The sequence below is a fragment of the Cecembia calidifontis genome, from assembly GCF_004216715.1.
Taxonomy (GTDB): Bacteria; Bacteroidota; Bacteroidia; order Cytophagales; family Cyclobacteriaceae; genus Cecembia_A; species Cecembia_A calidifontis.
The window spans coordinates 4,592,501-4,650,171 of the sequence record NZ_SGXG01000001.1 but is presented as its reverse complement, the minus strand read 5'-3'; the positions used below and the strand labels follow the sequence as shown (position 1 = coordinate 4,650,171).

General features: G+C 39.1%; 49 protein-coding genes (2 of these 49 running past the window's edge). 39 read left to right on the top strand and 10 right to left on the bottom strand.

Annotation, left to right across the window (positions count from 1 at the left end; all coding sequences use genetic code 11):
- Positions 1-538, top strand: the final stretch of a protein-coding gene (locus BC751_RS20080; protein WP_130277164.1) for a glycosyltransferase family 4 protein. It extends 695 nt beyond the left edge of the window; the window shows 538 of its 1,233 coding nt (coding positions 696-1,233); its start codon lies beyond the left edge, outside the window; it ends in the stop codon at positions 536-538.
- Positions 539-624: 86 nt separating this feature from the next.
- Complete coding sequence (locus tag BC751_RS20075) at positions 625-1,641, top strand: polysaccharide biosynthesis protein (RefSeq protein WP_130277163.1); 1,017 nt, start codon at positions 625-627, stop codon at positions 1,639-1,641.
- Between the two features lie 182 nt (positions 1,642-1,823).
- Here the strand turns inward: BC751_RS20075 and BC751_RS20070 are convergent, their stop codons facing one another.
- Both BC751_RS20070 and BC751_RS20065 read right to left on the bottom strand, forming a co-directional pair.
- Positions 1,824-2,774 (bottom strand): IS3 family transposase, encoded by a 951-nt coding sequence (locus tag BC751_RS20070; RefSeq protein WP_242617320.1) that lies wholly within the window; start codon positions 2,772-2,774, stop codon positions 1,824-1,826.
- Complete coding sequence (locus tag BC751_RS20065) at positions 2,771-3,166, bottom strand: transposase (protein ID WP_130273830.1); 396 nt, start codon at positions 3,164-3,166, stop codon at positions 2,771-2,773. The genes BC751_RS20070 and BC751_RS20065 overlap by 4 nt, the downstream gene beginning before the upstream one ends.
- Positions 3,167-3,213: 47 nt before the next feature.
- Between BC751_RS20065 and BC751_RS20060 the strand changes: the two genes are divergently transcribed.
- The 3 genes from BC751_RS20060 (at position 3,214) to BC751_RS20050 (ending at position 6,371) form a co-directional block, all read left to right on the top strand.
- Positions 3,214-3,603, top strand: a complete 390-nt coding sequence (locus BC751_RS20060) for a WxcM-like domain-containing protein (protein WP_130277162.1) — start codon at positions 3,214-3,216, stop codon at positions 3,601-3,603.
- 184 nt (positions 3,604-3,787) lie between these two features.
- The gene (locus BC751_RS20055; protein ID WP_130277161.1) at positions 3,788-4,906 is read left to right on the top strand and encodes a polysaccharide biosynthesis C-terminal domain-containing protein; all 1,119 of its coding nucleotides are present in this window, start codon (positions 3,788-3,790) and stop codon (positions 4,904-4,906) included.
- 127 nt (positions 4,907-5,033) lie between these two features.
- Positions 5,034-6,371, top strand: coding sequence for a Fic family protein (locus BC751_RS20050; RefSeq protein WP_130277160.1), 1,338 nt, complete (start codon positions 5,034-5,036; stop codon positions 6,369-6,371).
- A gap of 113 nt (positions 6,372-6,484) precedes the next feature.
- Here BC751_RS20050 and BC751_RS20045 read toward each other — a convergent pair whose 3' ends face one another.
- Positions 6,485-7,435: an IS3 family transposase gene (locus tag BC751_RS20045; protein ID WP_242617320.1), complete on the bottom strand. Its 951-nt coding sequence runs from the start codon at positions 7,433-7,435 to the stop codon at positions 6,485-6,487.
- Complete coding sequence (locus tag BC751_RS20040) at positions 7,432-7,827, bottom strand: transposase (RefSeq protein ID WP_130273830.1); 396 nt, start codon at positions 7,825-7,827, stop codon at positions 7,432-7,434. Before BC751_RS20040 ends, BC751_RS20045 begins: the two co-directional genes overlap by 4 nt.
- A 54-nt stretch (positions 7,828-7,881) precedes the next feature.
- Between BC751_RS20040 and BC751_RS20035 the strand changes: the two genes are divergently transcribed.
- The 5 genes from BC751_RS20035 to BC751_RS20015 all read left to right on the top strand — a co-directional run bounded on the left by BC751_RS20035 (position 7,882) and on the right by BC751_RS20015 (position 13,729).
- A complete protein-coding gene (locus BC751_RS20035) occupies positions 7,882-8,259 on the top strand; it encodes a four helix bundle protein (protein WP_130277159.1) in 378 nt (125 codons plus the stop codon).
- A gap of 72 nt (positions 8,260-8,331) precedes the next feature.
- Positions 8,332-9,582, top strand: a complete 1,251-nt coding sequence (wecB, locus tag BC751_RS20030) for a non-hydrolyzing UDP-N-acetylglucosamine 2-epimerase (protein WP_130277158.1) — start codon at positions 8,332-8,334, stop codon at positions 9,580-9,582.
- On the top strand, positions 9,575-10,705 hold the full coding sequence (locus tag BC751_RS20025) for a polysaccharide deacetylase family protein (protein WP_130277157.1): 1,131 nt from the start codon (positions 9,575-9,577) through the stop codon (positions 10,703-10,705). Before wecB ends, BC751_RS20025 begins: the two co-directional genes overlap by 8 nt.
- Before the next feature lie 4 nt (positions 10,706-10,709).
- Positions 10,710-12,605, top strand: coding sequence for an asparagine synthase (glutamine-hydrolyzing) (asnB, locus tag BC751_RS20020; protein ID WP_130277156.1), 1,896 nt, complete (start codon positions 10,710-10,712; stop codon positions 12,603-12,605).
- A 26-nt stretch (positions 12,606-12,631) separates the two neighbouring features.
- Entirely contained in the window at positions 12,632-13,729 is a 1,098-nt protein-coding gene (locus BC751_RS20015) for a glycosyltransferase (protein WP_130277155.1), read from the top strand.
- Here BC751_RS20015 and BC751_RS20010 read toward each other — a convergent pair.
- Positions 13,689-14,609: an IS1595 family transposase gene (locus BC751_RS20010; RefSeq protein ID WP_130274191.1), complete on the bottom strand. Its 921-nt coding sequence runs from the start codon at positions 14,607-14,609 to the stop codon at positions 13,689-13,691. The genes BC751_RS20015 and BC751_RS20010 overlap by 41 nt on opposite strands.
- Before the next feature lie 128 nt (positions 14,610-14,737).
- Between BC751_RS20010 and BC751_RS20005 the strand changes: the two genes are divergently transcribed.
- The 8 genes from BC751_RS20005 (at position 14,738) to BC751_RS19970 (ending at position 25,416) form a co-directional block, all read left to right on the top strand.
- Positions 14,738-15,880, top strand: a complete 1,143-nt coding sequence (locus BC751_RS20005; protein WP_130277154.1) for a glycosyltransferase — start codon at positions 14,738-14,740, stop codon at positions 15,878-15,880.
- Positions 15,881-15,960: 80 nt separating this feature from the next.
- Complete coding sequence (locus tag BC751_RS20000; RefSeq protein ID WP_207226923.1) at positions 15,961-17,079, top strand: glycosyltransferase family 4 protein; 1,119 nt, start codon at positions 15,961-15,963, stop codon at positions 17,077-17,079.
- Between the two features lie 4 nt (positions 17,080-17,083).
- Entirely contained in the window at positions 17,084-18,208 is a 1,125-nt protein-coding gene (locus tag BC751_RS19995; RefSeq protein ID WP_130277152.1) for a hypothetical protein, read from the top strand.
- Positions 18,209-18,311: 103 nt separating this feature from the next.
- Positions 18,312-19,316, top strand: coding sequence for a sugar-transfer associated ATP-grasp domain-containing protein (locus tag BC751_RS19990; RefSeq protein WP_130277151.1), 1,005 nt, complete (start codon positions 18,312-18,314; stop codon positions 19,314-19,316).
- Between the two features lie 184 nt (positions 19,317-19,500).
- The gene (locus BC751_RS19985) at positions 19,501-20,109 is read left to right on the top strand and encodes a sugar transferase (RefSeq protein ID WP_278043595.1); all 609 of its coding nucleotides are present in this window, start codon (positions 19,501-19,503) and stop codon (positions 20,107-20,109) included.
- A gap of 65 nt (positions 20,110-20,174) precedes the next feature.
- A complete protein-coding gene (locus BC751_RS22520; RefSeq protein WP_242617549.1) occupies positions 20,175-21,266 on the top strand; it encodes an ATP-grasp domain-containing protein in 1,092 nt (363 codons plus the stop codon).
- Positions 21,267-22,078: 812 nt separating this feature from the next.
- Complete coding sequence (locus BC751_RS19975) at positions 22,079-23,248, top strand: DegT/DnrJ/EryC1/StrS family aminotransferase (RefSeq protein ID WP_130277150.1); 1,170 nt, start codon at positions 22,079-22,081, stop codon at positions 23,246-23,248.
- A 962-nt stretch (positions 23,249-24,210) separates the two neighbouring features.
- On the top strand, positions 24,211-25,416 hold the full coding sequence (locus BC751_RS19970; RefSeq protein WP_130274032.1) for an IS256 family transposase: 1,206 nt from the start codon (positions 24,211-24,213) through the stop codon (positions 25,414-25,416).
- 30 nt (positions 25,417-25,446) lie between these two features.
- On the opposite strand, the gene BC751_RS19965 is transcribed toward BC751_RS19970, so the two are convergent.
- From BC751_RS19965 to BC751_RS19950, 4 genes are all read right to left on the bottom strand, one after another.
- Positions 25,447-26,340, bottom strand: coding sequence for an IS4 family transposase (locus BC751_RS19965; RefSeq protein WP_165389868.1), 894 nt, complete (start codon positions 26,338-26,340; stop codon positions 25,447-25,449).
- Positions 26,341-26,547: 207 nt separating this feature from the next.
- Entirely contained in the window at positions 26,548-27,750 is a 1,203-nt protein-coding gene (locus BC751_RS19960; protein ID WP_165389867.1) for an IS4 family transposase, read from the bottom strand.
- 894 nt (positions 27,751-28,644) lie between these two features.
- Entirely contained in the window at positions 28,645-29,865 is a 1,221-nt protein-coding gene (locus BC751_RS19955; protein WP_130277147.1) for an ATP-binding protein, read from the bottom strand.
- A 554-nt stretch (positions 29,866-30,419) separates the two neighbouring features.
- Positions 30,420-31,625, bottom strand: coding sequence for an IS256 family transposase (locus BC751_RS19950; RefSeq protein ID WP_130274032.1), 1,206 nt, complete (start codon positions 31,623-31,625; stop codon positions 30,420-30,422).
- 162 nt (positions 31,626-31,787) lie between these two features.
- Here BC751_RS19950 and BC751_RS19945 point away from each other — a divergent pair, with 162 nt between their 5' ends.
- The 17 genes from BC751_RS19945 to BC751_RS19865 all read left to right on the top strand — a co-directional run bounded on the left by BC751_RS19945 (position 31,788) and on the right by BC751_RS19865 (position 52,933).
- Entirely contained in the window at positions 31,788-32,135 is a 348-nt protein-coding gene (locus tag BC751_RS19945; protein ID WP_130277146.1) for a hypothetical protein, read from the top strand.
- A gap of 864 nt (positions 32,136-32,999) precedes the next feature.
- The gene (locus tag BC751_RS19940; RefSeq protein WP_165389770.1) at positions 33,000-34,202 is read left to right on the top strand and encodes an IS4 family transposase; all 1,203 of its coding nucleotides are present in this window, start codon (positions 33,000-33,002) and stop codon (positions 34,200-34,202) included.
- A 126-nt stretch (positions 34,203-34,328) separates the two neighbouring features.
- Complete coding sequence (locus BC751_RS19935) at positions 34,329-35,636, top strand: IS1380 family transposase (protein WP_130273823.1); 1,308 nt, start codon at positions 34,329-34,331, stop codon at positions 35,634-35,636.
- A gap of 467 nt (positions 35,637-36,103) precedes the next feature.
- Complete coding sequence (locus BC751_RS19930) at positions 36,104-36,718, top strand: acetyltransferase (protein WP_130277145.1); 615 nt, start codon at positions 36,104-36,106, stop codon at positions 36,716-36,718.
- A 126-nt stretch (positions 36,719-36,844) separates the two neighbouring features.
- Complete coding sequence (locus BC751_RS19925; protein ID WP_130277144.1) at positions 36,845-38,773, top strand: polysaccharide biosynthesis protein; 1,929 nt, start codon at positions 36,845-36,847, stop codon at positions 38,771-38,773.
- Between the two features lie 118 nt (positions 38,774-38,891).
- A complete protein-coding gene (locus BC751_RS19920; protein ID WP_130277143.1) occupies positions 38,892-39,143 on the top strand; it encodes a hypothetical protein in 252 nt (83 codons plus the stop codon).
- 54 nt (positions 39,144-39,197) lie between these two features.
- Positions 39,198-40,208, top strand: coding sequence for an IS30 family transposase (locus tag BC751_RS19915; protein WP_130273814.1), 1,011 nt, complete (start codon positions 39,198-39,200; stop codon positions 40,206-40,208).
- Positions 40,209-40,292: 84 nt separating this feature from the next.
- Positions 40,293-41,105 carry a hypothetical protein gene (locus tag BC751_RS19910; protein WP_207226922.1) on the top strand — a complete coding sequence of 271 codons (813 nt, stop codon included), beginning with the start codon at positions 40,293-40,295 and terminating at the stop codon, positions 41,103-41,105.
- Between the two features lie 231 nt (positions 41,106-41,336).
- The gene (locus BC751_RS19905) at positions 41,337-42,488 is read left to right on the top strand and encodes a glycosyltransferase family 4 protein (protein ID WP_130277141.1); all 1,152 of its coding nucleotides are present in this window, start codon (positions 41,337-41,339) and stop codon (positions 42,486-42,488) included.
- A 130-nt stretch (positions 42,489-42,618) separates the two neighbouring features.
- The gene (gene rimO, locus BC751_RS19900) at positions 42,619-43,929 is read left to right on the top strand and encodes a 30S ribosomal protein S12 methylthiotransferase RimO (protein ID WP_130277140.1); all 1,311 of its coding nucleotides are present in this window, start codon (positions 42,619-42,621) and stop codon (positions 43,927-43,929) included.
- Between the two features lie 306 nt (positions 43,930-44,235).
- Positions 44,236-45,108, top strand: a complete 873-nt coding sequence (locus tag BC751_RS19895; RefSeq protein ID WP_130277139.1) for a glycerophosphodiester phosphodiesterase — start codon at positions 44,236-44,238, stop codon at positions 45,106-45,108.
- A gap of 178 nt (positions 45,109-45,286) precedes the next feature.
- Positions 45,287-46,453 (top strand): hypothetical protein, encoded by a 1,167-nt coding sequence (locus BC751_RS19890; RefSeq protein WP_130277138.1) that lies wholly within the window; start codon positions 45,287-45,289, stop codon positions 46,451-46,453.
- 231 nt (positions 46,454-46,684) lie between these two features.
- Positions 46,685-47,680 carry an adenosine kinase gene (locus BC751_RS19885; RefSeq protein WP_130277137.1) on the top strand — a complete coding sequence of 332 codons (996 nt, stop codon included), beginning with the start codon at positions 46,685-46,687 and terminating at the stop codon, positions 47,678-47,680.
- A 549-nt stretch (positions 47,681-48,229) separates the two neighbouring features.
- Entirely contained in the window at positions 48,230-48,556 is a 327-nt protein-coding gene (locus BC751_RS19880) for a hypothetical protein (protein ID WP_130277136.1), read from the top strand.
- A gap of 182 nt (positions 48,557-48,738) precedes the next feature.
- On the top strand, positions 48,739-50,067 hold the full coding sequence (locus BC751_RS19875; RefSeq protein WP_130277135.1) for a M16 family metallopeptidase: 1,329 nt from the start codon (positions 48,739-48,741) through the stop codon (positions 50,065-50,067).
- Positions 50,068-50,092: 25 nt separating this feature from the next.
- Positions 50,093-52,135, top strand: coding sequence for an insulinase family protein (locus BC751_RS19870; RefSeq protein ID WP_130277134.1), 2,043 nt, complete (start codon positions 50,093-50,095; stop codon positions 52,133-52,135).
- Between the two features lie 66 nt (positions 52,136-52,201).
- Positions 52,202-52,933, top strand: coding sequence for a LolA-like protein (locus tag BC751_RS19865; protein WP_242617548.1), 732 nt, complete (start codon positions 52,202-52,204; stop codon positions 52,931-52,933).
- Positions 52,934-53,018: 85 nt separating this feature from the next.
- Here the strand turns inward: BC751_RS19865 and BC751_RS19860 are convergent, their stop codons facing one another.
- Positions 53,019-54,695 carry a M61 family metallopeptidase gene (locus BC751_RS19860; protein WP_130277132.1) on the bottom strand — a complete coding sequence of 559 codons (1,677 nt, stop codon included), beginning with the start codon at positions 54,693-54,695 and terminating at the stop codon, positions 53,019-53,021.
- Between the two features lie 138 nt (positions 54,696-54,833).
- On the opposite strand from BC751_RS19860, the gene rpmH reads away from it, so the two are divergent.
- The 4 genes in view from rpmH to tsaB are tightly spaced (at most 49 nt apart) and all read left to right on the top strand, a layout consistent with a single transcriptional unit that may run on beyond the window.
- The gene (gene rpmH, locus BC751_RS19855) at positions 54,834-54,992 is read left to right on the top strand and encodes a 50S ribosomal protein L34 (protein ID WP_009032742.1); all 159 of its coding nucleotides are present in this window, start codon (positions 54,834-54,836) and stop codon (positions 54,990-54,992) included.
- A gap of 49 nt (positions 54,993-55,041) precedes the next feature.
- A complete protein-coding gene (gene rnpA / locus BC751_RS19850; protein ID WP_130277131.1) occupies positions 55,042-55,431 on the top strand; it encodes a ribonuclease P protein component in 390 nt (129 codons plus the stop codon).
- The gene (locus BC751_RS19845; RefSeq protein WP_130277130.1) at positions 55,428-57,092 is read left to right on the top strand and encodes a S41 family peptidase; all 1,665 of its coding nucleotides are present in this window, start codon (positions 55,428-55,430) and stop codon (positions 57,090-57,092) included. Before rnpA ends, BC751_RS19845 begins: the two co-directional genes overlap by 4 nt.
- Positions 57,093-57,099: 7 nt before the next feature.
- A protein-coding gene (tsaB, locus tag BC751_RS19840; RefSeq protein WP_130277129.1) for a tRNA (adenosine(37)-N6)-threonylcarbamoyltransferase complex dimerization subunit type 1 TsaB crosses the window boundary here: on the top strand, positions 57,100-57,671 show its 5' portion. The gene runs 121 nt beyond the window's last position; the window shows 572 of its 693 coding nt (coding positions 1-572); its start codon is at positions 57,100-57,102; its stop codon lies beyond the right edge, outside the window.

The following is a 57,671-nucleotide window of genomic DNA, read 5'->3' as shown; positions in this document are numbered from 1 at the left end:
CGGAGTAAGTAACTTGATCAAAGCTTTTAATTCCATTAAAGACAAATTCTCTTCACATAAAGTTTATTTAGTTGGGGCATGGAACTATGATACGCCCATTCATTTGCAGTTGATCAAGGGTTTTGGATTGGAAGAACGAGTTTTTTGGATGAAGGAATATTCCCGAGATCAAATTCCCAACATCATTTGTAATGCGGACTTATTGGTTTTGCCAAGACCTGATTCCAAACAGGCTCAGGGAGGTTTTCCAACCAAACTGGGAGAATACTTAGCCACAGGCAAACCTGTTTGTGCTACCCGAGTAGGGGAAATACCGAATTATTTAAAAGATAATGAATCGGTGTTTTTTGCCGAACCTGGTTCGGTGGAGTCTTTTGCTGAGGCTATGGAAAGGGCTTTGGGTGATTATGAAATTGCAAAGAGAGTTGGAGCGTATGGAAGGAAGGTTGCGGAGGAACATTTCAATAAAGATGTGCAGGCGAGGGTGTTATTGGGGTTTTTGGAGGAGTTGGTGGGGGAAGAGCCAAGGCAAAAGTGAAAAGAGCCAAGTAAAAAGGCAAAAGAGCCAAGATTGCAAAAGACAAAAGATAAAAGTAAAAAGACAAAGAAAGGTATTAATAAGCCATGATACAGGATAAGACACTTTTGATAACTGGTGGGACGGGGTCGTTTGGGAATGCGGTATTGCAGCGGTTTTTACATACGGATCATTTTTCTGAGATACGTATTTTTTCCCGAGATGAGAAGAAGCAGGATGATATGCGGAATCTTCTGAAAAGCCCTAAATTGAAGTTTTATATAGGTGATGTGAGGGATTTTGATTCGGTTGAACCCGCTACCCGTGGAGTGGATTATATTTTCCATGCAGCAGCCCTGAAGCAGGTCCCTTCCTGTGAGTTTTTTCCCATGCAGGCAGTTAAGACGAATGTAGAAGGTACCCAAAATGTGATCCGTGCCGCAGCATCCAATGGAGTGAAGAAAATCATATGTTTGAGTACTGACAAAGCTGCTTATCCCATCAATGCGATGGGTATTTCCAAAGCCATGATGGAAAAAGTGGCCATTGCCGAGTCTAGAAACTTGAAGGATACTACTGTTTGCTTGACTCGGTACGGTAACGTCATGGCATCTAGAGGTTCTGTGATTCCTTTGTTTATCAATCAGATCAAGAACAATCAACCCCTGACAGTAACAGACCCTAATATGACCCGATTCCTGATGAGTTTGGAAGATGCGGTCGAATTGGTCTTGTTTGCTTTCGAACATGGCAATCCGGGAGATCTTTTTGTAAACAAGGCTCCTGCTGCAACCATAGGTGACCTAGCCCAAGCTATCAAGGAATTGGCTGCTGCCGACAACGAAATCAAAATCATAGGTACCAGACATGGGGAAAAGCTCTATGAAACCCTTTGCACCCGCGAGGAAATGGTAAAAGCAGAGGATATGGGAGATTTTTACCGTATTCCTGCTGATAACCGTGACCTAAACTATGCCATGTACTTCTCAGAAGGTGAGCAGGATGTTTCCAGAATTGAGGATTATCATTCCCATAATACGAAGCGCTTGGATGTGGAAGGGGTGAAGAGGTTGATAAGTGGGTTGGAAGTGGTAAGGGAAGTGATAAGAGCCAAGGAGGGATAAGAACCAAGAGGGCGGAGCGTAAAAAAATGATTCTGTGAATCATTTTAGCGACGAGCCAGGTTGTAGGGCAGGAAAAAAGAACCAAGGCAAAAGTAAAAAGAGCCAAGGAGATATAAGAGCCAAGGCAAAAGTAAAAAGATAAAAGTGGGATGTTCTTCCCTGAATAGCGTTGACCGTTTGGTTCAACATTCATTAAATATTTCCATCGGGCAATCATGAGCCAGAGGTTCTTCTCTTGGGCAAACTTCGAAGGGGCTCGATGCCCCTAAGAAGTTTTTTCTTCCTTCGGTATAAACAATCACCGTCGGTCTTTCTTGGGCTTTTAAATTTAGTATATTTTTATAAAATCCCATGGGGGTGTATTTCATTTTAAATCCCCTGTGTAGTCTTATGCTGTTGTAGTTGGCTACAGCTTTCGCCACTTTTCTTTTCAGGTCGCTGAAATCTTTGATTATCCACCTTTTGAGGTATTCATTTTTTATGATTCCATTGATTCGTTCTGCGTAGGGGTTTTCCCATGCGATATTTCCCATACTGATATGGATATTGTTTTTGTTGAGCAAGGAGGTGTATTCTTTACTACTGTACTGGGAACCTTTATCTGAGTGGTGGATCAGGCCCCAAGGCTGGTATCTCAAAGTACTGAGGGCCATTTTCATAGCTTTGATATTACCTTCTGTGCGCAAGTTGTCGTTGACCGAATATCCCACGATGATCCTGGTATAAACATCAATAATGAAGACCAAATAATAGAATTCACCATTGAGGTAAAAGTAAGTGATATCGGTTTGGATGACCTGAAAAGGTCTGTTTATGGCCATACCTTCGATAAGGTTTGGATAAGAATAAAGGCCTGCGTAAGTGGTTTTCTGGTAGTTTTTTATTTTTTTGATACCATATCCCATTTCCATGAAAATTTCACAGAATTGATCCCTTCCCATGAATTCGGGTTTCAATGTATAATACATTTTTTCGACCCCACATCCTGGATGGTCTTCCCTGAGCTCATCGGCCAGGATTACCAGTTGGGCAATTTCAAGATCGAATGCTTGCTGCCTTTTTTTGGCTTGTTGAACGGCCTGCTTGGTTACTCCAACAGTCCGATAAAGTTCATTGAGCGAATGGTTTATCATACTTTTGTTGGATTGGAACCACCAGAGTGTGGGGTTTTGGAGTTTTTTTTAATATCGATTGAGTAAGTTTCTTTGGCCAAATCAATCATTTTTTCCAAATAATCAATCATGATCTGTTTTTGGCCAACGGTACGCTCGAGATCTTTGACCTTTTCTTCGAGTTCTTTGAGCCTATTGGTTTGACTGTCTTTCATCTCAATTATCCTGATATTTTTTTCATTATAGGTCGAATACTTATAAATCCAATGATAAATAACTGAGTTCACAATTCCATAATGTCGCTCCATTTGCTGAACTGTCATGATTCCTTTCTCAAAATCATCAACCAACTTACGTTTAAATTCCTCTGAAAATCTACGCTGAGAATTAATCCTTTTTCCTGTTTTTAACATCTTTTTTCTCGGTTAAAAACGGTCAACCTATTTCAGGGAAGGACAGGATGAGGGTAATCGAAGGAAATTTGCATCGTGATGAGAGAGGAGTGGTAAGGTTTGTGAATGACTTTGATATGTCCAGGGTAGTGAGGATGTATTGCATTGAGCCTAAACTTGGTGTAATCAGAGCTTGGCAAGGACATCAAAAAGAAACCAAGTGGTTTTATGCAGCGAAGGGGAGTTTTTTGGTGAAGACCATAAATATGGATACCCTTGAAAAGAAGGAATATCATCTGAAAGATACCGAAAGCAAGGTTCTGGAAATACCTGGAGGGCACTACAATGGATTTGAGGCTTTGGAAGAGGGGTCAGTGTTGATGGTTTTTTCGGATGTTGGATTGGAGGTGTCTAAGGAGGATGATTTTAGGGAGTCGGTGGAGGTGATCAAGTGGTAGGAATTAAGAAGAGCCAAGAGGGCGGAGCGTTAAAAAAAGATTCAGTGAATCATTTTAGCGACGAGCCAGATTGCAGAGCAGGGAAAAAGAGCCAAGTTTAGCTAAGGCAAAAGTAAAAAGTAAAAAGGCAAAAGTAGTTAAATAGCCAACTAGTCTAAAAATTAGAAATAGACGTTTTTTAGAAATGAAAAAAGTAGGAATTACCGGTCAGAATGGGTTTGTGGGGTGGCATTTGTATCAGTCGTTAAAGCTGTACAAGGAGGAGTTTACCTTGATCGATTTTGAGCGCGGATTTTTTGAGGATGAGGAGGCTTTGGATACTTTTGTGACACAATGCGATGTCATTGTGCATTTGGCAGCCTTAAACCGTCATAATGACCCTGAAGTCATCTATGCAATGAATACGGGTTTGGTGAAGAGGTTGGTTGCTGCTCTCGAAAGAACCCAAAGCCAAGCCCATATTATCATTTCCTCTTCTACCCAAGAAGAACGTGAAAACCCGTACGGCAAATCCAAGAAGGAAGGGCGCCTGTTATTATCAGAATGGGCGAAACAATCAGGAGGGAGATTGACAGGCATGGTCATTCCCAATGTATTTGGTCCTTTTGGACTCCCTTACTATAATTCTGTGGTTGCTACCTTCTGCCATCAAGTTTCACACAATGAAACACCCAAGATAGATGTGGATGGACAATTGAAATTGATTTATGTGGGGGAATTGGTGGAGGAAATCATCAAGGCCATCAGAACAGAAGACAATACGCATGAACTTCAAGTTCCCCATACTGCCGCAGCCAAGGTTTCGGAGATTCTGGGTTTATTGAAGCATTACCGGGAAGTGTATCAGGAACGTGGGGAGTTCCCGATCTTGAACAATTCCTTCGAATTGAAACTCTTCAACACCTACCGTTGCTACATGGATATCCCCAATTACTTCCCAAGGAAATTTGTTCAGCATACGGACAACCGTGGAGCTTTCGTAGAAATCGCCCGTCATGGGATTGCTGGACAGACATCTTTTTCTACTACTGTTCCAGGCATCACCCGCGGCAACCATTTCCATACCCGCAAAATTGAACGCTTCGCAGTCATCAAAGGCAAAGCCCTCATCCAACTCCGCCGAATCGGCACCGATGAAGTCCACAACTTCTACCTGGACGGAGATCAACCCGCCTACGTCGATATGCCCATTTGGTACACACATAATATCAAGAACATAGGGGAAGATACACTTTACACCATTTTCTGGATCAATGAGCCGTATGATGCGAGCGATCCGGATACTTGGTTTGAAACTGTGTAAGAGACAAGGGGGGAAAGAGCCAAGGAAAAAGTAAAAAGGCAAAAGTAAGAAGAGCCAAGTAAAAAGGCAAAAGAGCTAAGGATTTTAAGACAAAAGCTTGAAATGGTTAAGTTTCAATTACTTTTTTATGCAAGAGAATAATAGGATAGAGTACAAGCAACAATTAAATGAAAGTCTTGAAAAAGAAGTTGTTGCTTTTCTCAATTACCTTGGCGGAGGGGTGATTTATATTGGATTGGGGAATAATGGAGAGGTGCTCGGAGTTGATAATTCTGATAGTTTACAACTTCAAATTAAAGATAGAATCAAAAACAATATTGCACCGTCTTGTTTAGGGTTATTTGATGTAATAGAAGAAATCCACGGAGAAAAGACGGTGATTAAAATTGTTGTCGCTAGTGGGCAGGAGAGACCCTACTACTTGAGAAAATATGGGATGTCGGAAAAAGGCACATTTATTAGAAAGGGTAGTGCTGCCGAGCCCATGACTTCAAAAATGATTGAAGATTTATTTTCAAAGAGAGCCCGTAATTCAATTGGACGGATTAAATCTCCACGTAAGGATTTGAAGTTTGAGCAGTTACATATCTACTACCAAGCCGTAGAAAAGAGTCTTAATAAACAGTTCACTAGAACTCTTGAGCTTGTCAATGAGGATAATCAATTAAATTATGTTGCGTATTTAGTGGCTGACAATAACACAGTCTCTGTAAAAGTGGCTAAGTATGCGGGCAAAGATAGAGTTGACTTGATTCAATCCGAAGAGTTTGGGTTTTGTTCGCTTATCAAATCTACCAAGCAAGTATTGGATAAAATTGAATTGGAAAATCAAACTTTTACAAAAATCACCTCAAAAGAAAGATTAGAGACAAAACAATGGGATCCTACAGCCCTCAGAGAAGCGGTTATAAATGCGATGGTTCATAATGATTATACCTTTGAACTTGCTCCAAAATTTGAGTTTTTTTCTGATAGATTTGAAATCACCTCTTATGGAGGATTGCCTCAGGGACTTAATAAGGAAGAGTTTTTTGCAGGTATTTCAATTCCCCGAAACAAAGAATTGATGCGTATATTCAGTGACATGGAACTTGTCGAACAATTGGGGTCTGGAATTCCGCGAATATTAAAAAGTTATGGCGAGGATTGCTTCTTTTTTTCAGAGAATTTCATTCGAATGAGTTTTCCAAAAGAACAAGTCACCGAACAAGTCACCGAACAAGTCACCGAACAAGTCACCGAACAAGTACAGAAATTAATTGGCATGATAGAAAATGAAATGTCAATTAAAGAAATCATGGAAAAGATTAGCATTAAGCATAGACCGACTTTTATTTATAACTATTTAAAACCTAGTGTAGATGCTGGATTGGTTGAGATGACTATCCCAGATAAACCCAATAGCAGCCTTCAGAAGTATAGACTTACTGGAAGAGGCCTTAGTTTGAAAAATTCGATGCTTTGATAAACAAAGAGCCAAGTAAAAAGGCAAAAGGTTCTTTTAAGATAAAAGTAAAAAGACAAAAGATAAAAGAGGCTTGAAGTTTGTTCTTCCCTGAATAGCGTTGACCGTTTGGTTCAACATTCATTAAATATTTCCATCGGGCAATCATGAGCCAGAGGTTCTTCTCTTGGGCAAACTTCGAAGGGGCTCGATGCCCCTAAGAAGTTTTTTCTTCCTTCGGTATAAACAATCACCGTCGGTCTTTCTTGGGCTTTTAAATTTAGTATATTTTTATAAAATCCCATGGGGGTGTATTTCATTTTAAATCCCCTGTGTAGTCTTATGCTGTTGTAGTTGGCTACAGCTTTCGCCACTTTTCTTTTCAGGTCGCTGAAATCTTTGATTATCCACCTTTTGAGGTATTCATTTTTTATGATTCCATTGATTCGTTCTGCGTAGGGGTTTTCCCATGCGATATTTCCCATACTGATATGGATATTGTTTTTGTTGAGCAAGGAGGTGTATTCTTTACTACTGTACTGGGAACCTTTATCTGAGTGGTGGATCAGGCCCCAAGGCTGGTATCTCAAAGTACTGAGGGCCATTTTCATAGCTTTGATATTACCTTCTGTGCGCAAGTTGTCGTTGACCGAATATCCCACGATGATCCTGGTATAAACATCAATAATGAAGACCAAATAATAGAATTCACCATTGAGGTAAAAGTAAGTGATATCGGTTTGGATGACCTGAAAAGGTCTGTTTATGGCCATACCTTCGATAAGGTTTGGATAAGAATAAAGGCCTGCGTAAGTGGTTTTCTGGTAGTTTTTTATTTTTTTGATACCATATCCCATTTCCATGAAAATTTCACAGAATTGATCCCTTCCCATGAATTCGGGTTTCAATGTATAATACATTTTTTCGACCCCACATCCTGGATGGTCTTCCCTGAGCTCATCGGCCAGGATTACCAGTTGGGCAATTTCAAGATCGAATGCTTGCTGCCTTTTTTTGGCTTGTTGAACGGCCTGCTTGGTTACTCCAACAGTCCGATAAAGTTCATTGAGCGAATGGTTTATCATACTTTTGTTGGATTGGAACCACCAGAGTGTGGGGTTTTGGAGTTTTTTTTAATATCGATTGAGTAAGTTTCTTTGGCCAAATCAATCATTTTTTCCAAATAATCAATCATGATCTGTTTTTGGCCAACGGTACGCTCGAGATCTTTGACCTTTTCTTCGAGTTCTTTGAGCCTATTGGTTTGACTGTCTTTCATCTCAATTATCCTGATATTTTTTTCATTATAGGTCGAATACTTATAAATCCAATGATAAATAACTGAGTTCACAATTCCATAATGTCGCTCCATTTGCTGAACTGTCATGATTCCTTTCTCAAAATCATCAACCAACTTACGTTTAAATTCCTCTGAAAATCTACGCTGAGAATTAATCCTTTTTCCTGTTTTTAACATCTTTTTTCTCGGTTAAAAACGGTCAACCTATTTCAGGGAAGGACAGTTGTAAATATGGAAGGAGGTAGAAATGATTTGGAAGAGAGGTTGTTCAATTTTGCAGTTCGAACAATAAAGTACCTTCGGTCATTACCTTCGACCAGTGAATACAACGTAATTAGATACCAGTTAACAAAATCCTCAACCTCTAGTGGAGCTAATTATGAAGAGGCGCAAGCTGGTTCCTCAAAATTAGATTTTACAAATAAGGTAAGAATTTCTTTGCGTGAAATGAGAGAGTCCAATTATTGGTTAAGAATTCTCAAGGGTATTGAATCGAAAACCGACGAGGAATTAAATGCACTCATTCAGGAATCTAAAGAATTGAAGTTAATTTTAGGTTCGATAGTTCAAAAAGCAAGAGCAAATAATCAAGATAAAAGACAAAAGTAAAAAGATAAAAGTGTAGGGATAAATTACTTTTGTCTTGTGCCTTTTATCTTTTGTCTTAAACAAACTTTTACCATGAATAGATTAAGAGTTATGACCGTCGTCGGGACCCGGCCCGAAATCATCCGCCTCTCCCGAGTAATGGCTGCATTGGATGCCAGTCCGGCGATTGAGCATATCACTGTTCATACGGGTCAGAATTATGATTATGAACTGAATGAAGTCTTCTATGAGGATTTGGGTGTTAGGAAGCCCGATTATTTTTTGAATGCGGCTGGGGCGACGGCCACGGCTACGGTGGGACAGATTTTGATCAATATTGATCCCATTCTGGAAGAAGTAAAGCCTGATGCCTTTTTGGTATTGGGGGATACGAATTCCTGTTTGTGTGCGATACCTGCCAAGAAGAGACATATTCCTATCTTCCATATGGAGGCGGGTAACCGTTGCTTCGACCAGCGTGTACCGGAAGAGACCAACAGGAAGATTGTGGATCATATTTCCGATATCAACTTGACCTATTCCGATATCGCGAGGGAGTATTTGTTAAGAGAGGGTTTGCCCGCAGATAGGATTATCAAAACAGGGTCTCCTATGTATGAAGTGTTGAACCACTACATGCCAAAGATTCAAGCTAGTGATGTTTTGGAGCGCATGGGGCTGGAACAAGGAAAATACTTCGTCGTCTCCGCCCACCGAGAAGAAAATATCAGCAATGATAAGAACTTCTTTGGTCTCCTCGAGTCTCTTAACCAGATAGCTGAGAGGTTTGGCTATCCGATTATTGTGAGCACGCATCCAAGGACTAGAAAGCGTCTCGAGGAATTGAAGAACCAAGTGGAGGAAGATAAGACAAAAGATAAAAGGCAAAAGATAAAAGTAGGAGAACTTCATACGTTGATTCAGTGGCAAAAGCCGATGGGATTCTCCGACTATAACTGTTTGCAAATAAACGCATTTGCTGTGCTTTCGGATAGTGGGACGATTTCGGAGGAGTCTTCCATTTTGAATTTCAGAGCTTTGAACATCCGTGAGGCTCATGAAAGGCCGGAAGCGATGGAAGAGGCTTCGGTGATGATGGTGGGGTTGAATCCGGAACGAATCCTTCAGGGGCTGGCTCAATTGGAACTTCAATCTATAGGGGAAAGAAACAATAGTAATGGAAATGCAAAAAGTAGTGATGAATCACTAATCACTAATCACCAATCACCAATTACTACATTCCGCCCTGTTGCCGACTACTCTATGCCCAATGTCAGTCAGAAAATGGTGAGGATTATTTTGAGTTACACGAATTACATAAAAAGAGTTGTTTGGAGTGAATAATTTAATTTCCTCATTAAAAGATCACTTTTTTAATGTACGTGGTTGGAGAACTAGCAGAAAAATTGTAGTCTTTGAAAGTGATGACTGGGGGATGCAAAGAATGCCTTCGAAAAGTGCTTATGAAAGTTTGTTGGCAAAGGGTTATCCGGTGGATAAATCCATTTACAATCGATTTGATTCATTGGAATCTGATGAAGACTTAGAGGCACTAATGGAAGTGTTATCATCTGTAAAAGATAAAAACTACAATCCAGCAATCTTTACGCTGAATAATATTCTTACTAATCCTGATTTTGGTAAAATTTTATCTTCAAACTATGAAGGATATCATTACGAATTATTTACTGAAACGCTTAAAAAGTCAAAAAAATCAGAAAAAGTATTTGATTTATATCAACAAGGTATACGTAATAAATTATTTCAAACGCAGTATCATGGGAGAGAACATGTGCATGTAAACAATTGGATGAGAAATTTAAGAAATAGAAACACTCAATTTTTAGATGCATTCAAAGAAGGCTCATTTACCATCAACGATAATAGAGGTTTTTCATGCCGATATGAGTGTTTGGATGCCATGGCTACTTACTCTGAGGATGATTTTAATTCAATTAAGGAATCAATTGAACACGGATTACGTTTGTTCAAAGAAATTTGGGGGTTTCAGTCCCGTTCAATTATTGCGCCCTGTTATACATGGTCTAAACCATTAGAAAAAGTATTTAGAGACAATGGAATAAATTATATACAAGGCTCAAGAGCTCAAAGAGAACCTATTTCATTGAATCAGCCATTTAAAATCTATCGAAATTATTGTGGCAAAAAGAGCCATGATGGATTGATCTATTTAGTAAGAAATGTGGGATTTGAACAAATTGAAAGCGGTGATGACAATATTGTGAATACAGCTTTAAAGCAAATACAAACTTCATTTTTTTGGGGTAAACCAGCAATCATTAGTTCACATAGAGTAAATTATATTGGATCTATTGATGAGGGAAATAGAACTAGTAATCTAAGTTTGTTAAAAATACTTTTAAAGGAAATTGTAAAACGATATCCTGATGTAGAATTCTTAAGTTCAGATCAATTAGGAAATCTCATGACCTCCAAAGAAGAATAATTATATGTGCGGCATAGCAGGCTTTATAGATTTTAAATCAAATACCTCAAAAGAAACACTGCATCAAATGGTAAACTCTATGCAACATAGAGGACCTGATGATTCAGGAGGAGAGCTTTTTGAAGAAAAAAATGCTTTGATAGGATTTGGGCAGGCGCGACTAAGTATTATAGACCTTAGTTCAGCGGGCCATCAACCCATGCATTTCAAGCACTTAAGTATTGTTTTTAATGGTGAGATATATAATTACAAAGAAATTAAGTCTGAATTACAAGGAAAGGGAAGAGGCTTTATAACCCAAACAGATACAGAAGTCATTTTACAGAGTTTTGATGAATGGGGCCTCAAATGTGTAGATCGCTTTATTGGAATGTTTGCTTTTGTGATTTATGATAGAAAAAATAATAAAATAGTTGCCTTTAGAGATAGAGCAGGGGTAAAGCCATTTTATTATTATTACTTGAACAATCTTTTACTATTTGGCTCAGAATTGAAAGCCTTAATGACTCATTCTAAATTTGAAAAAGTAATAGATGAGGCAGTTTTACCAAACTATTTCCATTATGGATACATAGCTGCTCCTCATACCATTTTTAAGCATACCTGCAAACTCATGCCAGGTCATTATTTGGAAGTGGATTTGGCGACACAAAAGGTAAACATTACAAAATATTGGGATTTAAGAAGCTATTACTTGAAGCCTAAATTAAATTTAGATTATCAAGAAATAAAGGAAGAAGTTAAAGCACTGATGCAATCTTCTTTTGATTATAGAATGGTGGCCGATGTGCCAGTAGGTGTATTTTTGAGTGGTGGCTATGATAGTACAGCAGTTACAGCATTGTTGCAATCAAAAAGTAGTAGAGCATTAAAAACTTTCACCATTGGATTTGAGGAGGGAAATAATGAGGCACCTTATGCCAAAGAAACTGCTCAATTTTTAGGGACAGATCATACGGAGTATCTTTGTTCAACAAAAGAAGCTCAAGAGATCATTCCAACCCTTCCCTTTTTCTTTGACGAACCCTTTGGCGACAGCTCAGGTATACCTACTATATTGGTGAGTAAATTGGCCAAGCAACAAGTTACAGTAGCTTTGTCTGCTGACGCAGGAGATGAGATTTTTGGAGGATATCTATCCTATTTTAAACTTAATAGCTTTCTAAAAAAGATTGAAAAATTACCAAGTCCTTTAAAAAGTACATGGACTAAGAAATTAGCTTCCTTTACAATGAATAATGATTTGGTTAATTGCTCGAAATTCACGCATCAATTAGGGAGTGTCTTAGATGTGCTTAATCAGGATGAGTACTCTCAGGCAGCGGATTTATTTAGATATATGTCTGAAAAACCCAAAGGCTATGTTGATAAACTGTTTAAAATTAAGTGTAACACTTATCCATCAAGTTTTATCATTGATGCTAATGGATTTCAAAATCCATTGGAGGTGGCTATGTGCATTGATTTTAATTCTTATTTACCCAATGATATATTAACAAAGGTAGATAGAGCTACTATGTCAGTTTCTTTAGAAGGAAGAGAACCTCTGTTGGATCATAGATTAGCTGCATATGCAGCTCAAATTCCTTTAGAATACAAGATTGATGGTGTTTCTGGTAAAAAAATATTGAAAGATATTGTGCATGATTATGTCCCGAAGGCCATGATGGACAGACCTAAGACAGGTTTTAGCTTGCCTATATATTCATGGCTTCGAGGAGATTTGTCCTATTTGGTAGATGAATATTTATCAGAAGAAGCTTTGAATGCGTCGGGTTTATTCAATGTTACATTCTTACTTAAAGAAGTAGAAAAATTTAAGCAAAATAAGCTTCATTATAGTCCAGTCATATGGTATCTATTAATGTTTCAAATGTGGTATAAAAAGTGGGCTCTTTAGTGTCAATATTTTTTAAAAAAAAATAAATGCAAAAAATTGTATTAATCACTTCTGATTTAAGCCCAGGTGGTGCTGAAAGAGTAATGGCTACATTAGCCAATAACTTTGCCCAAAGGCTAGACATAGAAGTTCATCTTGTGTGTCTTGTTCAGGGAAAATTATTTTATACGCTCGATTCAAAAGTGATTTTGCATTTACCCGATTTTTACTACAAAAGGTATCCAAAGTTTTTTGCTTACCTAAAAGCATTTTTCTATTTAAGAAAGAAACTAAAAGATATTAATCCAAAAAGCTATCTTAGTTTTGGTGGAAGGTACAACGCTCTTTGTATTTTAGCGGGACTTGGCCTTAAAAGTAAATCATTTATATCAGATAGAAGTCGGCCTGGAATTAGTTATGGACGATTTTTTAACATTTTAAATAGGCTTGTATATCCTTATGCTTACGGCATTGTTGCCCAAACAAATAGAGCAAAACAGTTTCATTTAAGTCAATTTAAGCATGATAACATAAAAATAATAGGGAATCCAATACCTGACTTTTATGATTCTTCTTTCCCAAAGAAAAATGTTATATTAAATGTTGGTCGTTTTATATCTAGTAAGAATCAACAATTTTTAATTGATGTATTTGATGAAATTGATACAGATGATTGGGAACTTTGGTTTGTTGGTGATGGACCATTTTTAGAAAAGTGTAAAAAACATAGTGATTCTTTAAAATCAGCTGATAAAATTAAATTCTTAGGAAATACTGAAGATATTATGGCGATATATAATGCAGCGAGAATTTATGCATTTACTTCCACTTCAGAAGGATTCCCAAATGCTTTAGGTGAGGCTCTAAGTGCAGGTCTTGCATGTATTAGTTTTGATTGTAATGCAGGCCCCTCTGATTTAATTGAGGATGGAATTAATGGATTTTTGGTTAAAGAATTGGATAAAAAAATGTTTAAGAAAAGATTAATTGATCTAATTTCTGAAAAGTCTACTTTCCGCATAAAATTTACAGCTGAATCTCAAAAAAGAATAAAAAACTTTTTTAATGAGGATTTTATATCAAATGAATATTTAAGTTTTATGATTATCCGCTTGTATACAAGTAGGGGCAAATGCTCGCAATAACAAGTCTATCAAAGAGTTTTTTACCAAAGTATCTTCGGTTTAGTTTATAACAGAATTCATTGAGATAGTTTTGAAGCATCTTTTCTGAAACCATATGGTACTTCTGTAAATCCCTTTTAAGGTTGCTTATTGCTATATGTGCCCATTTGAGGTTGAACTTGCCCTCTTTTGTGGAAGATAATTCGCTCACGTGAACATCGATACAATCTTCTAGGTTAGCATAAGTCGTACTTTCATCAGTTTGGAGCACGGCTTTTTTGTCAATCAGTCCTTTTATCAGTTTTTCGGCTGTTTTTGCCTTCAAGTTATCTATTTTGACCATCTTGAAATATCTGCAGCTTTTGTCCTTTTCTCCAGTAATTAGGTCTTCAAGAATAGATGATTCAGCCATAACAGCGACAGTAGCTTGTTTTTGGCTTCCACGGCCTTTCTTCAGCTTCGTCTTTTCCGAAGATTTTGTTGCCTTGCTTACAAAAGCCTCATCATATTCAACCATATCTTCTAGTTTATATTGGCTGTCACGTTTACCCATTGCTTCCCGGAGCTTGTGATACAGTCTGAAAACAGTCTCGTATCTGCTATGACCCATCTGCCTCTGTAGTTCAAGGCAGCTAAATCCCTTCTTGGTTGCGCTTACAAGAGTCATTGCAAGCAACCAAGTCCTCAATGGTAACTTGCTGTTTTCCATAATAGTACCATTTTTCAGTCCTGTCCTAAATTTACAATGTTTACATTGGAACATATTGAGAGAATTAAGCCAGTAGTGATCCTTGGAATTACAATTCTTGCAAATAACACCTTCTCTTTCCCTTTGTTCCTTCAAGTAATGGATGCAACTTGCCTCATCAGGATATCTTTCATTGAATTGTAGAATATTCATGGCCTTCTTATTTATTTACAGCCAATTAAACACTTACAATTCAGCCCTGAAAGTTATTGACACTTATTGTCAAAGTATAAAATTTGCCCACTTGTATGTAGGCGGATATTCATATTAAGTTTTTTGAGATGAAGTTTAAGGTTTTATTTAATTGCTCAACTAATGTAGTTGGAGGTGGTGTAAAAAACTCGGCAATTTTCATCAAATATGCTATTGAAGATTCAAATATTGATTGGTATTTCGCTTTATCTTCTCAAGTGTATGAGCTAGTAAAGAAATGGGGTTTAGTTTTTAAAAATAATACTTACATTGTTTTTGAAGATTCTCCTGCAAGAAATAAATATGCTAAGCGTAGGTTAAAAGACCTAGTGAAACAAGAAGAGTTTAAACTTGTTTACACGATGGCAGGTCCAGCCTATGTGCAGTTTTCTTGTATTCACTTGCAAGGAATAAGTAATCCATTTATCACACATGCGGATTGGGACGCTTTTTCTTTGATGGGAAATAGCTTTCAAATTGCTCGTTATCTATTTAAATCTTTTGTTCAGCTATTATTTAGTCGCAATGCTGATTATTTTGTTTTTCAAACAGAACAAGCTAGACTGAATTATTGTAAAAGAGCATTAATTTCAAATAGCAAAACTTTTATGGTTTCAAATGCTTTTGATGATTCCTTGCGCACTGATGGACAGATTTTTAGGAAAAAAAAAGATATTGCAACCATTTTTTGTCCAGGAGCTGATTACACTCATAAAGCTTTTCAGTTTATTCCTGATATAGCCAAATCTTTGAAAGAAATAACAGATGTAGATTTTAAGTTTATCCTCACCCTTCCTGATTCAAAATTATGGTATGGAATTAAAAATAAAGCGATTCAATTGGGTGTGAGTGATAAGATTGTCAATCGAGGTTCTTTTAGTTATTCCGAGATTCTTAAAGTTTATGCAGATGCTGATATAGTTTTTGTTCCAAGTCTTTTGGAAACATTTTCAGCATCTTATTTGGAAGCAATTGCATTACAAAAGCAATTGGTTGTTGCTGAAAAAGGTTTTGCAAGAGAGATTTGTGGAGATTATGCTCAATATATCAATCCAAAAAATGCAATAGAGACAGCGAAAGTATTTAAAAAATTAATTGAAAATAATGAAGGAAACATAGATAAATCTCCAATAGGAAATAAAATACTTGAGCGATTTGGTTCACAAAAGCAGCGTTTTGAAAAGTTAAGAGGGATTGTTTTGGACCTCGTTGAAAAAAATCAAAAGAAATGATTTCCCAAAAAAAAAGAAAGGTGCTTTTCCTCATGTTTGCCTTCCCAGATATGAACAAGTCGTTCAATATGTACACGACTTTGGTAGAGGAATTTGTGAACCATGGAGATGAAGTGACGGTTTTAGCTCCTGGAAATGAAAAGTCAGGGGTTTTTATGGAAAATTGTATTCCAGTACTTAGGGTGCAGACACTTCCCATCAAGAACGTTCCTAATTATTTGAAAGGAATTTCAAACGTCTTACTTCCCTACCAATTTGAGCGTGCCTTAAATAAATTTTATAAAGGAAAATCATTTGATTTAATTATTTCGCCTACGCCTCCGATAACCTTGGTGGATTTGGCTGCTAAATTGAAAAGAAAATTTGGTGCTAAGTTTTACCTGATTTTACGTGATATTTTTCCTCAAAATGCGGTGGATTTGGGTTTTATGAAAAAAGAGGGGCTGATACACCGTTACTTCAGTAGAAAAGAACGAAAACTCTATAAAGAGGCAGACTACATTGGCTGTATGTCTCAAGGAAATATTGATTATGTTATGAAACATAATCCTGAAGTATCCACAAAAAAACTTCATGAATTAAAGAATTATCAGAAACCCTACAAAGGCTTTGGTTCAGATCCAGACCTTATTAAAAAGAAGTATGGAATAACTGATAAATTCGTAGTAGTATTCGGCGGCAATATGGGCAAGCCCCAGCAGCTTGAAAACGTCTTGACTTTAGCAGAGTCAGTCCTTCATTTCCCAGATATTGTATTTCTGTTATTAGGAGAAGGGGTACAGATGAACAAAATTGAGGCAGAGGCAAGAGCAAAAGAACTTACCAATATCAACATTCAGCGAACCATACCCAAACAGGAATATCAGGATTTACTAAGTGTTTGTGATGTAGGTTTGATTAGTCTCCATAAAGATTTTACCATTCCAAATATTCCAAGCAAAGCCTTAGACTATTTCAATGTGGGGATCCCAGTTTTGGCCAGTTTGGATAGGGCTACAGATTTCGGTAAAATTTTAGATGAAGAACAATGTGGCTTATGGTCTTATGCGGGAGATCATCAACTATTTCATGAAAATTTATTGAAGTTGTATCAATCACCTGATTTAACATCAACCATGGGGCAAAATGGAAATACATATTTCAAAAGATGCTTGACTCCTGAAATTGCATATAATACTATATTGAAGTATTTAAATTGATTGTATGTCTTTTAAAAGCTTTTTATTTGATAACCTCAAGAATATCACTGGCTGGAAAACTAACAGAAAGCTTGTGGCCGTCGCTGTGGATGATTATGGAAATGTGCGGGTGGATTCTAAAAAGGCCTTAGAACAAATTGAGCAAAAAAATCCGATCAAAGAACAGCGCTTTGACCGTTTGGATACCTTGGAGACCAGAGAGGATTTGGAGATGTTGTATGAGGTCTTAGGTTCTGTAAAAGACAGTAATGGGAATCCTGCGGTTTTTACGCCTTACGCCCTTTCCTGTAACATTGATTTTGAACGCATGCGGGAGGAAGGCTATGAGGCCTATCGCTATGAATTATTGCCGGTAACTTTTAAGAAGCTAAGCAGCTTTCAGCCGAATGCCTATGAAGGAGCTTGGGAACTTTGGCAGGAGGGAATCAAGCAAGGTTTCATGCTCCCAGAATTCCATGGAAGGGAACATTTTAATTTAAAGGTTTTTGAGGAAAAACTTGCCAAAAAAGATCTGGTCTTGATGGTTTCCTTGGAAAACCGTTCCTTGGCGAATATTGGTTCGTCAGGTTATTCTTCCATAGGGTGGACCGCTGCTTTTTCCTTTTGGGATCCAGTAGAGGATACCAAGAGCTTTCCTGAAATCATGCGAGAGGGTTTGGCTACTTTTGAAAAAGTATATGGCTACAAATCCAAAGTATTTACCCCTCCGGCCCAGCAGTTTCCTGTCCACTTGGAAGGAGAACTGAAAAACTGGGGATTGGAAGCCTTGGATAGGCCTTTTTATCAGGGGAAACACTTGGGTTTTGGGAAATACAAAAAGCAGTTTGCAAGTATGGGCTATAAAAAAGCCCAGGATAGGGTAGAACTGGTACGCAATGTGGTCTTTGAGCCCACAGCATCAAATGTTGACCATGTGGCCAAGGCCATGGCACAAATTGAAGCGGCTTTCCGCTGGAACAAGCCCGCCATCATTTCTTCGCATCGGGTTAATTTTTGTGGACATATCGACCCCAATAACCGCGAAAAAGGCTTGGGGGATTTGAAAAAATTGTTGAAAGCCATTGTGGCTAAATGGCCGGAGGTGGAGTTTATGTCGGCTGGTAAATTGGTGGGGATCATAAAAGAATAGAAAAATAATAGACCGCAGATGACACTGATTTTGCGGATTTAACGCGGATTTAATCTGTGATAATCAGCTTGATCCGCATCATCAGCATTCTGTAGAAATAACTATGCTCAAAAGAATATTATATTTTGGCTATTATTTAAAGCAACTCGATAAGGAGAAGTTTACCAAATTTTTGGATTTCACCTTCAATCAAACCAGGAAATCTAAATTGGCTATCCTATCTGATGTGATTTCTTCTGTTTTTCTCCATAATATTTCCTTATTGGAATATTTTCAGTTTCGGTTTTTTGATCTCACTGATCAAGAAAGAAAATACTGGGCAGGGACAGGCTATATGTACGAGTACCAATTTGGTATGAACCCAAAATCAGAACGACATATCCTGGACGACAAAACCCTTTTCTATAAAAAGTATGGAGAGTTTTTTGTACATCAGGTAGCAGATTTGGAAACATTAAAGGGTAATCAAGAAATTGCCGAAAAACTCCTTAATAATCCATCTGCAAAAATTGTCCTAAAAGTATCCGATGGAAAATGCGGAAAAGGAGTCTTTATAACGCAAACAGCCGAATTCAAACCAGCTACCTTGGTTCAATTTATGGAACAGGAAGGCTACGAGTTGGCCGAGGAATTCTTAATCCAGCACCCTGAACTTCAAAGGTTATCCCCTTCCGCAGTGAATACGGTAAGGATATTTACCCAGCTGAATGCAAGCAATGAGGTGGAGCTTCTAGGTTGCCGTTTAAGGATATCTGTGAATTCTCCTGTGGACAATATGGCTGCTGGTAATATGGCTGCGCCAATAGATGAAAAAACTGGTGTTGTCATTGGCCCTGGCGTTTACAGCGATATCACCAAAACAGATGAAGTAATTCATCCGATTACAGGTGTCAGGATAGAAGGCTTTCAAGTGCCTTTTTGGAAAGAAACCCTGGAAATGGTCGAAAAAGCAGCTCTGAAACATCCCCAGAATCGATCCATCGGCTGGGATGTGGTCATCACAGAAAAAGGCCCAGGACTAATTGAAGGAAACCACGACTGGTGCAAACTGCTTTGGCAGTTGCCGGTGAAGAGAGGATTGAAAGCTGAATTGGAAAAGTATAAGTGATAGAACACTGATTTGTTCGCAAGCTCACAAGGTTTGAACGCGGATAAACGCTGATTAAGCTGATGATCGCAGAACTTTTCCCGCAAAGCGGGATCCGAGTGCGAAAAAATCAGCGCTCATCTGCAAAATCCCTGTCCATTCGACAGGCGGGCGCGTCATCAGCGTTCCATAAAAAACATTTCAAATGATCTATAAAAACTACTTCAAAAGACCCATAGACATATTAGGAGCAGTGGTGGCCTTGTTGCTTTTTAGCCCTTTTTTTATCCTGATTACCCTAATCCTCTTTATTCAAAATAGAGGAGCCATTTTCTTCTACCAAGAAAGACCCGGTAGGCACCAAAAGCCTTTCCATATCATCAAGTTTAAGACCATGACCGATAGGAGGGATGCGGAAGGAAAACTCCTGCCCGATGTGCAGCGCATCACCAAAGCAGGAGATGTCATCCGAAAATTATCTCTGGACGAACTGCCACAATTGATCAATATCCTCAAAGGAGATATGAGCCTGATCGGGCCAAGGCCCCTCTTGTTCAAATACATCCCTCTTTATTCCCAGGAGCAGCTGCGCAGGCATGAGGTCCGTCCTGGCATCACTGGTTGGGCCCAAGTCAACGGGCGTAATTCTATTTCCTGGACTCGAAAATTTGAACTGGATCTTGATTACATCAATAATCTTAGTTTTTTGATGGATGTTAAGATTCTTTTCCTAACATTTTGGAAAGTATTTAAACGGGAGGGAGTGAATCAGTCTGAATCTAGGCCCATGCAACCTTTTAATGGTCATAATTAAGGAAATTCTTGACTAAACCCAATCCTACTTTAGAAAGTAATACAAATAGACAACACAGATCTACTATGAAGATATTATTTACAGGTGTTGGCGGCCCTACGCCAAGAAGTTTTGCTGCAGCACTCCATAAATATAGTAAATATGCCGATTGGGAATTTTATGGTACTGATATCAATCCTTATGCGGTGGGGCTTTATAAAAAAGACCTTTTTAAGGAGAGTTTTCTCATAGCGCCGGCTTCAGATCCCGAATCCTATTGGCAGGATATTGAACGGATTATCGCTGATAAGCAGATCGATTATGCAGTGATACTACCAGAATTGGAAGTAATAGAGTGGAGCAAGCGCCTGTCTAAAGGTAAGTTGCCTTGCCCTTCCTTGATTCCTGATTATGAAGTGTCTCAAGTATTGGTTGACAAAGCGAGGATGTCAGAAATTTTGGAAGGATTGGATTTGGTACCCAAGTCGGTAGAATTCCACAGAAGCCAAAGGGATTTTCAAGGGCTTTTTAATGCCTTGGGCTTTCCTTTTTGGGTTAGAAGTTCTTCGGGAAGCAGCGGCTTGGGCTCCCTGAAGATTGGGAGTTTACCAGAACTCATGAACTGGATACAGATCAATCCTGAGGTGGAGCAGTTTCTGGCAAGCGAATATTTGCCTGGCAGGAATTTGGCCTGTAAGCTTTTATATTGGAAAGGTAAACTCCTACGTACTGCCACAGGTGAAAGGGTAAGCTATATCATGTCCAAGGTGGCGCCTTCGGGGATTACAGGGAATTCTTCTTTTGGAAGGTTGCTGAACGAACCGCATTTGGTAGAATTGGCACAGAAGGCCATGGAGAAAGTATTTGAGTTTACCGGAGCGGAAGCCCATGGATTTTTTACCGCAGACTTCAAGGAAGATGAAAACGGGAAGCCTTACATCACAGAGATCAATGTACGTCATGTGGCCTTTACTCAGTGTTTTGCAGCCGGAGGAGCTAATTTCGCCGAGGATACCATCCGCTTGTTGGATAATGATCCTGGTTTTGAAAAGAGTTACAAAATGTATGAATTCGAAAAAGACCTTATTTTCCTGCGGGACGTGGATGAAGAGCCGGTTTTGATGAAAGAGGGGGGGGTGTTGAAACGTATGGAAAATAGTGTTGGATCGAAAAGTTAAGCATAGTTTTTTTTGTTAAATGTTTACTTTTTTCTGAACCCTGGATTCCTTTAAATTTTAGTCAGCCGAGCTCCCGTAAATTTTTACCAATTTAAAAGATAGGAAAACCGAACTTTGATCAATAATTTAGGGTATTAGGCAAATGGAGGTAAGTCATGATGACCAATTAATGAAAAGAGCGACTTGATTAAAAGGATTGAAAATCTCTCTCCCGAAAAACTCCAAAACCTTTCCAGTTTTTTGGAATCTTTGGATACAGAAAACAACAAAAGGAAAGTTTTGACATTTATTGAGTTAACGAACAATTTGGAGAATAGGAGGAAATCCGACTGAACCAGATTTTTTTAATGAAGCCAATTTTAATTGATACTGACATAATATCCTATTTTTAGAAGTGAAATGAAAAAGTCTTCCTTAGATTCCAAGAATACTTCAAGAACTTTGATCGTATCAATATCAGAATGATCACTTCTTATGAGATGGTCAGCTGAGATTTATGCAAACCATGAGCATTTCATAATAGATAGAGTGCGAATAAAACGGATGGTGCAAATAATAGCAGATCCTATAAACAAGAAATATGGTAAATGCTAAAAGTTAATCGCAAATCCCCAAAACGGCTAACTAAATCTCAAACAGTCTATAGAGTTGAATCCACGCTGAACAATTCAAGCGATGTTAACCACAGATTCCCAAAAATTCCCAATTCACGACCAAATAGGTTATTCAGGCGAAACCAAATTACCGAATGACCAATTACTCAATTAACCAATCAGCTAATTAACTATTCAACCAATTAACTTTTCCCCCACATGCCTCCAACCAAAATCTGGCTTTCTTCCCCTCATATGGGGGCGAATGAACTGAAATATGTTCAGGATGCTTTTGCCACCAACTGGATCGCGCCACTTGGTCCTCATGTAGATGGTTTTGAACAAGACCTGCAAAACTTTACAGGAGTAAAACATGCGGCGGCACTTAGTTCCGGAACTGCTGCGATCCACCTGGCATTGGTTATCCTTGGTGTTCAGCCCGGAGATCTGGTCATCTGCCAAAGTTTTACGTTTTCCGGTTCTGTCAATCCCATTGCCTATTTGGGTGCCACCCCTGTTTTTGTAGATTCGGAAAAAGAGACCTGGAACATATGCCCTCAAGCCCTGGAGGAGGCCATTTTGGCCTGTGAGTCGGGGAAAGTGTCCGGTAAGAAACAAAAACCGGCAGCCATTATTCCGGTCCACCTCTATGGTATGCCTGCCAAGATGCAGGAGATTATGGCTTTGGCCAGAAAATATGACATTCCTGTAATCGAGGATGCTGCCGAAGCCCTGGGGTCTACCTTCAAAGGCAAGGCCTGTGGTACTTTCGGGGATATGGGCGTTTTGAGTTTTAATGGAAACAAGATTATCACCACTTCGGGAGGAGGGGCACTCTTATCCGATACGGAATGGATGGTCAAGAAGGCTAAATTTTTAGCCACCCAGGCCAGGGACGAAGCACCGCATTACCAACATACCCATATCGGTTACAATTACCGCATGAGCAATGTGTTGGCAGGTATAGGCCGTGGTCAGATGGAAGTTTTGCCGGAAAGAGTGGCACAGCGCAGGAGAAATTTTGACTATTACAAAAGGGGATTGGGCAATTTGTCCGGGATTTCATTCCTAGAGGAGCCCGAGGGGTTCCATTCCAATCGTTGGTTGACCTGTATGTTGGTTGATCCTGAAAAGACAGGAGGGATTACCCGGGAGGATATCCGGAAATATCTTTGGGAGGACAATATAGAATCCAGGCCTTTGTGGAAACCCATGCATCTTCAGCCAGTATTTAAAAATGCACCTTATTATGGGGGAAAGGTCGCAGAGAAACTCTTTGAAAATGGCCTTTGCCTACCCAGTGGATCTAATCTTAGGGAGGAGGATTTGGAAAGGGTGGTGTCTAAGATTAAGGAAGTTTGCTTAAAAGGTTTAAAGGTTAATGCTTAAGGAGGGGCGAGCTTAGTTGGAGTAAGGGTAATTTAGAATGAAGAATTTGTTGCCGGGTTGTCATAATTTTCGGGATATAAAAGAGCCAAGGCAAAAATAAAAAGGCAAAAGTTGGTTTGTTGAATGAAGAGTGATGAGTTTAAAGTTGTCATTGTTGTCAAGTTATGCCACGGTGGACAAGGGTCCTTGTTGGAGCTTTGAAAGTTTGGGAGATTTGTTCTGTATGTTGGTTTGAATTGTGCCAGAGACACAACCCATTGTTAGTTTAATAGCGTAAACCATTCCCCTCCGTCCTGTAGGGATGGCCGATGACTTGCGGTTGTCAAATGGTAAAAAGTGGGATTTTGGATTTTTCGGAAGGGGGAGAGTTTTGCATGATTTTTGGATTTGTAAGAGATCCCTCAATTAACAAAGAAGGTTGGCTAGTGTCAAATGCTTATTTTTGTAATTCCAACGAAGGTGGAATCTAGAAATTGAATGGTTAACATATCCAATAGGATGGGACGCGGATAAACGCAGATTTTGAAGAGGAGCGCGGATGGACTCAGATCATGCTTCACGAAATTTGCAATTTCGTGAAGCGATACAGCGGATTTGCAATCTACTAGCAGATTTACCACTGATGGATACAGATAAATACCGATAAAAGCTGCGCTTTTTGGATTTTATTCAGAGAACCTGTCCCGCAAGGAGGGATGAATGTTAATATGTTCATTGTTAAAGAAGTCCAATGGTTCGACTTGCTCCGAAGTATTTCGGAGAGTCCAAGGACCTTATACGATTCGGGGACTATGACACAAACTGTGTAAGTTGGTTTCACTACTTACGAAGTTAAAGTTAAACCTCGAAATTCTCTGTGTGATTTAGAAGAAATCGCACAGGGAATTTGAGGAACCCGCGGTAGGCGCCCCCCGGTCTGTGTGTGGACAATTTCTTACCTTTATAACACACAGATTACAAAAATGAAAAAAGAAGATCTCCTAAATGATGACTTCCTCAAGCAGTTCAGGACTGCCGGGGAGCTTAATTCCTTCCTTCAACAGCTTCAGAAAAGAGCCGTTGAGAAAATGCTTGAAGGCGAGCTGGATGCCCATCTTGGCTATGAAAAGCATCAGAATTCCGATAATCCCAATTCAAGGAACGGCTATTCCACCAAAACAATAAAAAACACATTTGGGGAAGCTGAAATCAGAGTCCCAAGAGACAGGGACGGCAGCTTTGAGCCTGCCCTTGTGCCCAAACGCAGAAGCATGGCGGAGGGCGTTGAAAACGTGATCATTTCCATGTATGCCAAGGGAATGTCAAACCAGGACATCGAAGAACAGATCCGGGAGCTTTATGACATCAATGTTTCCTCCTCCACCATCTCAAGGGTTACCGGTGCCGTAGCGGAGGATATTGTTGCATGGAGAAACAGGCCGCTTGACCCTGTATACCTGATCGTTTGGATGGATGGTATATCCTTCAAAGTCAGGGAGAACTCCAAAGTGGTCAACAAGACCGTTTATATTGCCGTTGGCCTCAGAACTAACGGCCTTAAAGAGATCCTAGGCCTTTGGCTTGGCAAGAATGAATCTTCGGCTTTCTGGATGGGGGTACTCACCGACCTGAAAGCCAGAGGGGTTGAAGATATTCTCATAACGGCAACTGACAACCTGAACGGGTTTACTGATACGATAAAAGCTTCATTCCCCCAATCAGTCACTCAGATATGTGTCGTCCACCAGATCAGAAACGCATGTAGATATGTCGCATGGAAAGACCGCAGGGCGTTTACAAGGGATATGAAGGAAATTTATACCGCCCCTACAAAAGATGCTGCTTGGGCTGCCCTGAACGATTTTGCCAAAAAATGGGAATCCAAATACGCTTATGCCATCAAAAGCTGGAGGGACAACTGGGATGAACTCACCGTTTTCTTCGATTACCCGGCTGAAATCCGTAAAATCATCTATACCACCAACCTGATTGAAAATCTCAATGGAAAGATCAGAAAATACACCAAAAACAAGCTCTCTTTCCCGACAGATGATGCCGTAATGAAGTCTGTTTTCCTGGCTGCAAGAGAAGCATCGAAAAAATGGACTATGCCTATCAGAGACTGGGGAGCTATTCTTAACAGTTTCCTGCTTATATTTGGTGATAGGGTCAGGCTTCTTGATACCTGACAATAAAACCATAATTTGAAGTTTACACACTTATCGGGATAGTGTCGTTTTGCCGGAAAAATCAGATACTTCAAGTCTTGATTTGATCAGTTTATATGCTTCTTCTATTCCCCATCTCTGTTTGTACAGGTTTATTAGAGAGGAGGCTGTATATTTTTTCCTGTCCAACAGCGAAGTCGCATATATTGAAATCTTACCCTTCTTATTCTTTTTCTTGATCAGTCTTACGGTCATGGTTTGGGATAACGAGGGATACTTTTCAAGCAGCCATCTGTATTTTGGAGGGAGTATTAATGTATATTCCGCATCAGAGGAACTACTTCGGGAAAAATCTTCGACACATTTCCACCAATTGTCTTTCATCCTGAAAAGAAAGTCGGCCCCTTTTCCTTTCAATTCGAAAAAAAGTCTCAGTGATGCATAATACCTGTCGCACACAAGAAGATCCCCTTCTTTAATATGTCCAAGATGGGCATGACATAGGGTGGCTTCCGAAGTGGTGTAGCTTTCCATACCGGCATCCAGTACAAGGGCGTTGTAAACATCATACAGGTAAGATATCCTGCTCATGTAATGTCCCGCATCCGCATTGGGCCCAAAACCATGATAGCTGAACTTCTCTGACATGGAGGGATGATCCGGGAGTTCAAGTGTTGAACCATCAACAGAAAGCACCCTATGCCCCTTCCATTTCTTGAACTTTGCATGTTGGTAAAAAAGACTGCAGATCAAACCGTTAAGCTTTTTAAAAACTGTATAGCACAGTTTTTTCCTGGCCTGGGTAAATGCACTTTTAGTGGGCGATAAGGAAGATTCCCCAAAAAACTCTTCAAGGCAGATATTAAGTCCTTTGTTGCTCTTTGACAAAATAAAAAGCACAAGAACTTCAAAGGAAAAGAAACGGTCACGAAGAAAATCTTTCACCGAAGTCCTACTTTCGATGATAAATTTTTCATAACTTAGTTTTAACTTGAATTCATTTACAATTAAAGTTTTAAGGCTTCCAGCACTCCCTGCTTTCGGAAGCCTTATTTTATACCTCTAATATAATGAATTTCAGTTAATTAACCACTAACTAAACGGCATTAAATTAAGAATTAAGAATTAATGCCGTTAAGTTAAGGAATGTGATTAAATAGATTTGTAATTCATTGAGTATTTCAGTTTAGCTCTGAATTTCCGCTTGAATACCTGGTTTCTTCTTGAATATTCTATTTTGGAAGCGATTTTCTTTACATATTTCTGGATAATCTGCTCCAATTCACCAATTAAATCTCTGATTTTAAGAATCAGGGATTTTGTTTTTGACAATGCATAAGTTTTATTGATTATCAAGGTCCTTGCTGACTTTGATGTCCGTCCTGTTTTGGTTTTTGGCTCCACATCATAGCAAAGAATATTGCAGAGTGATATGATCAGGGTCTTAGCATAGAAGTCCTGCTGGACCGCCCATGCTGTTTTGCCGGAAAAATCAGATACTTCAAGTCTTGATTTGATCAGTTTATATGCTTCTTCTATTCCCCATCTCTGTTTGTACAGGTTTATTAGAGAGGAGGCTGTATATTTTTTCCTGTCCAACAGCGAAGTCGCATATATTGAAATCTTACCCTTCTTATTCTTTTTCTTGATCAGTCTTACGGTCATGGTTTGGGATAACGAGGGATACTTTTCAAGCAGCCATCTGTATTTTGGAGGGAGTATTAATGTATATTCCGCATCAGAGGAACTACTTCGGGAAAAATCTTCGACACATTTCCACCAATTGTCTTTCATCCTGAAAAGAAAGTCGGCCCCTTTTCCTTTCAATTCGAAAAAAAGTCTCAGTGATGCATAATACCTGTCGCACACAAGAAGATCCCCTTCTTTAATATGTCCAAGATGGGCATGACATAGGGTGGCTTCCGAAGTGGTGTAGCTTTCCATACCGGCATCCAGTACAAGGGCGTTGTAAACATCATACAGGTAAGATATCCTGCTCATGTAATGTCCCGCATCCGCATTGGGCCCAAAACCATGATAGCTGAACTTCTCTGACATGGAGGGATGATCCGGGAGTTCAAGTGTTGAACCATCAACAGAAAGCACCCTATGCCCCTTCCATTTCTTGAACTTTGCATGTTGGTAAAAAAGACTGCAGATCAAACCGTTAAGCTTTTTAAAAACTGTATAGCACAGTTTTTTCCTGGCCTGGGTAAATGCACTTTTAGTGGGCGATAAGGAAGATTCCCCAAAAAACTCTTCAAGGCAGATATTAAGTCCTTTGTTGCTCTTTGACAAAATAAAAAGCACAAGAACTTCAAAGGAAAAGAAACGGTCACGAAGAAAATCTTTCACCGAAGTCCTACTTTCGATGATAAATTTTTCATAACTTAGTTTTAACTTGAATTCATTTACAATTAAAGTTTTAAGGCTTCCAGCACTCCCTGCTTTCGGAAGCCTTATTTTATACCTCTAATATAATGAATTTCAGTTAATTAACCACTAACTAAACGGCATTAAATTAAGAATTAAGAGTGAAGAATGGTTCATTTACTAAAATGGGTTGATAATGTCAACGGCTTCACCTTGTCATTTCGACGAAGGAGAAATCTAAAATGTATTTTAACTACAAAGCACACAATAGACATACCCTGTCCGCATCGGGAAAGCAGCTTGCCCTGGGGCCTCCGATATACTTCACATCGAATTTATGCCAAACAGCCCTAAAATACCTGCCTGACCGGCAAAGGCAGGGCCGAACCATGATTAGCCATGTGACTGATTGGCTAAGCCCTACCCGGCTCGAAATTAGTGAAATTTGAAAGCTTCGCGCCAAATTCTCTTTATCCTCAAAGATTTGATCTAAAAATGGCTCCTAAGAACCCTACAAACGGTAAAAGCAGGAAATTTGAGTTAATTCGTGTAATTCCTGCCCGAGGCAGGCGGGAGTGGATTTCTTTTTGATTGAAGAGTGATGGGTGGTCAGGGTTCAATTTTCAGGATTCAGTGTTCAATCCGCCATGGCGGACAAGTTTTTAAGCAATCCGAAGTTTAAGGAATACAGGTTACCATATTAACAAAGAACGGATTCACATCCATCCCTCCTTGCGGGACAGGTTCTCTGAATAAAATCCAAAAAGCGCAGCTTTTATCGGTATTTATCTGTATCCATCAGTGGTAAATTTTCCTGAGGATTGAAAATCCCCTATATCGCTTCACGAAATTGCAATTTTCGGGAAGGCTGATCAGCTATTGTTCCCATTGCGCTGCAAGCAAAAAATCGCTGATATACATATGTTTTATCCCTTTGATGGTATCTTTAAAAAAATCATCCATAGTAATGACATATTTTGGATAATGATCGTCAATGGGCAGCATCGCTGAGAATTCCCTATCAATGGTCTCTTCACTTTCCAATTTGTAAGCCACCTGAATATATATCCTTTTACCTTTCCGCTCCGCAACAAAGTCAATTTCTCTTTGGTAAAATTTACCAATAAAAACTTCGTATCCCCTTCTTTTCAACTCTAAAAAAACCAAATTTTCCAAAACCCCTGAAATATTTCTATCCCGAAACCCCATGGTGGCGTATAGCAGGGATACATCTGCCAGGTAAAACTTTTCCTGGGTTTTGAGAATTTCCTTTCCTTTCAGGTCAAACCTGGGAACTCTGTATAGGATGAATGCCCCCTCTAAAAAGTTTAGGTAATTATAGACCGTATTGACGTCAATCTTTCTTTGTTGACTTTTAAAATAGTCTGCCACATTTTTACCCGAAAAAGTAGCACCAATATTATCAAATGCATACCGGACAACCCGCTGAAGGAGCTCAACATCCCGGATCTTGTGCCGCTGAACAGTATCCCTCAAAATGACCGATGCATAAATATCACTCACCACTTTATATGCTGATTCCTCCTCATAATTAAAAGTGTGAATAACAGGAAAGCCTCCTTTCCTAAGATATGTTTCAAATAGGTCCCTTTCATCCTTTCCCGATTGGAGATAAACCTTTTCGAATTCCAAAAATTCCAGAAAAGAAAGCGTAAAAACAGGGATTTCTATATACCTCCCAGCTAAGAATGTGGCCAATTCAGAAGATAACAAATGAGAATTGGAACCGGTGATGTAGATATCAATATCAAAATCAACTAAAAATGAATTTATGGCCTTTTCCCATTCATCTACTTCCTGGATTTCATCTAAGAGTAGAAACATCTTTTTATCTTTCTGAACCCTTTCTTTGACATTTAGGTATAATTGCGGGACTGATTTCAGATCTACATTGAGAAAACTTTCAAAGTTGATAGCTATGATCTGATTTTCAGCAATACCTCTTGCCAACAGTTCCTCTTTTAACATTTTTAAAACCGTGGATTTACCGGAGCGCCTTATTCCTGTTAAAATCTTAATCTGTGGCTTTCCTATAAATTTTTTGAGCAGATCCAAATATGCCTTTCTGAAAATCATATTTTTTTGATTACAACCTTAAATATAAAAATTTTTGTAAACTATTTATGGTTATACCCAAAATTAATCATAAGTTTCGGAATTGGTCAATGATGATTGTAAAAAAGTGTTAGGTAACGAACAAAGGTTTAATATATAAAACGTAGTTTGAGGGTATTATTGAGTGCTAACGATTTAACAGTTAATATTTTAACAATGAACGATTTATGATGTTGTTGTCATGGTTATCGGGTTGTCATAGTTCGAAATCGTTAATGATTGGATTTTTTTCAACAACCGTGGAATTGGTTGGACCAGTGATCCTTGCCCAGCCCGGAATTCGTGGAAATCCAAAAGCTTCGTGCTTGATCCTGTTTAAAATGAAAAGTTTCATCCGGCAATGACTTGTAAGCCCCATCTAAAAAGCAGGAGATTTGAGTTAATTCGTGTAATTCCTGCCCGAGGCAGGCGGGAGTGGATTTCTTTTTGATTGAAGAGTGATGGGTAGCCAGTGTTCATGGTTCGGGGTGACACTATCCCGATAAGTGTGTAAACTTCAAATTATGGTTTTATTGTCAGGTATCAAGAAGCCTGACCCTATCACCAAATATAAGCAGGAAACTGTTAAGAATAGCTCCCCAGTCTCTGATAGGCATAGTCCATTTTTTCGATGCTTCTCTTGCAGCCAGGAAAACAGACTTCATTACGGCATCATCTGTCGGGAAAGAGAGCTTGTTTTTGGTGTATTTTCTGATCTTTCCATTGAGATTTTCAATCAGGTTGGTGGTATAGATGATTTTACGGATTTCAGCCGGGTAATCGAAGAAAACGGTGAGTTCATCCCAGTTGTCCCTCCAGCTTTTGATGGCATAAGCGTATTTGGATTCCCATTTTTTGGCAAAATCGTTCAGGGCAGCCCAAGCAGCATCTTTTGTAGGGGCGGTATAAATTTCCTTCATATCCCTTGTAAACGCCCTGCGGTCTTTCCATGCGACATATCTACATGCGTTTCTGATCTGGTGGACGACACATATCTGAGTGACTGATTGGGGGAATGAAGCTTTTATCGTATCAGTAAACCCGTTCAGGTTGTCAGTTGCCGTTATGAGAATATCTTCAACCCCTCTGGCTTTCAGGTCGGTGAGTACCCCCATCCAGAAAGCCGAAGATTCATTCTTGCCAAGCCAAAGGCCTAGGATCTCTTTAAGGCCGTTAGTTCTGAGGCCAACGGCAATATAAACGGTCTTGTTGACCACTTTGGAGTTCTCCCTGACTTTGAAGGATATACCATCCATCCAAACGATCAGGTATACAGGGTCAAGCGGCCTGTTTCTCCATGCAACAATATCCTCCGCTACGGCACCGGTAACCCTTGAGATGGTGGAGGAGGAAACATTGATGTCATAAAGCTCCCGGATCTGTTCTTCGATGTCCTGGTTTGACATTCCCTTGGCATACATGGAAATGATCACGTTTTCAACGCCCTCCGCCATGCTTCTGCGTTTGGGCACAAGGGCAGGCTCAAAGCTGCCGTCCCTGTCTCTTGGGACTCTGATTTCAGCTTCCCCAAATGTGTTTTTTATTGTTTTGGTGGAATAGCCGTTCCTTGAATTGGGATTATCGGAATTCTGATGCTTTTCATAGCCAAGATGGGCATCCAGCTCGCCTTCAAGCATTTTCTCAACGGCTCTTTTCTGAAGCTGTTGAAGGAAGGAATTAAGCTCCCCGGCAGTCCTGAACTGCTTGAGGAAGTCATCATTTAGGAGATCTTCTTTTTTCATTTTTGTAATCTGTGTGTTATAAAGGTAAGAAATTGTCCACACACAGACCGGGGGGCGCCTACCGCGGGTTCCTCAAATTCCCTGTGCGATTTCTTCTAAATCACACAGAGAATTTCGAGGTTTAACTTTAACTTCGTAAGTAGTGAAACCAACTTACACAGTTTGTGTCATAGTCCCGGCAAAACAGCATGGGCGGTCCAGCAGGACTTCTATGCTAAGACCCTGATCATATCACTCTGCAATATTCTTTGCTATGATGTGGAGCCAAAAACCAAAACAGGACGGACATCAAAGTCAGCAAGGACCTTGATAATCAATAAAACTTATGCATTGTCAAAAACAAAATCCCTGATTCTTAAAATCAGAGATTTAATTGGTGAATTGGAGCAGATTATCCAGAAATATGTAAAGAAAATCGCTTCCAAAATAGAATATTCAAAAAGAAACCAGGTATTCAAGCGGAAATTCAGAGCTAAACTGAAATACTCAATGAATTACAAATCTATTTAATCACATTCCTTAACTTAACGGCATTAATTCTTAATTCTTCACATCAATTCTCTCCGTGTTTTTCGGTGTCTTCTCGGTGACCCTCGGTGCAACAAAAGCCAAGCGTAGCGTCTCTTAGATTTCTTTTGCGTCGAAATGACAAGTATAAGCCTTTGACACCAGTTAACCCGCTGAGTTTTTTAAAGGTTTTGACTTAATGAAATCCTTAAATCCCTTAACTCCTAAATGGTTCAAATTTCATTGTATCTTATAAGATTCGTAAGACCCCGAACCATGAACCATTGAACACCGGCCACTCATCACTCTTCAATCAAAAAGATATCCACTCCTGCCTGCCTCGGGCAGGAATTACACGAATTAACTCAAATCTCCTGCTTTTACCGTTTAAAGACGGCTTATAAGTAATTGCCGGATGAAACTTTTCATTTTAATCAGGATCAGGCACGAAGCTTTTGGATTTCCACGAATTCCAGGCTGGGCAAGGATCACTGGTCCAACCAATTCTACGGCCGTTGAAAGAACTCCAATCATTAACGTATTCGAACCATGACAACCCGACAACCATAACAACAACATCATAGAACGTACATCGTTAAAAATGTTCACCGTTAATTGTGCCCCTCATTTAGCGCTTAGTGCTTAAATCTTAAAATTTTTCATTCATAATTTTAAGGTTTTGAAGAATTTTGAAAATAAGATTTAATGCCGTTTAGTTAGTGGTTAATTGAGTGAAATTCATTATATTAGAGGTATAAAATAAGGCTTCCGAAAGCAGGGAGTGCTGGAAGCCTTAAAACTTTAATTGTAAATGAATTCAAGTTAAAACTAAGTTATGAAAAATTTATCATCGAAAGTAGGACTTCGGTGAAAGATTTTCTTCGTGACCGTTTCTTTTCTTTTGAAGTTCTTGTGCTTTTTATTTTGTCAAAGAGCAACAAAGGACTTAATATCTGCCTTGAAGAGTTTTTTGGGGAATCTTTCTTATCGCCCACTAAAAGTGCATTTACCCAGGCCAGGAAAAAACTGTGCTATACAGTTTTCAAAAAGCTTAACAGTTTGATCTGCAGTCTTTTTTACGAACATGCAAAGTTCAAGAAATGGAAGGGTCATAGGGTGCTTTCTGTTGATGGTTCAACGCTTGAACTCCCAGATCATCCCTCCATGTCAGAGAAGTTCAGCTATCATGGTTTTGGGCCCAATGCGGATGCAGGACATTACATGAGCAGGATATCTTACCTGTATGATGTTTACAACGGCCTAGTACTGGATGCCGGTATGGAAAGCTACACCACTTCCGAAGCCACCCTATGTCATGCCCATCTTGGACATATTAAAGAAGGGGATCTTCTTGTGTGCGACAGGTATTATGCATCACTGAGACTTTTTTTCGAGCTGAAAGGAAAGGGGGCCGATTTTCTTTTTAGGATGAAGGACAATTGGTGGAATTGTGTCGAGGATTTTTCCCTGAGCAGTTCCACTGATGCGGAATATACATTAATACTCCCTCCAAAATACGGTTGGCTGCTTGAAAAGTATCCCTCGTTATCCCAAACCATGACCGTAAGACTGATCAAGAAAAAGAATAAGAAGGGTAAGATATCAATATATGCAACTTCGCTGCTGGACAGGAAAAAATATACAGCTTCCTCTCTAATAAACCTGTACAAACAGAGATGGGGAATAGAAGAAGCATATAAACTGATCAAATCAAGACTTGAAGTATCTGATTTTTCCGGCAAAACAGCATGGGCGGTCCAGCAGGACTTCTATGCCAAGACCCTGATCATATCACTCTGCAATATTCTTTGCTATGATGTGGAGCCAAAGACCAAAACAGGACGGACATCAAAGTCAGCAAGGACCTTGATAATCAATAAAACTTATGCACTGTCAAAAACAAAATCCCTGATTCTGAAAATCACAGATTTAAGTGGTGAATTAGAGGAGATTATCCAGAAATATGTAAATAAAATCGCTTCCAAAATAGAATATTCAAGAAGAAACCAGGTATTCAAGCGGAAATTCAGAGCTAAACTGAAATACTCAATGAATTACAAATCTATTTAATCCCTTAAATCCGCAGGGCGGATTTAAAAAAAGCCGAAAAAGTGGCTGAATTTATTCAATTCAGGCTTTTCCGGCTCGTTTTTTTTTCACTTATTTAGGTGTTACCACACATCCTTGATAAGCGGTATGAAAATTACGAATTCGACAGAAAAAATCACACCTTTCGGAGGTTTTAATTTTGTTTTTAACTCTTTCAAAAATTCTGGTCTCCCAGAACTCATTGATAATCAATTGGGGGTTAGAGCCTTAAGGGGAGGGTTTTCATACAGTGACATTTTCGCCAATCATATGGCTATTTTCTTTAATGGTGGCGACTGTACTGAAGATATCAATGTTCACTTGAGAGACGCACTTGAACAGGTCCCTTCATTTTCAGTATGCAGTGCCGATACAATTCTGAGAGGTATCAAAGAGCTTGCTGTTGATACAGAACTCTTTATAAATCCGTCCAGTGGAGTAAGCCATGAATTTAATATCAATGGAAAACTCAACAGCTTGTTGTTAAAATCAGCTTGTAAGACCGGATTACTCAAGTCAGGTGTTGCTTACGACCTCGATTATGACAACACCGTCATTCCAACTGAAAAGTACGATTCAAAAAAGACATATAAACACGTCTATGGATATCAGCCAGGTGTAGCTTCCATAGCACATCCTGAATTTTCACAGGCCATTCCTGTGTACGTAGAGGGCAGAAATGGCAACAGTCAGGCCAAATATTTGCAGGCTGATACACTTACACGCATGTTTGGGCAGCTTACCAATGAAAATATCCGTATCGGAAGGTTCAGAGCCGATTCAGCATCCTATCAGGAAGAAGTTCTCCGCACACTGGAAGCACATACCGAAAGCTTTTATATACGGGCAAACAGATGTGCCAAACTGGATAATATCCTTGGAAGTATAGCCCCTGAGAAGTGGCAGAAAATACGTTTGGGTGTACAGGAAATGGAAGTTACTGACCTATCCGACTACAAACCTTTCGGTAAAGACAGGTCTTACAGGCTGGTCATTACCAGAATCAGGCGTAAAGACGGGCAGGCAGATGTGTTTAGTGGAGATGCATTTACTTACAGGGCTATTCTGACCAATGAACATACATCGTCCAATGAAGCTGTTGTAAGGTTTTATAACGCCCGGGGTGCAAGCGAACGCTTGTTTGATGTACTCAACAATGACTTTGGCTGGTCTAAGTTGCCCTGTTCGTTCCTTGCAGAGAATACCTCCTTTATGCTTATGACGGCTATGTATGCCAATTTTTACACCTATATCATTGGAGAGTATTCCAGAAAAGTTGATTGGCTTAAGCCTACCGACAGGCTCAAGAAGTTTATCTTCAGATTTATCACTGTTTCAGCCAAGTGGATAAGAACGGGAAGAAGAGAAGTGCTCAAACTGTTCACGAGTAAGGATTACAAGCCGATTTTGAACTAAATTCAGATAAAAACCCCTCAGGAGCTCAAAAAATAAAGATTTACAGGGAAGAGGTATGCCTTTTCCATTAAAATTGAGGAAAAAAACCGTCCATTTTATCCTCAAACCTAAAATCCATTGTCTCAAAACTATGAACACTCTTCAATCAAAGGGAAGAAATTCCCGAACTAGACCAAAAATGAACACAAACAAGCAGATTCAAATCTCCAAACTAAAATCCTGCGGATTTTAGGTAATCACATTCCTTAACTTAACGGCATTAAAATAAGATTTCTTGTTTTTTGAACACAGGAATTTGCGGCAAATAATAAAAAACACATTTTAGAACTGTTTTAAAGGGTGTTTTTAGTTTTAAATTTTGTAAATTTTTGTTTTATAGAATTTTGTTTTTTAGGGATTTTTTTTGCCTATTTGGTAACATTTTGTTTGAATTTGATTTTCTTTACACATTGGTTTAAAATTTTGTCATGTATATCTACGGTGCTTCTGGACATGGGCGGGTAATCATAGATCTGATTGAATCTTATGAAAAGATCCATGGAATTTTTGACGATAATCCTGAAAAAAAAGAAATTTTAGGATATCCGGTATTAGGGCCTATACCCAAGAATTATGTTTTTAAAAGCAGCCTCTTTATCGCTATTGGTGACAATGCGACCAGGAAGCGTTTGGCTTTGGAGCTTTCCTCCAGGGTTCGTTTTGCCAATATCATTCATGACTCAGCCATTTTCTCCAAAAGGGCATTCTTGGGTTCGGGATGTGTGGTCATGGAAGGTGCCATCATCAAAGTCAATTGTACCTTAGGGGATCAAGTAATTATCAATACAGGTGCCTCTGTGGATCACGACTGCTTGATAGGAGATTATGTCCATATAGCCCCGCAAGCGACCCTTTGTGGGGGGATTACTGTTGGAGAGGGAAGTCTGATAGGGGCAAATGCCATTATTTTGCCTGGAGTGAAAATCGGCAAATGGTGTACCATAGGTGCGGGAAGTATCGTTCACCAAGATATACCGGACGGGCATAAATGGATTGGGAATAAGTTGATTTTGGATCCAGCTCCGCTGATTATTGTTAAGTAATTGTTAAAATTTTCATGGGTATAAAAATTTAATGAATTGATTGTCGTTTTAAACCAATCTTTGTTAGATTTGAATCCATCTTGTGTTTATGTTTTGTGTTGATAAAAAATACTTTTGTTGAAAAGGATGGAGTTTTTTAAAAAACTTAAAGTAGTTCCCCGGTGGCTGATAGTCTTGATAGATGTTCTGATTATTTTCCACGCTGCTTTCTTTGCATTTTTTATCAGGTTCAATTTCGATCTGTCATTGGTTGACAGGTTTCAGATTTTGCCTGGGGTAATTGCCTTTTCGCTATTGTCGGTTGTTTCCATGCTATTGACAAAGTCTTTTGTAGGAATCGTACGGCATACCAATTTAAGTGATCTGGCCAACATGATGAAAATGTTGGCGCTTTCACAGGTTTTGTTATTTTTAATCAAACAGGCCAATCAAACTTTCAATTGGTTTGATTCAGGTTATCTGCTTCCTTTTTCCGTGGCGCTGATTGCTTCTTTATTGGCCTTTCCCTTATTGTTAGGGTATCGTTTGTTGGTCAGAGAGCTTTACCAATATACCCAGTATATCAGGCATAAAGATGATATCAAGAAAGTAGCTATCTATGGAGCCGGAGAGGCGGGTTTACTGACTTTCAATGCATTAACAGGAAATTCTGCGGATAAAAGATTGCCTGTTGCATTTATTGACGATGACCCCAAAAAAGTGGGCAAATTACTACAGGGAAAGCACATATTTTTAGGACTGGATGGGCTTAAAAAAGCAGTGGAGAAGCTTGGTGTACAAGAAGTGGTCATTGCCATCAATAAAATTGAGAGTTCCAAAAAGCGGGCCATTGTGGATGCTTGTCTCGAGATGGGAATTCCCACTAAAATTATACCACCAGTTCAGGATTGGTTCAATGTGGGTTTAAAAGCCAAGGACATTAGAGACATTCGGATTGAGGATTTGTTGAGCAGAGAAGAAATTGTTTTGGATAAAGAAAATGTCAAAGAATCAATTTCCGGGAAAGTGGTATTGGTAACCGGAGCAGCGGGTTCAATCGGCTCTGAATTATGCAGGCAATTGTTGCATTGTAAACCTGCACTTTTGCTGATGCTGGATCAGGCAGAATCCCCGCTTTTCGATATTGACCAGGAGCTTAGTTCAAGCTTTCAACAAATTAAAAGGAAGGCTATTTTGGCAGATATCAGAAATAAAAATAGGATGATGGAAATTTTTGCCACCTATCAGCCTCAATTTGTTTTTCATGCCGCTGCCTATAAGCATGTTCCTTTGATGGATACCTATCCGGAGGAAGCGATAAGAACTAATCTGTTTGGCACCAAAATCTTAGCGGATGTTTCCTGCTTCTTTAAGGTGGATAAATTCGTTATGGTCAGTACAGATAAGGCTGTCAATCCAACCAATGTGATGGGAGCCACTAAAAGGGCGGCAGAGATGTATGTACAGGCTTTGGATCAGCATATGAACCAGAAAAATTCCAGCAATCAAACTAAATTTATAACCACTCGATTTGGAAATGTTTTGGGTTCAAATGGTTCGGTAATTCCTTTGTTCAAAAAGCAGATTCTCAACGGAGGACCGGTGAAGGTAACCCATCCGGATGTAACCCGGTATTTTATGACCATACCGGAGGCATGTCAATTGGTTTTGGAAGCAGGGGTAATGGGATTAGGTGGAGAAATCTTTGTTTTTGATATGGGGCAACCTGTAAAGATTGTTGATCTTGCGGAAAAAATGATTCAGCTGAGCGGTAAGAAGGTAGGGCGTGACATTGAAATCGAATTTTCAGGATTAAGGCAAGGTGAAAAGCTTTTTGAGGAACTATTAAACCATTTTGAATTGGTAAAGGAAACTTATCATCCAAAGATAAAGATTGCTCAAGTCAGCCCCTCAGATTTCAAAAGGGTTAATGCTGAGGTAAAACTTTTCAAAAAGCTTTTGGAAGAGGGCTCAGAAATGGATGTAGTAAAGCATCTTAAAAAAATGGTTCCTGAGTTTATCAGCAATTATTCCAGGTTTGAAAAGTTGGATAAAGAGGGAAAACTTCTGAATTGATTGTAAGGAAATTCTATTGAAATTATTTCTTTCCTTTTCTACAAAAAAACATTCAAAACTCAGCAGTTTAGAATTAATTTATTTATTTTCGATATTGTATTGATTTAAAATTACCATTATGAACAAGTTGAATAGCATCCAATTAATATTTCTTTTTATTGGATTTTTGATTGTTTTCTCTTGCTCCAAAGAGGACGATGAACCTACGGTTGAGCCTCCTGGAAATTTTGTACCATGGAATAGAGTTAATGTATTTACTGAGGATTTATATAACAGCACCGTTGATAACAACAAACTGATTGTTTTAGGAAGAAACAATTTGTTCTATGATGCCTATATTCAAGTCATAAATGCAACACTAAGGGTTTAAGGGAAGGAACCTAGGTTCCTTCCCTTAGGCTGAAAATATTAATTTAGTGTTGTCATGAATAAATTTAAACATCTCAGCCAGGAACAAAGGTACCAAATAGAGGCTTTATTTAGAAACGGAACTTCCCAGACCAAAATCGCTGCGATTATCGGTGTCAACAAAAGTACTGTATCCAGAGAACTTCAAAGAAATACCGGCAAGAGGGGCCGTTATAGCGGTGAATATAAGGCTGCAGTTGCCCAGAACCGTACAGACGAAAGACATAGACTCAAGAGAAAGCGAATCAAATTTACCGAGTCCCTTAAAGAAGAGGCCCGCAAATTCCTTGTTGTTGACAAATTGAGCCCAGAGCTAATATCGGTCACCTGGAAGAAACAAGGTAAAGAAGGGGTTTGTCATGAGACACTCTACAACTGGATATTTACTGCCAAAAAAAGTAGCCATTGGAGATACCGAAGGGACAGGGAGCTTTACAAGAATCTCCGGCATGGTAAAAGAAAGCGTAAGAGAGGTAATTACAGGCATACCAGAGGAATTATCAGGGAGAGAGTTCCAATTGACCAAAGGCCTCCTGTAGTTGAAAAAAGACAAAGGATAGGAGATATTGAAGTAGACCTTATGATGGGGAAAAACCACAAATCAGCTCTTTTGGTACTGGTGGACAGGGCAACCTTGGTTACTACCATAGAGAAACTTGATGGTAAAAATGCAGATATCATTGAACAGAAAATAGCAAAGAGAATACAGAGAATTGGTGCTTCGTTCTTCAAATCAATCACTTTCGATAATGATATGGCATTCGCAAACCATTATAAAATCAGAGATAAATTCAATATCCCAACATTCTTTACAAGACCATACACTTCACAGGATAAAGGAACAGTGGAAAACAGAATCGGACTTATCAGGGCTTTCCTGCCAAAGGGTACTGACCTCAATCAAATCTCTCGGGAACAGATCCAAAATATAGAAACCAAAATCAATAACAGGCCAATAAGAAAGTTTAATTATCTTAGTCCTATCGAATGTCTAATGAAAAAATTAGGCGTTGCATTTATGACTTGAACATGGCATGTGAATTTTCAGGGACAGTTAAGCCCCAAAAATATCACTTCTTTTTTGACAAGACTAGGAAGATATAAACTACCCTTGTCCAATAGTGTTTTCGCATCCAGAACAGAACTTGATGTCTTTCTGTTTCCCGTTGGTGATGTCTCTCAACAAAATGCTACAATTTTGAGAATGAGAGATGTAGATCCTGACTTTGCCAATTTTGAAGACATCCCATTCTGGCAAGGAGAAATCATTGGTTTAACACCAAATGGGAGCCATGTTCTTATTCCTTACAGGAAAATTGTAAATGGCATAGCAAGAAATAACCCCAGTTTTCTTTTTCTAAATGTTGCTTTGGAACAGGGCCGAGTTGTGATCAGGGAAAGTAGAATACTAAATGAAGAGATAAGAGACTATTTTGTTGATACAGGCTCTATAGCTTCCTTTGGGAATTTTTTCTTGGTTAAAGTGGAAGGTACAACTTTTAAAGTAAATTTTTCAGGACAATTTGAACAGATTAGCAATATGAATACCAAGGCCACTGTCTTGGGAAATCAGGTCTATTTTATGTTGGAAAATAGGGAAACTAACAGGTTGATGGTGTATAGAGCAGACATCAATGGTAATAATAGAACATTGGTGGGTGAAGACAGACTTTCAATAGAGACCTTATCTGCTTCCTTCGGGGTCATAGATGGACACATTATAGGATATTCAGGAAATAATCTTTTTAGATTGAATTTAAGCAATAATCAGGTCAAAATTGAAATGTTAAATAATGAAGGAATTAGGGGAGCTATTTCTTCAATCCAGCAAGTAGGGGATGAAGTGTTTATTACAGTAATCAGAGAAGGAACGGGAGGTGCTTTCAAAAAACCTCTTAAGGATTTCTTTGAAATTTTAAAATAAAATTTACTATTGGATTAACGGTTAAAATAAGTTTTTATTTTTAAATAAAGGATGGCTTTTAGTTAAGTTGTCCTTTATTTTAAGTAAGGGGAAATTGTTGACCTTTTACGTCAGATTATTTTGCTTTTTTTCAGGAAAGTTATTAGTTTTATGAGTTGTATTTCAACTTCTTGATTAAAGGTTTTTGGTTTTTTCCAAATCTTTATTTGTTTTGCAGTAAATTTTACTTTTATGGTTATTTTGTTGACTTTGGTAACGGCCTTTTTAATTGGCTTTTTGGCAATGCCCGTGTTGATCGGGGCTTTCAAAAAATTTCAGGTAGTTGATAAACCCGGTGGAAGGAAGATCCATAAAAATGACACACCTTCTATGGGAGGGATTGTAATTGTATTTTCTGTTTTATTAACAGCGTTTCTTTGGCTGGATGTTTCTAATCTAATGGAAATTAGGTATGTTATTGCAGCTTTTGCTTTGATGTTTTTTGTAGGTTTGAGAGATGATTTAGTTGAACTTTCACCTTTTCAAAAATTAGGCGGTCAATCCGTGGCTGCATTTATGGTGGTATTCATGGCCGATATAAGGATTTCTGGGCTTTATGGTTTTTTAGGGATTTATGAATTACCGCTGGTATTAAGCTATGCCATTACATTTATCTCCATTTTGGCTTTGACCAATGCTTTTAATTTGATTGATGGTTTGGATGGCTTGGCGGCTACCATCAGTGTTTTGACTTTTGGTTTTTTAGCATGGTGGTTCAATGTAATTGGAATGCCTTCTTTTGGTATGTTTTCCCTGATTATAGCTGGTTCTGTCCTTGGGTTTTTGGTATTCAACTGGCATCCTGCCAAAATATTCATGGGAGATACAGGTTCTCTAAGTTTAGGTTTTGCTCTTTCATTATTGACTGTTCTGTTTATAGATACAAATGGCACCATGGCACCTGAATCACCATGGAAATTCAATGCCCCAATTGCTTCCGGAATCGCCCTGATGATTGTTCCTATTTACGACACAACTAGGATTTTCACCAGAAGGATAAGAAGAGGAAGGTCCCCATTTTCTCCAGACAAAAACCATGTCCACCATTTTTTAATGAGAATGGGGCTAACACATGATAAGGTTTCCATCACATTAGGGGTTATCAAGCTTTTCTTTATTGCATTGATTTTTATAGGATCAGCCTATTCAGATTATGTAATGTTACCATTGATTGTTTGTACTGCTTTGCTTTTTGGATCAAGATTGGATTCCCTCACTTTAAAAAGAGTAAAAGAAAAAGCCAAAAATTCACCGCCTATATTGGGTAAAAAATATAAGGCATTAAATAGAAAGCCCTTGGTCAAAAATCAATTTACTGAACATTTTCATATTTCGGATAATTAGAAATGAAAGCCTCCGTCAATTGAACGTGGCTTTCATTTTTTTTGCATTTTTTGGGTATTGAAATTCCTAATGTGTAATTCTCGCAATTGAATCCTATTTTGCCTACCTTTGCAGCCAAATCAGGAAAGGTGTGAAAGCGAGAACATTAAAAAAAGATAAGGTCAATATCATTACCATGGGTTGTTCCAAAAACCTGGTAGACTCAGAAGTATTGTTGACCCAATTACAGGGCAATGGTATTGATGCCAGTCATGAATCCAACAGTAAGGACAATAATATTATCATCATCAATACCTGTGGATTTATAGACAATGCCAAACAAGAATCTATAGATACCATTCTTCAATATGTAGATGCCAAAGAGAGAGGACTGGTTGACAAGGTATATGTTACCGGTTGCCTTTCCCAACGATACAAGGAAGATCTCGAAAAAGAAATCCCTCAGGTGGATGCCTATTTCGGGACAAGAGACCTTCCTGCACTTTTGAAAAAATTTAAAGCTGACTATAAACATGAGCTGGTGGGGGAGCGATTGCTTACGCATAATGCCCATTATGCCTACATGAAAATTTCTGAAGGCTGTGACCGCCCTTGTTCATTCTGTGCAATTCCGCTCATGCGTGGAGGCCATATATCCAGACCTATTGAGGAATTGGTCAAAGAGGCCCAGCATAAGGCTGCCAATGGCACCAAGGAGTTGTTATTGATCGCCCAGGATTCCACCTATTATGGTCTGGATTTGTACAAAAAAAGAAAATTGGCAGACCTGATGCGTGCGCTTTCAGATGTCGAAGGCATTGAATGGATCCGCCTGCATTATGCTTTTCCCACTGGTTTTCCCATGGATGTCATTGAGGTCATGAAAGAGCGTCCCAATATCTGTAACTACCTGGATATTCCACTGCAACATGGCTCCTCTTCAGTCTTGAAAACCATGAGGAGGGGAACCACCAGAGAAAAGCAAGAAGAATTGATCCATTCCATCCGTGATCTTATTCCAGAAATTGCCATTAGAACCACCCTGATTACAGGTCACCCAGGAGAAGGTGAGGCTGAATTCCAGGAAATGGTGGACTTTGTGGAAAGAATGAAGTTCGAAAGACTCGGTGTATTTACTTACTCCCATGAGGAAAATACGCATGCATTTTCCATGGAGGACAGTACGCCTGATGAAGTCAAACAGGAAAGGGCCAATCACTTGATGGAAATCCAGGAGCAAATTTCATTCGATCTCAATCAGCAAAAGATCGGTAAGGAATTTAAGGTCCTTATCGATAAGAAAGAAAACGGATATTTTGTTGGTCGTACCGAGTATGATTCTGTGGAAGTGGACAATGAGGTGTTGATTGATGCTTCCAGGTATTATTGTAGGATAGGGGATTTTGTACAAGCGAAGATTACCGATGCCACAGAGTTTGACCTTTATGGAGATGTGGTTTGATTGATGGAGTAAAGATCTTGGTTTTTGGGTTTTCTAGCTCTAGATTTAGTGAGGGCTTGTTTGGAGAATAGAGGTGATGAAAGGGTTCAAGTCTGAAGATTTGAACCATAGTAGCCTCTTTAACAATTTTTATCGTTTTATAAAACAGGCCTTCCAAACTTTCCGGGCAGCAACCCAACAACCATGATAACCCGAAAATTCCGCACTCTTCAATCCTCATTCTCCACCTTTCATTCTTCACATCAATTTAACCTCTTTTTTTACTGTAATTTCCTGCCTTGTTATAAATTGTAAAAAATTAACAGCATGAAACGAATAATCCAGATCGTCTTTTTCACTTTACTTAATATGAATCTACAGGCCCAATTCAGTTATGACCTTCAAGGACACCGCGGTTCCCGGGGGATCATGCCTGAAAACACCATTCCTGCAATGATTAAAGCCCTGGATTTAGGGGCAACAACCCTGGAACTTGACTTGGCCATAACCAAAGATGGTGAAGTGATTGTATCCCATGAGCCATGGATGAACCCTGTGATCTGTTTAGATCCGGAGGGAAATGAACTGCAAAACAACGACAGAAATCATAATATTTTTCAGATGAATTATGCTGAGGTATTGAAATATGATTGTGGAACCAAATTCCATGCAGGTTTTCCCCAACAGGTAAAATTCTATGTTACAAAACCAAGATTGGAAGACTTGATTGATGTGGCAGAAAAATATGTCAGTGATTTTAATCTGCCTTTGCCGAATTATAATGTGGAAATCAAAAGTTTGCCGGAAGGCGATGGGATTTATCACCCCAATCCCGCAGCGTTTTCGGAAAAGGTTGTTTCCTTATTACTGAAAAAACTTCCCGTCGAAAGGTTTAACATCCAATCTTTTGATTTTAGGGTTCTCCAGTATATCCACAAAACATATCCGGAAATCACGCTGGCCATGTTGGTGGATAATGCAGGGAAATGGGAGGAACAGTTAAAAGAACTGGGGTTTCGCCCGGATATTTATTCGCCTTATTTTTCAGCACTTACCAAGGATGCCGTTGCTGAAATTCACGGTAAAGGAATGAAAGTCATTCCCTGGACTGTGAACAAAACAGAACAAATGAATGAGCTTTTGGATATGGGGGTGGATGGAATCATAACGGATTATCCTAATTTAGCCCCTCGACGATAAATGCTTGTAGCTTGTCTTCGGTTGATTGAAAGATTAAAAAGCAGGCCTGAGAAAGAAGAGGGCCAAGAAACTCATAATTAATCGGTGTCCTCGCTCTTTAGCGGTTCTACAGTTTTTCTTTGCCTCTTCATTTCCCAAATAAAATTTCTATTTTTACCCGCCGTAAAGATAGGATCAGATGACAATAGTAGAAGTTACTACTCCAGCCCAAGAAAAGGAATTTTTGGAAATGGCCGTCAGGCTCTATAAGAATGAAAAAAACTGGATCAGACCCTTAGACAAGGATATTCAGGGTATTTTTAACCCAGATTTCAATAAACTTTTCAGGCAAGGAGGGAAGGCCAAGCGCTGGTTGCTTTTGAATCATAAAGGAGAAACCATTGGTAGAATTGCAGCATTTCTTCATCCCAAATGGAAAGAAAAACAACCCACAGGGGGTATTGGATTTTTTGAATGTATTCAAGATCAGGAAGCAGCATTCCTTCTATTCGATACGGCCAAGGAATGGCTGAAATCAGAAGGAATGCAAGCCATGGATGGCCCAGTGAATTATGGGGAGCGTGATAAATGGTGGGGGCTTTTGGTGGAAGGATTTTCCCCTCCAAATTACAATATGCCCTGGAATTTTGCCTACTACAAAGACCTCTTTGAAGCATATGGCTTCCAGGTTTATTTCAAACAATTCACTTATATGAGACCCGTGCGGGGCGTCGGCTTTGATCCAAAGATGATTGCCAGAGCCAATGAAATTCTAAAAGATCCTCATTTTGAATTTAGGCATATCCAAGGAAAGGAGCTTAAAGAAAAAGCCCCACAATATTTCATGGACGTGTATAATAAGGCTTGGTCCCGTCATATGGGCAAGACCTTGACCTTAAGGGAAACACAGTTGATGTTTGGAAAAATGAAACCCATCATGGATCCACGATTGATTTATTTTGGTTTTCACAAAGGCGAACCTGTTTCCTTTTTTATCAATATCCCTGAAATAAACCAAATATTTAAATATGTAAATGGTAAACTGGACTTGATAGGTAAACTCAATTTTCTGTGGCATAAGACATTTAATCCACCCAATAAAATGCTTGGGTTGGTCTTTGGAGTGATACCTGAATTCCAAGGAAAAGGAGTTGATTCCGCAATGATTATGGCTTATAACGAGCAATTTGCCAAGCACGATTCTTTCCCCTATAAGACCATTGAGATGAACTGGATTGGTGATTTTAATCCTAAAATGATGCGGGTATGTGAACAGTTAAATGCTACGATTTATAAGACCCATCACACTTACCGTTACTTATTTGATAGAACAAAACCTTTTGAACGGCATCCTATTTTTGATTGATGGTACATTGAACCAAGTACTAAGTATTATGGTACTTAGAGCTAGATCTAAGAAAGAAGGTGATGTGATTGAAAATTGATTATCAAGAAAGGTTTTTTTAAACAATTACAACAATTACAACAATTACAACAATTACAACAATTACAACAATTACAACAATTACAACAATTACAACTCCCGCTTAAAGGGGAAAAATATTAAACCAACTTGTAATAAAAAATAGACTTAAACATGAAAAAATACGATGTGACGGGCATAGGAAATGCCCTTGTAGATATTGAGTTCAAAGTGACGGATCAGTTTTTCCGAGACAATAATGTGGAAAAAGGCCTCATGACCTTGGTAGATGAGGAGCGACAAAATGCCTTGATGAAAGTGATCAATACCGAAGAGGCAAAGAAACAATGTGGAGGATCTGCGGCCAATACGGTCATCGCTGTGAGCCAGTTTGGAGGGAGCTCTTATTACTGCTGTAAGGTTGCCAACGATGAGCTGGGATATTTTTACCTGGAGGACCTGAAAAATTCAGGAGTGGACAATAGCTTGGAGGGAAAAGTCCCCGAGGAAGGCATTACAGGAAAATGTCTGGTGATGGTAACAGAAGATTCCGAAAGGACGATGAATACATTTTTGGGTATCACCCAAAATTTCTCAGTGAAGGATATCAATGATTGGGCCATCAAGGACTCCAAGTATCTTTTTATTGAAGGATACCTGGTCACTTCCCCCAATGGTAAGGAAGCCATGCTACATGCGAAAAAGATTGCTGAAAATGCCGGTACCAAGGTGGCTTTAACCTTTTCCGACCCCTCTATGGTCAAGTATTTCAAGGCGGGCTTTGAGGATGTAATCGGTCCAAGTGTGGATCTTCTTTTTGCCAATGAGGAAGAGGCCATGCTTTTTACGGGAAAGGATAATCTGGCTGAAGCTAGGGAGGAGATGAAAAAGGCGGCCAAACATTTTGTGATTACACAGGGTAAAAACGGGGCCATGATTTTTGATGGGGATACTTTTATTGATATTGAGCCTTACAAAACGGTTGCGATTGACAGCAATGGGGCAGGTGATATGTTTGCAGGTGCCTTTATGTATGGTATCACCAATGGACATAGTTATGCTTCCAGTGGAAAATTGGCTTCCATGGCCAGTTCTAAAATTGTGAGTCAATTTGGTCCAAGGCTTAAATGGCATGAAGCCAAGGAAATCCTTGCGCGTCTGAATCCATAACTTGTTTCTCTAAACTGAAAAAGATCTTCTTTTCTTTAGGAGACCCTTCATCACACTACCAAAGACAGGGTATCGGACTCGTCACCCTGACGAAGGAAGGGTCTCCCCCAAACTTTGGGAGATCCTGATACCGATTGCTATCGGGATCAGGATGAGGTATTAACAAAGTTCATTTCTTTTTCTGTATATTTTCTTCAATGTTGAATTTTCAGGGCGATGGTTCTTTTGATCAGACATTGGTAGTGAAAAGAAGTGCCTCCAAATAAAATTGGATAAAATTATCCGATTAATTTCAGGTCTAAATTTGATTTTTTAAGAATCCTGTTTTTTATTGTGGTGTTGTTTAGTTTTTGTTCAATTTAAACCTTTTTATACAATGGGACTTCTGAAAAATAAATTTACACTGGGTTTATTGATTATCTGTTTTTGTATTGGGATTTACTTAGGGCTGAACTGGTCAGAATTTGTTGAAGGATTTAAAGAGGGATGGAACGGTGGCAGATGTGATTGTCCTTGATGTAGAAGAGTTAGATTCTTTAAAAATTCCTGATGAAATTCAGTACGCTATTTTTATACGGGCAAAAAAATGAGGGCTTTAACTCCTGGTTGGGTAAGGATACGGTCAAAGTCAATGGAGAAGTAAAGTCCAGCAAATATTCTTTGTTTGGGGCTGCCCATCATTTTAAATTTGAAGATGATGAGGGTGTTTCCCACGAATGTAAGTTGAATTTTGGGATAAATTTTACTGGCGTGGTGATGGATGTCTATTTGGACAAACAGCCTGTAATTGTATCTCCTGTTACTTCAAGTTGGGTGAATTTATTTTTTTTTCGCAGTCACAATCGGGGTGATCTTGTTCTTTATGAGAGTTTTTAAAAACACATGTTAAGGATATTTGGGAATTGCTCCTATCTTCAGGCGGAATTTTCCCAAAAGGGTTTCAACTTATACCAAAGGACAAGAAAAAAACTTGTATTTATTTTGGGAAAATAAGCATTGAATACAAAAACATTTTAAGGCAATTTGAGTAAAATATTTAAACTAATTTAATATAGATTATGAGAAAGTTTACCTTTTCGCTGATGCTGGGGCTTTTCCTGGCTTTTACAGTTTCAGCGCAAAACAAGATTGAATTCAGGGAGTTCACCCTGGACAATGGTCTGCATGTGATCATGCATCAGGATAATAGCACTCCGATTGTGGCTGTATCAGTCCTATATCATGTTGGATCCAAAAATGAGAGGCCTGACAGAACAGGCTTTGCGCACTTTTTTGAGCACCTGCTTTTTGAAGGAACAGAAAATATCCCAAGAGGGGAATATATGAACAAAATACAGGCAATTGGTGGAACTCTTAATGCCTTTACCTCCAATGATATTACATATTATTATGAAATAGTGCCTTCCAATCAATTGGAGACCGCTTTGTATATGGAGTCTGAAAGGATGTTGCATCCCAAAATAGATCAGGTTGGAGTAGATACACAAAGGGAAGTCATCAAGGAAGAAAAAAGGCAGTCTTATGATAACAGACCTTATGGTACCATTCTGCCGGAGACCATGAAACGTGCTTTCTCAAAGCATCCCTACATGTGGCCTGTCATCGGATCAATGGAGCATTTGGATGCCGCACAATTGCAGGAGTTTATGGATTTTCATAAATCGTATTATGTGCCCAATAATGCAACGCTGACCATCGCCGGTGATATTGATTATGAACAGGCAGAAAAATGGGCAAGGGCTTATTTTGAGGAAATACCTAAAGGTCCCTCAGAATTTTATAGACCTAATGTAGCCGAACCGAAGAAAACTGAAGAAATCAGAGATATTGTTTATGACAACATTCAGATTCCAGCTATCATTCAGGCCTATAACCTTCCTCCAAAAACACATCCGGATGCCTATGCGATGTCCATGCTTTCTACCTATTTGACAGGAGGTAATTCTTCTCTCATGACCAAAGAGCTTGTTGACAGACAACAAAAAGCTTTGGGGGTGGCTGCATTTCCCTTGGATCTGGAAGATGGAGGCGTTTTTTTGATGTATGGCATAGCCAATATGGGCGTAGAGCCCAAAGACCTTGAAAATGAAATGGATGTACTTTTAAGAAAGGTACAGCAAGAGGGGATTTCGGAAAAAGATTTCCAAAAATTGCAGAATATCGTTGAAAATAACCTGGTAAGCCAAAATAGTTCTATGGCAGGGATTGCACAAAATCTTGCCGAGGCCAGGGTATTCTTTGGTGATACCAATTATATCAACCAAGAGCTGAGTTTTTACAGGAAAGTTTCAAGAGAAGATATCCAGCGCGTTGCCAATGAATACTTAAATCTGGACGGAAGAGTAGTGTTGTATTACCTTCCAAAATCCGCTCAAACTACAGAGTGATTTTTCAACAATTAAAATTATGAAAATGAAAAAGATATTTATTTACATCCTAACCATATTCATTGTTCAGACTGGATTTTCCCAGGTTGACAGATCCAAATATCCTGATCCTGCCCCTGCGAGGGAAATAAAATTGGGAAATGCAGATTCATTTATGTTGCCCAATGGATTGAAGGTTTTTGTTGTGGAGAACAATAAACTGCCAAGAGTAGCTTTTTCCCTTGTTCTGGAAAGAGATCCCATTTTGGAAGGGGAAAAAGCTGGTATGCTGGGTATGGTCGGAGAGATGCTGACAGGTGGAACTTCCAATAGGACCAAGGATCAATTGGATGAGGAAGTTGACTTTATTGGTGCTTCTTTAAGTGCAAGTTCTACATCTATTTTTGCTTCCTCTCTCAAAAAGCATCAGGAAACCATCCTTCAATTGATGACAGATGTGCTTTACAATCCAGTTTTTCCTCAAGAGGAACTGGACAAACTCAAGAAGCAAGCCATATCCGGTCTTGCCGCAAGCAAGGACGATCCGAATGCCATCTCTTCCAGATTGGCTTCGGCCCTCAATTTTGGCAAAAACCATCCTTATGGGGAAATGCAGACTGAGGCCAGCATCAACAACATCAGCGTAGATGATATTAAAACCTACTACCAAACTTATTTCAAACCTAATATTGCTTACCTTGCCATAGTAGGAGATATCACTAAATCAGAAGCCGAGACTTTGGTCAATAAGTATTTTGCTGCCTGGAAAAGAGGGGATGTGCCATCTAAAACTTATCCGGTACCCCAGGCTCCTGCAAAAAATACAGTTGCCTTGGTGGACCGTTCGGCTTCAGTTCAGTCTGTAGTAAATATTACCTATCCGTTGGAAATGAGCCTTTCTCACGCGGATTATTTGGCTTCGAGGGTCTTGAATTATATTCTTGGTGGAGGTTCTTCTTCCAGGTTGTTTATGAATCTTAGAGAAGATAAAGGGTATACGTATGGAGCTTATTCTTCAATCGGTTCCGATAAATTGGTGACCAGTTTTAGGGCCTCTGCAAGTGTCAAGCAGACAGCTACCGACTCAGCCATACATGAGATGATTTTTGAAATCAGAAACCTGAGGGACAATGGTATCAGCGCAAAGGAATTGGAAGATGCTAAAGCCAATTTGAGCGGTTCGTTTGGAAGGTCTCTTGAGAGTCCTTCTACCATAGCCAATTTTGCGATCAATATGGAAAGGTATAAGTTGCCGGCTGATTTTTATGCAACATACCTTCAAAGATTGAACGCTTTGACAGTAGAGGATATCAATGCTGCAGCTAAGAAGTTTTTGAAACCGGACAACATGTACATTACCGTAGTTGGAAATGGGTCAGTGATTCAAGAAAGCTTGATGGCATTTGGTGAGGTACAAAGATTTACGAATATGGCAGATCCGGAGCGTCAGATAGCCATTAGCTCAGACATCACTGCTGCTGGGGTTATTGCCAGATACATCAGCAGCATCGGTGGAGAAGACAAGGTTAAAGCAATTAAAACATCAAAATTGGATGCCGTTGCGGAAATCCAAGGAATGAAACTGAACATGCTGTATGCCTATGATGAAAACAAGGAAGCTTTTTCTAATAAAATAATGATGATGGGAAATGTGGCCAGCAATACAGTAATTAAAAACGGAAAAGCCACGATTACCGCTATGGGGCAGACCCAGGAGTTGACCGATGAACAGTTTGAGTCCTTAAAAATGAGTATGTTCATTTTCCCAGAACTTCACTTTGATGATTTGGGCTATTCTGTTGAACTTGATGGTATCAGGGATGTTGAGGGGGTGGAAGCTTATAAGGTTTTAATCTCTAATCCAACTGGATCCAGTCAGGCTTATTATTACAGTGTAGATTCAGGGTTGAAAATAAAGAGTGAAAGTGCAGAAGCCGGAGAGACATTTTACAATGATTACCAGGAAGTGGATGGCGTACTTTACCCCATGTCCATGTTGGTGAAATCACCTGCTATACCCATGCCTTTGGAGTCAAAAGTGGAAAAAATCAAGTTTAATGTAGAAATTTCCGAAGAAGAGTTCAAATAATTACATAGAAAAGGGAGAATGTTCTCCCTTTTCTTTTTACATTTAACAAATTTAAAACCAAGGTTTATGAAAGTATTTTTGTCTCTAATGCTTGCTTTGATGGTAGGGATGGTGATCTCTACCCATGCCAATTCTCCCCATGCCAATTCTCCCCTTGCAAAAACTGTAGTGGAAGAAAATGATCCACAAGAAGTAATCTCGAGGTATATTGATGCGATTGGTGGAAAAGACAAAGTAGCAAAAATCAAGAATTCGGTGATGTTTATGGAAGCCGAAGTTCAGGGAATGAAGATTGAGATCAAAGGTATAGCCGATCAGGAAAATGAACGGTTTGTTCAGGAAACGTCTGTAATGGGAAATGTAGCATCCAGGACAGTCCTGGCCAATGGGAAAGGTAAAATGGTTGCTATGGGGCAGGAACAACAGATACCTGATGAAATGATCAGCTTGATGAAAACCCAGACCTATGTGTTTCCTGAAGATCATTACAGGGATTTAGGCTTTACTTTAGAACTTCAAGGAACGGAAGATATAGAAGGAGAGCAGGCGCATAAACTGATTATTACAGCTCCAAATGGAATAAAAACGGTTGAATACTATTCTGTGAGAACCAATCTCAAGTTAAGGACCAGTTCTGAGGCCACGGGCGACATTACCTATAGTGATTATCAGGAGGTGGATGGGGTGAAGATTCCCAAAAGAATGACCATTAAAAATCCAATGATGCCTATGGCTCTGGAAGCGAAGGTTATTTCCATTCATTTCAACCAACCCCTTTCAGACGATGAGTTTAAATAATTGATTGAAATAGTCGTCAAATTAAAAAGAGTCCAAGGTTCGAAACATCTTGGACTCTTTTTTTGAAGTTATCTGGTTTCAAATTTTATTGGCCACCAATCCATTTTGCCCTCAATGGATTTGTTTCTCTTTCTTTCAGGGTAGCTGAAGGGAAAAACAGTCCTGATTTTTCTTCCTGAAGATGAACAATCAAATCCCTTCCAAATCGATCAATTTTTAGTCGGAGCTCTTTCCCCAAGGTCATCGCTTTATAAGCAAATGGTTTTTGATTGATGTTTAATATTTTATCACCTATCATCAATTGAAAATATGCCTCGGATTCAGGATGTATTTGGAGGATTTTTCCATCCTGATCGCACCTTACGCCCCAGTGATGCAAAAGGCTTTCTCCATCGTAATGTAATGAAAGCTCCACGCCAACAAAATCAAGTTTTTTCTTGAGCTCAGGTTGGATATCCTTGTTTTTGTTGGATAAAAAATCAATAAATTCTCCCATTTCCTGAGCTCCGCCACTTTCATCTTTTAATAGGCAAAAAAAATCTTGGATGGAATACCCCAAGCCGGTTTTTCCAAAGCGGTCCCACATCACTTTCATTACCTGGCTAAGGGAGGATTGATTTTTAAGTAATATCAGGTCCAAGCAAAGGGAAATTAGAGCCCCACGATTATAAATATTGACTTTCTTATCAGGGATACCCGCTTTATATCCGTCAAGCCATAAGTCGAAGCTTGAATCCAGGATGGATTGATTTTTCCAGCCAAACTGGTCTATTTCTTTTTGGATTTGTTTTTGTAGAATTTGGAGGTATTCTTCCAGAGAGAAATATCCGGATTTGACAAGAAACAGATCCCCCATATAAGTGGTCACCCCTTCCAAAACCAATCCAGAATCCAGATAAGTTTCTTTGGAAAGGTCATAAGGACATAGTTCTTTTGGCCGTATCCTACAGACATTCCAAAAGTGATACAGTTCATGGGAACTTACTCCAATCAGTTCATCCAATTCCTTTTTCTCTTTCAGGGATTTTGCAGGGCCGAAAGTAATGACCGTGGAGCAGGCATGTTCTACGCCGTGATAATGCTTGTAAGGTAGTAACTGAAAAATGAAGTGGTAATTTTCTGATGGAAATTCCCCAAATCCCTGAATTTGTTTTTCGGTGAATTTTCTAAAAACATCCAATAAATGGTCTGTGTCAAAATGGATTTCTCCATTAAACCAAAGGTGAAAAGTACTGGGGGCCACTTGGTAAGAAAAATGTTTCATTGTGGCAGATGCCAAAAAGGGACTGTCCATCAAGGTTGGATAGTTCTGGGCTTTCCATATCTTATTCCCCTTTTTTTCTAAAGCTGTTGCAACTTGGTAGTCTTCAGGTAAGAGAACTTCCACTGTAATCCCTTCCTCTTGCCTCTCCAGAACATCAAAGGCAAAATTGCTGAAGTTCAAATAAAGTTGGCTATCATCTGACCAAGATCCCCCAGCATCCATTTGATTGCAATAGAACTGGTATTTGACTTGGTAATTACCTGCCGCATTGGCTTGGAAATGCCATAAGTCTTTGGATTTTTTAGACCAATCCACAGGTCTTCCTCCAAAAAAAACATCAAAATTTCTGATTTTTTGGGCATAGTTTGCCAATTCATATCTTCCAGGTCTCCATGCAGCCAGTTGAAGGTGGATATCCTGTCCAGCCAAACAATTCAATTCAATGCAGATGTCTATAAATTGAGAGCAAAGGGATTGACGTGAGATCAGATAATGCATTTTCTTTTTTTATGATCTAAAACAAAAGTAATTGTCACATTTGTAAATAAAAAAAAGGTGCCTATCTTTGCAGTCCTTTTGTAGGATATCCTCTGGGGAATGAATTAGGAAAGCAATAAGATTTAAAAGCATAGCGTCATGAAAAGAACATTTCAGCCTTCTCGTAGAAAAAGAAGAAACAAGCACGGTTTCAGACTTAGAATGTCTACTGCCAACGGTAGAAGAGTGTTAAAATCCAGAAGAGCAAAAGGAAGACATAAATTGACCGTTTCTTCTGAAAAAACATTGAAGAAGTAATCCTTGCAGCTTCGCTTTCGTATTGTTAATATACGTCAAAGAAAATGCAATGAATTTCGGACTTCCAAAGAATGAAAGATTACATTCTAAAAAGTTAATAAAGGAACTTTTTGATAAAGGTTCCTCTTTTTTTTTATATCCCTTTAAAGTTTTGGTTTTGGATGCTCCCCAGGATTTCCAGGAAACCCATCAGGTACTTTTTTCCGTTTCAAAAAAGAAGATCAAAAAAGCGACTGACCGAAATCTAGTCAAAAGAAGGATGAGAGAAGCTTATCGGCTCAATAAGCCTGTAATTTTGGCAAATCTTAGGACAAAGAAAATAATTGGTCTGATTTATGTATCCTCTGAAATTGCTACATTTCAGGTGATAGAACAAAAAATGATTAAAATTCTCTCCAAAATAGCAGAGACCCAGCAATCCTCAAATACCGATTCATGAGACTCAACCAAAGAAAACCGCTTGCAATAATACTTGCTGTGATGCTTTCAGCAGGTTTGCTCTTATCTTTCATCAACAAGAATGACAGGCTTTTTGCCATAGCGAAAAACCTTGATATTTTCGCCTCCCTTATCAGGGAGCTCGATTCCTATTATGTGGATGAAATTGATCCTGATCATTTGGTAAGTGTTGGGATCAGTGCCATGTTGGAAGAGCTGGACCCTTACACCGAATTTATACCTGAAGAAAATTCTGATGATTTCAGGCTGTTGACAACAGGGGAGTATGGTGGAGTGGGGGCTTTGATCGGTAACAGGACCGGTGTCAATATGGTCCTGATGCCCTACAAGGGATTTCCGGCCCAGGCAGGAGGTCTCCGGATCGGGGATGAATTTTTAAAAGTAGACACTGTAGATGTCAGGAAAAAGGATACCTCGGAAATTTCCAGGTTGTTGAAAGGTCCTGCCAATACCCCTGTTTTTGTTCAGGTCAAAAGAGGAGATGATACCATTTCCGTAAATTTAATCAGAAGGAAAATCGTCATCAGTAATGTTCCTTATTATGGTAAAATCGATGACCAAACAGGTTACATCAAGCTTACTGACTTCACGACCAATGCTGCTGCCGATGTCAGGAAAGCCTTTTTGGATCTAAAACAACAAGGCATTACACGATTGGTTCTCGATGTAAGGGATAATCCGGGCGGTATTCTGAAAGAAGCGGTAGAAATCGTCAATCTCTTTATTCCCAAAGGAAGAGAAGTGGTAAGAACGATTGGTAAAATAGAGAGCGTGAATGTGGTGTATAAAACTACAAAGTCTCCTGTTGATAAGGATATCCCAATTGCCGTTTTGATCAACGAAAGAAGTGCTTCTGCGGCTGAAATTGTTGCAGGTGCACTCCAGGATTATGACAGGGCAGTATTGATAGGAAGAAAAACTTTCGGAAAAGGACTGGTTCAGACCACTGTTCCCCTTTCCTACAATTCTCAGGTCAAAGTTACTACTGCTAAATACTACATCCCAAGCGGCAGGTGTATTCAGGCCATAGACTATAGTAAAAAAGACGAAAATGGGAATTCCAACTCTGTTCCTGATTCCTTAAGAAATGAGTTCAAGACTAAAAATGGCAGAATTGTATTGGATGGGGCAGGTATTGAACCTGATCTGAAAGTAGATCCTAAGTCTTTTGCTCCTATTACTTATAGTTTGGTCGCCAGAAATCTTATTTTCAGATATGGTAATGAGTTCTTCCGCAAAACAGAGCAGATTGCCCCTCCGAGGGAATTTGATATTGATGACAAATTGTACAAGGATTTTGTAGCTTGGCTGGAGGATAAAGAGTATGACTATACTACTTACACTGAAAAGAGTCTAGAGGATTTGGTGAAATATGCCAAAAGAGAGCCTTACTTTGATGAGATCAAAAGTCTGATCGATGAGCTTGAAAAGAAAGTTAACCACAGTAAGGAACAGGATCTTATCACCCATCAATCGGAGATCAGGGAGGCCTTACGGGAGGAATTGGTTTCAAGGTATTACTATCAGGAAGGGGTAGTGGAGGCATCCCTAAAAAATGATGCTGAAATTAAGGAGGCCATCAGGGTACTGGCTAACCAAAATGAAATCCAAAAGATATTGACAGCATCTGTAAAGAGGTAAATTTAAAATGGCTTTGATTTTGTCCATAGAATCCTCCACATCGGTTTGCTCTGTTGCTTTGCATGAATCAGGAAAGTTAACAGGTATAATCGAACTTCATCAGGAAAATGTGCATTCCATGAAGCTGATGTTGCTGATTGAGGATTTGATGAAAAGAACGGGATTTGAATCAGGGGATTTGAGGGCTGTGGCTGTATCCTCAGGCCCCGGTTCTTACACCGGTTTGAGAATTGGGGTTTCAGTGGCAAAAGGTTTTGCCTTTGCGCAGGATATACCCTTGATAGGGGTAGATACCCTGATGGCATTGGCAAAAAGGGCCCAGCCTTTTACCAAAAAGGGTGAAAGCATTATACCCATGTTGGATGCAAGAAGGATGGAGGTTTATACAGCTGTTTATGATTATCAATTAAAGTCTTTAGAAAAACTTTCCCCAAAGGTAATTGAAACGGGTAATCCTTTTCTTGAATACCTCAATCAAGGGAATGTTTATTTTTTGGGAGATGGAGTAGAGAAACTTAAAGGTTTATTGGAACATCCCTCGGCCATGTTTTTAGACTGGAGGCCTTCAGCCCATTCAAT

Coding starts and splice junctions, on each gene's coding strand:
- BC751_RS20045 (WP_242617320.1), bottom strand. CDS start 7,435: ATGATAAACCATTCGCTCAATGAACTTTATCGGACTGTTGGAGTAACC.
- BC751_RS19915 (WP_130273814.1), top strand. CDS start 39,198: ATGAATAAATTTAAACATCTCAGCCAGGAACAAAGGTACCAAATAGAG.
- BC751_RS19995 (WP_130277152.1), top strand. CDS start 17,084: ATGTCTTTTAAAAGCTTTTTATTTGATAACCTCAAGAATATCACTGGC.
- BC751_RS19895 (WP_130277139.1), top strand. CDS start 44,236: ATGAAACGAATAATCCAGATCGTCTTTTTCACTTTACTTAATATGAAT.
- BC751_RS19970 (WP_130274032.1), top strand. CDS start 24,211: ATGAAAAAAGAAGATCTCCTAAATGATGACTTCCTCAAGCAGTTCAGG.
- BC751_RS20015 (WP_130277155.1), top strand. CDS start 12,632: ATGCAAAAAATTGTATTAATCACTTCTGATTTAAGCCCAGGTGGTGCT.
- BC751_RS20070 (WP_242617320.1), bottom strand. CDS start 2,774: ATGATAAACCATTCGCTCAATGAACTTTATCGGACTGTTGGAGTAACC.
- BC751_RS19985 (WP_278043595.1), top strand. CDS start 19,501: ATGATCTATAAAAACTACTTCAAAAGACCCATAGACATATTAGGAGCA.
- rpmH (WP_009032742.1), top strand. CDS start 54,834: ATGAAAAGAACATTTCAGCCTTCTCGTAGAAAAAGAAGAAACAAGCAC.
- BC751_RS20065 (WP_130273830.1), bottom strand. CDS start 3,166: ATGTTAAAAACAGGAAAAAGGATTAATTCTCAGCGTAGATTTTCAGAG.
- BC751_RS19990 (WP_130277151.1), top strand. CDS start 18,312: ATGCTCAAAAGAATATTATATTTTGGCTATTATTTAAAGCAACTCGAT.
- wecB (WP_130277158.1), top strand. CDS start 8,332: ATGAATAGATTAAGAGTTATGACCGTCGTCGGGACCCGGCCCGAAATC.
- rnpA (WP_130277131.1), top strand. CDS start 55,042: ATGAATTTCGGACTTCCAAAGAATGAAAGATTACATTCTAAAAAGTTA.
- BC751_RS20055 (WP_130277161.1), top strand. CDS start 3,788: ATGAAAAAAGTAGGAATTACCGGTCAGAATGGGTTTGTGGGGTGGCAT.
- BC751_RS19955 (WP_130277147.1), bottom strand. CDS start 29,865: ATGATTTTCAGAAAGGCATATTTGGATCTGCTCAAAAAATTTATAGGA.
- BC751_RS19865 (WP_242617548.1), top strand. CDS start 52,202: ATGAAAGTATTTTTGTCTCTAATGCTTGCTTTGATGGTAGGGATGGTG.
- BC751_RS19925 (WP_130277144.1), top strand. CDS start 36,845: ATGGAGTTTTTTAAAAAACTTAAAGTAGTTCCCCGGTGGCTGATAGTC.
- BC751_RS20035 (WP_130277159.1), top strand. CDS start 7,882: ATGGAAGGAGGTAGAAATGATTTGGAAGAGAGGTTGTTCAATTTTGCA.
- BC751_RS20050 (WP_130277160.1), top strand. CDS start 5,034: ATGCAAGAGAATAATAGGATAGAGTACAAGCAACAATTAAATGAAAGT.
- BC751_RS19935 (WP_130273823.1), top strand. CDS start 34,329: ATGAAAATTACGAATTCGACAGAAAAAATCACACCTTTCGGAGGTTTT.
- BC751_RS20040 (WP_130273830.1), bottom strand. CDS start 7,827: ATGTTAAAAACAGGAAAAAGGATTAATTCTCAGCGTAGATTTTCAGAG.
- BC751_RS19975 (WP_130277150.1), top strand. CDS start 22,079: ATGCCTCCAACCAAAATCTGGCTTTCTTCCCCTCATATGGGGGCGAAT.
- BC751_RS19950 (WP_130274032.1), bottom strand. CDS start 31,625: ATGAAAAAAGAAGATCTCCTAAATGATGACTTCCTCAAGCAGTTCAGG.
- BC751_RS19870 (WP_130277134.1), top strand. CDS start 50,093: ATGAAAAAGATATTTATTTACATCCTAACCATATTCATTGTTCAGACT.
- BC751_RS19920 (WP_130277143.1), top strand. CDS start 38,892: ATGAACAAGTTGAATAGCATCCAATTAATATTTCTTTTTATTGGATTT.
- BC751_RS20060 (WP_130277162.1), top strand. CDS start 3,214: ATGAGGGTAATCGAAGGAAATTTGCATCGTGATGAGAGAGGAGTGGTA.
- BC751_RS19875 (WP_130277135.1), top strand. CDS start 48,739: ATGAGAAAGTTTACCTTTTCGCTGATGCTGGGGCTTTTCCTGGCTTTT.
- BC751_RS19890 (WP_130277138.1), top strand. CDS start 45,287: ATGACAATAGTAGAAGTTACTACTCCAGCCCAAGAAAAGGAATTTTTG.
- BC751_RS20075 (WP_130277163.1), top strand. CDS start 625: ATGATACAGGATAAGACACTTTTGATAACTGGTGGGACGGGGTCGTTT.
- BC751_RS19905 (WP_130277141.1), top strand. CDS start 41,337: ATGGTTATTTTGTTGACTTTGGTAACGGCCTTTTTAATTGGCTTTTTG.
- BC751_RS19930 (WP_130277145.1), top strand. CDS start 36,104: ATGTATATCTACGGTGCTTCTGGACATGGGCGGGTAATCATAGATCTG.
- BC751_RS19885 (WP_130277137.1), top strand. CDS start 46,685: ATGAAAAAATACGATGTGACGGGCATAGGAAATGCCCTTGTAGATATT.
- BC751_RS19845 (WP_130277130.1), top strand. CDS start 55,428: ATGAGACTCAACCAAAGAAAACCGCTTGCAATAATACTTGCTGTGATG.
- BC751_RS19860 (WP_130277132.1), bottom strand. CDS start 54,695: ATGCATTATCTGATCTCACGTCAATCCCTTTGCTCTCAATTTATAGAC.
- BC751_RS22520 (WP_242617549.1), top strand. CDS start 20,175: ATGAAGATATTATTTACAGGTGTTGGCGGCCCTACGCCAAGAAGTTTT.
- BC751_RS20005 (WP_130277154.1), top strand. CDS start 14,738: ATGAAGTTTAAGGTTTTATTTAATTGCTCAACTAATGTAGTTGGAGGT.
- BC751_RS20010 (WP_130274191.1), bottom strand. CDS start 14,609: ATGAATATTCTACAATTCAATGAAAGATATCCTGATGAGGCAAGTTGC.
- asnB (WP_130277156.1), top strand. CDS start 10,710: ATGTGCGGCATAGCAGGCTTTATAGATTTTAAATCAAATACCTCAAAA.
- BC751_RS19880 (WP_130277136.1), top strand. CDS start 48,230: ATGAAATTCAGTACGCTATTTTTATACGGGCAAAAAAATGAGGGCTTT.